This is a genomic window from Pseudomonas sp. Irchel 3A18, assembly GCF_900187465.1.
In the GTDB taxonomy this organism is placed as follows: Bacteria; Pseudomonadota; Gammaproteobacteria; order Pseudomonadales; family Pseudomonadaceae; genus Aquipseudomonas; species Aquipseudomonas cichorii.
This window is the reverse complement of the sequence record NZ_FYDI01000014.1, coordinates 1-57,671: the sequence shown is the minus strand read 5'-3', so window position 1 is coordinate 57,671 and position 57,671 is coordinate 1. Positions and strand designations below refer to the sequence as shown.

Annotated in this window: 54 protein-coding genes and 1 pseudogene (1 of these 55 running past the window's edge); 35 read left to right on the top strand and 20 right to left on the bottom strand. The window is 58.9% G+C overall.

Annotated features, from left to right (window positions below; genetic code table 11):
- From speA to CKW23_RS21385, 4 genes are all read right to left on the bottom strand, one after another.
- A protein-coding gene (gene speA / locus CKW23_RS21400) for an arginine decarboxylase (RefSeq protein ID WP_025262132.1) crosses the window boundary here: on the bottom strand, window positions 1–1,643 show its 5' portion. The gene continues 271 nt to the left of window position 1, outside the view; 1,643 of the gene's 1,914 nt are visible here — the first part of the coding sequence; its start codon is at window positions 1,641–1,643; the stop codon falls past the left edge of the window.
- Window positions 1,644–1,731: 88 nt separating this feature from the next.
- Window positions 1,732–2,103, bottom strand: a complete 372-nt coding sequence (locus tag CKW23_RS21395; RefSeq protein ID WP_025262133.1) for a translation initiation factor Sui1 — start codon at window positions 2,101–2,103, stop codon at window positions 1,732–1,734.
- Window positions 2,104–2,278: 175 nt separating this feature from the next.
- Window positions 2,279–2,824, bottom strand: a complete 546-nt coding sequence (locus CKW23_RS21390; RefSeq protein ID WP_095068302.1) for an NUDIX hydrolase — start codon at window positions 2,822–2,824, stop codon at window positions 2,279–2,281.
- Window positions 2,824–3,903 (bottom strand): DUF2333 family protein, encoded by a 1,080-nt coding sequence (locus CKW23_RS21385; RefSeq protein WP_025262135.1) that lies wholly within the window; start codon window positions 3,901–3,903, stop codon window positions 2,824–2,826. The genes CKW23_RS21390 and CKW23_RS21385 overlap by 1 nt, the downstream gene beginning before the upstream one ends.
- A gap of 300 nt (window positions 3,904–4,203) precedes the next feature.
- On the opposite strand from CKW23_RS21385, the gene CKW23_RS21375 reads away from it, so the two are divergent.
- From CKW23_RS21375 to CKW23_RS21315, 13 genes are all read left to right on the top strand, one after another.
- The gene (locus tag CKW23_RS21375; protein WP_025262136.1) at window positions 4,204–5,868 is read left to right on the top strand and encodes a PleD family two-component system response regulator; all 1,665 of its coding nucleotides are present in this window, start codon (window positions 4,204–4,206) and stop codon (window positions 5,866–5,868) included.
- A 100-nt stretch (window positions 5,869–5,968) separates the two neighbouring features.
- On the top strand, window positions 5,969–7,729 hold the full coding sequence (locus CKW23_RS21370; RefSeq protein WP_095068301.1) for a protein-disulfide reductase DsbD: 1,761 nt from the start codon (window positions 5,969–5,971) through the stop codon (window positions 7,727–7,729).
- Between the two features lie 128 nt (window positions 7,730–7,857).
- Window positions 7,858–8,310 (top strand): type II 3-dehydroquinate dehydratase, encoded by a 453-nt coding sequence (aroQ, locus tag CKW23_RS21365; protein WP_025262138.1) that lies wholly within the window; start codon window positions 7,858–7,860, stop codon window positions 8,308–8,310.
- Between the two features lie 79 nt (window positions 8,311–8,389).
- Window positions 8,390–8,842, top strand: coding sequence for an acetyl-CoA carboxylase biotin carboxyl carrier protein (gene accB, locus CKW23_RS21360; RefSeq protein WP_025262139.1), 453 nt, complete (start codon window positions 8,390–8,392; stop codon window positions 8,840–8,842).
- Between the two features lie 17 nt (window positions 8,843–8,859).
- Window positions 8,860–10,203 carry an acetyl-CoA carboxylase biotin carboxylase subunit gene (gene accC / locus CKW23_RS21355; RefSeq protein ID WP_025262140.1) on the top strand — a complete coding sequence of 448 codons (1,344 nt, stop codon included), beginning with the start codon at window positions 8,860–8,862 and terminating at the stop codon, window positions 10,201–10,203.
- Window positions 10,204–10,329: 126 nt separating this feature from the next.
- Entirely contained in the window at window positions 10,330–11,208 is an 879-nt protein-coding gene (prmA, locus tag CKW23_RS21350) for a 50S ribosomal protein L11 methyltransferase (protein ID WP_025262141.1), read from the top strand.
- Between the two features lie 24 nt (window positions 11,209–11,232).
- Window positions 11,233–12,558 carry a DUF3426 domain-containing protein gene (locus CKW23_RS21345; RefSeq protein WP_025262142.1) on the top strand — a complete coding sequence of 442 codons (1,326 nt, stop codon included), beginning with the start codon at window positions 11,233–11,235 and terminating at the stop codon, window positions 12,556–12,558.
- Between the two features lie 315 nt (window positions 12,559–12,873).
- Window positions 12,874–13,887, top strand: coding sequence for a tRNA dihydrouridine synthase DusB (gene dusB / locus CKW23_RS21340; protein ID WP_025262143.1), 1,014 nt, complete (start codon window positions 12,874–12,876; stop codon window positions 13,885–13,887).
- Window positions 13,884–14,204 (top strand): DNA-binding transcriptional regulator Fis, encoded by a 321-nt coding sequence (gene fis, locus CKW23_RS21335; RefSeq protein ID WP_002555375.1) that lies wholly within the window; start codon window positions 13,884–13,886, stop codon window positions 14,202–14,204. Before dusB ends, fis begins: the two co-directional genes overlap by 4 nt.
- An 86-nt stretch (window positions 14,205–14,290) precedes the next feature.
- Entirely contained in the window at window positions 14,291–15,892 is a 1,602-nt protein-coding gene (gene purH / locus CKW23_RS21330; RefSeq protein WP_025262144.1) for a bifunctional phosphoribosylaminoimidazolecarboxamide formyltransferase/IMP cyclohydrolase, read from the top strand.
- Window positions 15,893–16,056: 164 nt separating this feature from the next.
- Window positions 16,057–17,352, top strand: coding sequence for a phosphoribosylamine--glycine ligase (purD, locus tag CKW23_RS21325; protein ID WP_025262145.1), 1,296 nt, complete (start codon window positions 16,057–16,059; stop codon window positions 17,350–17,352).
- Window positions 17,353–17,443: 91 nt separating this feature from the next.
- Window positions 17,444–20,230, top strand: coding sequence for a hybrid sensor histidine kinase/response regulator (locus CKW23_RS21320; RefSeq protein ID WP_025262146.1), 2,787 nt, complete (start codon window positions 17,444–17,446; stop codon window positions 20,228–20,230).
- A gap of 39 nt (window positions 20,231–20,269) precedes the next feature.
- Window positions 20,270–20,866, top strand: coding sequence for a MarC family protein (locus tag CKW23_RS21315; RefSeq protein ID WP_025262147.1), 597 nt, complete (start codon window positions 20,270–20,272; stop codon window positions 20,864–20,866).
- Between the two features lie 4 nt (window positions 20,867–20,870).
- On the opposite strand, the gene CKW23_RS21310 is transcribed toward CKW23_RS21315, so the two are convergent.
- The 8 genes from CKW23_RS21310 to cobG all read right to left on the bottom strand — a co-directional run bounded on the left by CKW23_RS21310 (window position 20,871) and on the right by cobG (window position 28,655).
- The gene (locus CKW23_RS21310) at window positions 20,871–21,509 is read right to left on the bottom strand and encodes a hypothetical protein (protein WP_143008734.1); all 639 of its coding nucleotides are present in this window, start codon (window positions 21,507–21,509) and stop codon (window positions 20,871–20,873) included.
- 17 nt (window positions 21,510–21,526) lie between these two features.
- Entirely contained in the window at window positions 21,527–22,237 is a 711-nt protein-coding gene (locus tag CKW23_RS21305) for a hypothetical protein (RefSeq protein WP_025262149.1), read from the bottom strand.
- Window positions 22,238–22,308: 71 nt separating this feature from the next.
- On the bottom strand, window positions 22,309–23,100 hold the full coding sequence (locus CKW23_RS21300; RefSeq protein ID WP_025262150.1) for a hypothetical protein: 792 nt from the start codon (window positions 23,098–23,100) through the stop codon (window positions 22,309–22,311).
- 311 nt (window positions 23,101–23,411) lie between these two features.
- On the bottom strand, window positions 23,412–24,059 hold the full coding sequence (locus CKW23_RS21295) for a hypothetical protein (protein WP_025262151.1): 648 nt from the start codon (window positions 24,057–24,059) through the stop codon (window positions 23,412–23,414).
- A gap of 198 nt (window positions 24,060–24,257) precedes the next feature.
- Window positions 24,258–25,961, bottom strand: coding sequence for a precorrin-3B C(17)-methyltransferase (gene cobJ, locus CKW23_RS21290; protein WP_095068300.1), 1,704 nt, complete (start codon window positions 25,959–25,961; stop codon window positions 24,258–24,260).
- Window positions 25,961–26,692, bottom strand: a complete 732-nt coding sequence (locus tag CKW23_RS21285) for a precorrin-2 C(20)-methyltransferase (RefSeq protein WP_095068317.1) — start codon at window positions 26,690–26,692, stop codon at window positions 25,961–25,963. The genes cobJ and CKW23_RS21285 overlap by 1 nt, the downstream gene beginning before the upstream one ends.
- Window positions 26,692–27,318, bottom strand: coding sequence for a precorrin-8X methylmutase (locus CKW23_RS21280; RefSeq protein WP_095068299.1), 627 nt, complete (start codon window positions 27,316–27,318; stop codon window positions 26,692–26,694). The genes CKW23_RS21285 and CKW23_RS21280 overlap by 1 nt, the downstream gene beginning before the upstream one ends.
- Complete coding sequence (gene cobG / locus CKW23_RS21275) at window positions 27,315–28,655, bottom strand: precorrin-3B synthase (RefSeq protein ID WP_305885237.1); 1,341 nt, start codon at window positions 28,653–28,655, stop codon at window positions 27,315–27,317. The genes CKW23_RS21280 and cobG overlap by 4 nt, the downstream gene beginning before the upstream one ends.
- Before the next feature lie 129 nt (window positions 28,656–28,784).
- Between cobG and CKW23_RS21270 the strand changes: the two genes are divergently transcribed.
- The 18 genes from CKW23_RS21270 (at window position 28,785) to ureC (ending at window position 45,311) form a co-directional block, all read left to right on the top strand.
- Window positions 28,785–29,987, top strand: a complete 1,203-nt coding sequence (locus tag CKW23_RS21270; RefSeq protein WP_025262156.1) for a bifunctional cobalt-precorrin-7 (C(5))-methyltransferase/cobalt-precorrin-6B (C(15))-methyltransferase — start codon at window positions 28,785–28,787, stop codon at window positions 29,985–29,987.
- The gene (locus CKW23_RS21265) at window positions 29,987–31,084 is read left to right on the top strand and encodes a cobalt-precorrin-5B (C(1))-methyltransferase (RefSeq protein ID WP_025262157.1); all 1,098 of its coding nucleotides are present in this window, start codon (window positions 29,987–29,989) and stop codon (window positions 31,082–31,084) included. Before CKW23_RS21270 ends, CKW23_RS21265 begins: the two co-directional genes overlap by 1 nt.
- The gene (locus CKW23_RS21260; RefSeq protein WP_025262158.1) at window positions 31,081–31,797 is read left to right on the top strand and encodes a cobalt-precorrin-6A reductase; all 717 of its coding nucleotides are present in this window, start codon (window positions 31,081–31,083) and stop codon (window positions 31,795–31,797) included. Before CKW23_RS21265 ends, CKW23_RS21260 begins: the two co-directional genes overlap by 4 nt.
- A 124-nt stretch (window positions 31,798–31,921) precedes the next feature.
- Window positions 31,922–32,299 (top strand): DUF2946 domain-containing protein, encoded by a 378-nt coding sequence (locus tag CKW23_RS21255; RefSeq protein ID WP_025262159.1) that lies wholly within the window; start codon window positions 31,922–31,924, stop codon window positions 32,297–32,299.
- Between the two features lie 55 nt (window positions 32,300–32,354).
- Window positions 32,355–32,816 carry a copper chaperone PCu(A)C gene (locus tag CKW23_RS21250; protein ID WP_095068297.1) on the top strand — a complete coding sequence of 154 codons (462 nt, stop codon included), beginning with the start codon at window positions 32,355–32,357 and terminating at the stop codon, window positions 32,814–32,816.
- Window positions 32,817–32,829: 13 nt separating this feature from the next.
- Window positions 32,830–33,264 carry a DUF2946 domain-containing protein gene (locus tag CKW23_RS21245; protein WP_025262161.1) on the top strand — a complete coding sequence of 145 codons (435 nt, stop codon included), beginning with the start codon at window positions 32,830–32,832 and terminating at the stop codon, window positions 33,262–33,264.
- A 100-nt stretch (window positions 33,265–33,364) separates the two neighbouring features.
- Complete coding sequence (locus tag CKW23_RS21240) at window positions 33,365–34,738, top strand: PepSY domain-containing protein (RefSeq protein WP_025262162.1); 1,374 nt, start codon at window positions 33,365–33,367, stop codon at window positions 34,736–34,738.
- A 318-nt stretch (window positions 34,739–35,056) separates the two neighbouring features.
- On the top strand, window positions 35,057–36,322 hold the full coding sequence (gene urtA / locus CKW23_RS21235; protein WP_025262163.1) for an urea ABC transporter substrate-binding protein: 1,266 nt from the start codon (window positions 35,057–35,059) through the stop codon (window positions 36,320–36,322).
- Between the two features lie 88 nt (window positions 36,323–36,410).
- Window positions 36,411–38,000: an urea ABC transporter permease subunit UrtB gene (gene urtB / locus CKW23_RS21230; protein WP_025262164.1), complete on the top strand. Its 1,590-nt coding sequence runs from the start codon at window positions 36,411–36,413 to the stop codon at window positions 37,998–38,000.
- Window positions 38,000–39,079: an urea ABC transporter permease subunit UrtC gene (urtC, locus tag CKW23_RS21225; RefSeq protein WP_025262165.1), complete on the top strand. Its 1,080-nt coding sequence runs from the start codon at window positions 38,000–38,002 to the stop codon at window positions 39,077–39,079. The genes urtB and urtC overlap by 1 nt, the downstream gene beginning before the upstream one ends.
- Window positions 39,076–39,936, top strand: a complete 861-nt coding sequence (urtD, locus tag CKW23_RS21220; RefSeq protein ID WP_025262166.1) for an urea ABC transporter ATP-binding protein UrtD — start codon at window positions 39,076–39,078, stop codon at window positions 39,934–39,936. Before urtC ends, urtD begins: the two co-directional genes overlap by 4 nt.
- Before the next feature lie 159 nt (window positions 39,937–40,095).
- On the top strand, window positions 40,096–40,794 hold the full coding sequence (gene urtE / locus CKW23_RS21215) for an urea ABC transporter ATP-binding subunit UrtE (RefSeq protein WP_025262167.1): 699 nt from the start codon (window positions 40,096–40,098) through the stop codon (window positions 40,792–40,794).
- A gap of 48 nt (window positions 40,795–40,842) precedes the next feature.
- Window positions 40,843–41,688, top strand: a complete 846-nt coding sequence (locus CKW23_RS21210; protein WP_025262168.1) for an urease accessory protein UreD — start codon at window positions 40,843–40,845, stop codon at window positions 41,686–41,688.
- Between the two features lie 77 nt (window positions 41,689–41,765).
- Window positions 41,766–42,068, top strand: coding sequence for an urease subunit gamma (ureA, locus tag CKW23_RS21205; RefSeq protein WP_025262169.1), 303 nt, complete (start codon window positions 41,766–41,768; stop codon window positions 42,066–42,068).
- A 12-nt stretch (window positions 42,069–42,080) separates the two neighbouring features.
- The gene (locus CKW23_RS21200; RefSeq protein ID WP_025262170.1) at window positions 42,081–42,623 is read left to right on the top strand and encodes a GNAT family N-acetyltransferase; all 543 of its coding nucleotides are present in this window, start codon (window positions 42,081–42,083) and stop codon (window positions 42,621–42,623) included.
- 10 nt (window positions 42,624–42,633) lie between these two features.
- Entirely contained in the window at window positions 42,634–43,167 is a 534-nt protein-coding gene (locus tag CKW23_RS21195; RefSeq protein WP_025262171.1) for a GNAT family N-acetyltransferase, read from the top strand.
- On the top strand, window positions 43,164–43,469 hold the full coding sequence (locus CKW23_RS21190; protein WP_095068296.1) for an urease subunit beta: 306 nt from the start codon (window positions 43,164–43,166) through the stop codon (window positions 43,467–43,469). Before CKW23_RS21195 ends, CKW23_RS21190 begins: the two co-directional genes overlap by 4 nt.
- A gap of 141 nt (window positions 43,470–43,610) precedes the next feature.
- On the top strand, window positions 43,611–45,311 hold the full coding sequence (gene ureC, locus CKW23_RS21185; protein ID WP_025262173.1) for an urease subunit alpha: 1,701 nt from the start codon (window positions 43,611–43,613) through the stop codon (window positions 45,309–45,311).
- 39 nt (window positions 45,312–45,350) lie between these two features.
- Here the strand turns inward: ureC and CKW23_RS21180 are convergent, their stop codons facing one another.
- Complete coding sequence (locus CKW23_RS21180; protein ID WP_074569166.1) at window positions 45,351–45,677, bottom strand: co-chaperone YbbN; 327 nt, start codon at window positions 45,675–45,677, stop codon at window positions 45,351–45,353.
- 229 nt (window positions 45,678–45,906) lie between these two features.
- Between CKW23_RS21180 and CKW23_RS21175 the strand changes: the two genes are divergently transcribed.
- A complete protein-coding gene (locus tag CKW23_RS21175) occupies window positions 45,907–47,028 on the top strand; it encodes a sensor histidine kinase KdpD (RefSeq protein WP_025262175.1) in 1,122 nt (373 codons plus the stop codon).
- Between the two features lie 39 nt (window positions 47,029–47,067).
- Here the strand turns inward: CKW23_RS21175 and cbpA are convergent, their stop codons facing one another.
- Window positions 47,068–48,018 carry a curved DNA-binding protein gene (gene cbpA / locus CKW23_RS21170; RefSeq protein WP_025262176.1) on the bottom strand — a complete coding sequence of 317 codons (951 nt, stop codon included), beginning with the start codon at window positions 48,016–48,018 and terminating at the stop codon, window positions 47,068–47,070.
- Between the two features lie 311 nt (window positions 48,019–48,329).
- The gene (locus CKW23_RS21165; protein ID WP_025262177.1) at window positions 48,330–49,994 is read right to left on the bottom strand and encodes a DUF4153 domain-containing protein; all 1,665 of its coding nucleotides are present in this window, start codon (window positions 49,992–49,994) and stop codon (window positions 48,330–48,332) included.
- A 155-nt stretch (window positions 49,995–50,149) separates the two neighbouring features.
- Here CKW23_RS21165 and CKW23_RS21160 point away from each other — a divergent pair, with 155 nt between their 5' ends.
- Window positions 50,150–51,415 carry an Hsp70 family protein gene (locus CKW23_RS21160; RefSeq protein WP_025262178.1) on the top strand — a complete coding sequence of 422 codons (1,266 nt, stop codon included), beginning with the start codon at window positions 50,150–50,152 and terminating at the stop codon, window positions 51,413–51,415.
- 84 nt (window positions 51,416–51,499) lie between these two features.
- Here CKW23_RS21160 and CKW23_RS21155 read toward each other — a convergent pair whose 3' ends face one another.
- A complete protein-coding gene (locus CKW23_RS21155) occupies window positions 51,500–52,510 on the bottom strand; it encodes an AI-2E family transporter (protein ID WP_025262179.1) in 1,011 nt (336 codons plus the stop codon).
- A gap of 188 nt (window positions 52,511–52,698) precedes the next feature.
- Window positions 52,699–52,989 carry a PsiF family protein gene (locus tag CKW23_RS21150; protein ID WP_025262180.1) on the bottom strand — a complete coding sequence of 97 codons (291 nt, stop codon included), beginning with the start codon at window positions 52,987–52,989 and terminating at the stop codon, window positions 52,699–52,701.
- Window positions 52,990–53,123: 134 nt separating this feature from the next.
- On the opposite strand from CKW23_RS21150, the gene CKW23_RS21145 reads away from it, so the two are divergent.
- Window positions 53,124–54,002, top strand: a complete 879-nt coding sequence (locus CKW23_RS21145; protein WP_025262181.1) for a DMT family transporter — start codon at window positions 53,124–53,126, stop codon at window positions 54,000–54,002.
- Here CKW23_RS21145 and CKW23_RS21140 read toward each other — a convergent pair.
- Window positions 53,999–54,889, bottom strand: a complete 891-nt coding sequence (locus tag CKW23_RS21140; RefSeq protein ID WP_025262182.1) for a triacylglycerol lipase — start codon at window positions 54,887–54,889, stop codon at window positions 53,999–54,001. The two genes, CKW23_RS21145 and CKW23_RS21140, sit on opposite strands and share 4 nt — an antisense overlap.
- A 177-nt stretch (window positions 54,890–55,066) precedes the next feature.
- Between CKW23_RS21140 and osmE the strand changes: the two genes are divergently transcribed.
- Window positions 55,067–55,405: an osmotically-inducible lipoprotein OsmE gene (gene osmE, locus CKW23_RS21135; RefSeq protein WP_025262183.1), complete on the top strand. Its 339-nt coding sequence runs from the start codon at window positions 55,067–55,069 to the stop codon at window positions 55,403–55,405.
- Between the two features lie 152 nt (window positions 55,406–55,557).
- On the opposite strand, the gene CKW23_RS21130 is transcribed toward osmE, so the two are convergent.
- Entirely contained in the window at window positions 55,558–56,295 is a 738-nt protein-coding gene (locus CKW23_RS21130) for a hypothetical protein (protein ID WP_025262184.1), read from the bottom strand.
- A 9-nt stretch (window positions 56,296–56,304) separates the two neighbouring features.
- Window positions 56,305–57,671, bottom strand: a pseudogene (locus CKW23_RS26525) (hypothetical protein); the annotation flags it as partial.

Genomic DNA, 57,671 nt, shown 5'->3' with positions numbered 1-57,671 from the left:
TAGGCACCTACCAGGAAGATACCCAGCAGATAATCTTCACCTTCATTCAGGGGATGCACCGGCATGCTGGTTTCGATGCTCTGCTCGTCAACGTACTGGTTGATCTTGCCGTCGGAGTCGCAGGTCAGGTCCTGAAGCACCGCACGACGTACGGGCTCTTCGCCCAGACGATGCAGCGGAATGATCGGCAGCACCTGGCCGATGGCCCAGGTGTCGGGCAGGCTCTGGAAGACCGAGAAGTTACAGATGTACTTGTCGGCCAGCTTGTCGTTGAGTTCGTCCAGCACCTGGCGATGGGAACGCTGACGGGCTTTCAACGAGTTATGCAGGCGGCGGCAAACCGCGAAATAGCACTGCTCGCCCAGAGCTTTCTGCGCCAGGCTGATCTTGCCGTCGGCATACTGGGTCGCGATATCGCTCATGTAGTGCGTGGCACGCCAGTAGGTTTCGGTCACCATCTCGATATCGGTCGGGCCCAGCAGATCGATCAGCCACTGCACGGTTTCCGGCAGGCTTTCCTTGTCTTCGATCAGCGGTACTTCGTCGTTGTGCCTTTCGACGTCGGTCACCTGCACCACCAGCATGGCGTGGTGGGCGGTCAAAGAGCGGCCGCTTTCGGAAAAAATGTGCGGATGCGGCAGGCCCTGGGCGTCGCAGAACTCCTTGAGCATGCCGACCACGACACCAGCGTAGTCATCCATGTCGTAGTTGATGGAGCTGGCGTTACGCGAGTGCGTACCGTCGTAATCCACGCCCAGACCGCCGCCCACGTCGATGTGGTCTACCGGCAGCCCCAGATTGCGCAGCTCGCCGTAGTAACGAATCGCTTCCTTGAACCCGTGCTGGTAGTCCGCCAGATTGGCGATCTGCGAGCCCATGTGGAAATGCAGCAGGCGAATGCCCTGATCCAGGCCCGCCTTGCGGAAACGATCAACCACCGAGAGCAGTTGCGCGGCCGACAGGCCGAACTTGGATTTCTCGCCGCCGGTATCGGCCCACTTGCTCGACGCCAGCGAAGACAGGCGCACGCGCAGGCCCACTTGCGGAGCAACCTTGAGCTCTGCAGCCTCTTCGATGACCAGTTCGACTTCGGATTCTTTCTCGATCACGATGAAGACGTTGTGGCCCAGCTTCTGGCCCATCAGTGCCAGACGGATGAACTCACGGTCCTTGTAACCGTTGCAGACAATGGTCCCGCCCTTGGGCGCCAGCGCCAGCACCGCCATCAACTCAGGCTTGGAACCCGCCTCAAGGCCGATGGAGACGTTCTGGGTGGCAATGATGTTTTCCACCACTGCTTCCTGCTGGTTGACCTTGATCGGGTACAGCGCGGTGTACTGGCTCTGGTATTCCAGGCGCGCGATGTTGCTGTCGAAGGCACCGGTCAACTGGCGAACGCGGTCTTGAAGGATATCGGGGAAACGCACCAGCAATGGCAGGGACAAACCGCTCTTGCGCAGATTGTCGACCTGCTCATAAAGGTCGATGGGCGAACTGCCCGGCCCGTTGGGACGAACTTCAACGCGACCGGATTCATTGATCGCAAAATAACCGGCCCCCCAATGACGAATCCCGTAAACACTGCGGCTGTCCGCAACGGTCCATTGGCTGCCATCGTCTTTGCGTGTGCGTCTTACGGACATCGAAGTCCCCTATAGATAAGTCATGTAGCGCCGCCCCAATGACAGGCATGCGCAGTGTAGAGAGTGGAAATGACGGTTTGGTTCTCGCTCAGCCGCCGGACTTTTTGGCCTTGAAACCTTTCTTGACCAGTTCCGCCAGCAACAGCTCGACGTGATCGCCCTGAATCTCGATCACTCCGTCCTTGAGGGCTCCGCCCGTGCCGCAACGCTGCTTGAGCGCCTTGGCCAGTTCCTTGAGCCCATCCTCGGCCAGTGGCACGCCCGTGATGGTGGTCACGGTCTTGCCTCCACGGCCTTTGCTCTCGCGCCGCACGCGCGCAATACCGTCTCCCTCGGGGATGACGTTCTGCTTGCAGGTACAGGCATCGACAGGCTGACGACATTCGGGACAATGACGCCCTGCGTCGGTTGAAAACACCAAGCCACCCAGGGCGGCGAAGGATGCGGCTTTCTTAGCCACTGGAAATCCTCTTGTTGAGGACTGAAGACGGGCCGGGCTCGATCGTGAGCCTTCGACCGCGAAGCCCCACTCTGGCAGGGGCAGCGCTACTGGAACGGCATGGCCGGCCCAGTTTTAAAAGGTCGCGCAGTGTACCGGCAAAAAGCATGCTTGCTAAGAGCCTGAATGCGCCAATTTACTGAACATTTGCGACCTGCTCCAGATAGCGTTTCAACGCTGCCAGAGAGTCCGGGCAATAAGGCTTTTCGGCAGTTTCTGCCAAGACCTGGGCCACCGGGATGAAGCGCGCCTGCAAGACCTCTTCAGGTTGCAGGCTCAGAGGCCCGTCCCAGACGGCGGAAAATACCGCGCACCAGATCCGGTTGCCCGGCTGATCGAAGAGAAACTGCTCATGGGCCTGCAACGCAACACCGCCAACACCCAGCTCTTCCTCAAGCTCACGGGCAGCCGACTCGGCATAGCTTTCACCGGCCTGCACCATGCCTCCCGCCGCCACATCCCAGAAACCGGGATAAATGGCTTTGCTCAGGGTGCGCTGGTGAACGCAAAGCTCGCCTGCCGAATTGAACAGCAAGATATAAGTGCCTCGCCCGATCAGGCCACGCTCGCGCAGTTCGGCCCGAGGGAGCGAACCCTGGAGCCGGTCCTGCTCATCGACCCAGGCGATCTGCTCGGCGTCCGAGGCGGCGCGATGCGCGGCCTCTTGCGCAGAAAAGTCCATCAACCCTGGGACAGCAACTGGCGAAGGTCGATCACCGCCGCGTTGGCCCGGGAGATGTAGTTGGCCATGACCAGCGAGTGGTTGGCCAGCACGCCAAACGCGCTGCCGTTCAGGACCATCGGGCTCCACAGCGGCTCCTGGGAAGCCTCCAGCTCACGAATGATCTGACGCACGCTGACGGTCGCGTTCTTCTTGGCCAGTACGTCCGCGAAGTCCACCTCGATGGCACGCAGCAGATGCGACAACGCCCAGGCCTGACCACGGGCTTCATAGAAGACGTTGTCGATCTGCAGCCACGGGGTTTCAACTATTTCTTCGTCGACCTGCGGCACTTCGCCCGGCTTGACCGAGGCCATGGCTTCGGTTTTCAGAGTGCTGTTGAGCTTGACCCGACCGACACTGGCCGACAGACGCTGGGACAGGGACCCCAGACGTGTGCCCACGTCGCCCAGCCAGTTATTCAGGTTGTCGGCACGGGCATAGAACAAGGCGCCCTTCTGATTGGGGTCGGAGAGGCGTGCCTGATAGCGGCTCAGGGCATTGATGCCATCAGTGTACTGCGACTCGCTCGACGGCAGCACCCAGCTGCGGTTATCAAAGTTGAACAACGGCTCGGCACGGGCCAGATCACCGTCTTCAGCCGATTGCGACTGCGAACGGGCAAAGTCCTTGCGCAACGCACGGCTCAAGTCGCGGACCTGTACCAGCACGCCGTATTCCCAGCTTGGCATGTTGTCCAGCCACAGACCTGGCGGGAAGCGATCGTTGGACAGATAGCCGCCACGCTTGTCGAGCAGTGTCCGGGAGACTGTCTTGAGGGTTTCGACCGTGGTGTAACCGATCACCATCGGCTTGCCTTCACGCTCGGCAGCGGCCTGGGCATTCTGCTGTACGGGAAACAGCGCAGGCTCCTTGCTCCAGTACCAGCCCACCAGCAGGGTGACCAGCAAATAGATCAGAATCAGGGAACCCAGGGCTCTGCTATAGAAAAGGTTGCCCAGGTAACCACGTCTCTTGACCGACGCAGTATCAGCGGTACGCTCACCCGCGCTGCCTGCGCGGTTCTTCCAATCCAGCATGGTAAGGGTCCTTTCAGTCCGGGTTCAGGGCTTCGACCGCAACCTTACAGCAAGGTGCCTTTTGCTGACATGCGCGACGCAAGGTTTTGTTGTCGCCTCGAAACCTGCCGCCCTGGAACAAGGTGCGAATGGCAGAGAAATACAGCCATCGTGCAAACTTTAGGCGCAAAAATGACTCTGACAGAAACCGGACGCCCTTTTGTTGACGAATAAGTGACTTACGGCACTCTTCTATACAAGCGGAGGTGCTAGCATAGAGCCAGCATCGGTACTACTCAGCAACCCCACAGTACTCATAATATGACCGAGTCAGAAGACCCTAGCCGCGATCGTCTCAAGCACCACTTTGCCCAAAGGGTCACTCATCAAGCACGTCAGATTCTTGAGACTTGGCAGCGACTGCAGAAATCCGAATGGTCTATCGCCGACATGGCCGAACTGAAGGACTCGACCCTGCGCCTGCAGCGGTTCGCCGAACGGTTCGAGCAGGACGAACACCTGGAACTGGCCCGGGATATCGGGCAGGCACTGGAAACCGTCGAAGCCAACCGCGGCCGACTCAACAGCACCCTGATCACCGAACTCAACCGTTTGATGCAGCGCCTTTCCCGCACCGGCCTGCGTCACGGCGACAAACTGGAACAAACCGCACTCCCGCCACTGCGCAAGCCAGTCTATGTCGTGCTTCAAGATCGCGAACGGGCCGAACGCCTTGCCAAACAGCTGGAGTTCTTCGGCCTGTCAGCCCTGTCACTGGACAACGTTGCCCAGTTTCAGTCAGCAATGCTGGAGCGCCATCCGTCGGTCATCATCATGGATGTAGACTTCAGCGGACCGGGCGAAGGCCTGAAACTCGCCTCACAGGTTCAGGAAGGACTTGAGCAGAAACTGCCCCTCCTCTTCTTCAGCCATCATGAAACCGATACACCGACGAGGCTGGCGGCCGTTCGCGCCGGCGGTGAGGAATTCCTGACCGGAACCCTGGAAGCCTCAAGCCTGCTGGAGAAAATCGAAGTCCTGACCTGCGTGGCACAGTACGAGCCTTACAAGGTGCTGGTCATCGATGACTCCCGCGCCCAGGCCACCCACACCGAACGAGTGCTCAATGCTGCCGGAATCGTGACCCGCACATTGCTGGACCCGATCCAGGCCATGTCCGAACTGGCGGAATTCCAGCCGGACCTGATCATCCTCGACATGTACATGCCCGGCTGCACAGGCACCGAACTGGCCAAAGTCATTCGCCACAACGACCGTTACGTCAGTGTGCCGATCATCTACCTGTCCGCCGAAGACGATCAGGACAAGCAGCTCGACGCCATGAGCGAAGGCGGCGATGACTTCCTGACCAAACCCATCAAGGCGCGCCACCTGATCACCACGGTCCGCAACCGTGCGGCCCGGGCGCGCAGCCTGAAGGCGCGCATGGTGCGTGACAGCCTGACCGGCCTGTACAACCACACCCACATTCTTCAGTTGCTGGAAGACTGCAGCTTTCGCGCCCGGCGCGAAAACAAGCCGCTGTGCTTTGCCATGCTCGATATCGACCATTTCAAGAAGGTCAACGACAGCCACGGCCACCCCATGGGCGACCGCGTCATCAAGAGCCTGGCACTGTTTCTCAAGCAGCGCCTGCGCAAGACCGACTTCATCGGGCGCTACGGTGGCGAAGAGTTCGCCATCGTGATGCCGGATACCGATATTCAGAGTGCTCATCAGGTACTCGAAGAGATCCGCTACCGTTTTGCGGAAATACATTACCCCGCCCAGCCGACGGACCTGTTCTGCACCTTCAGTGCCGGCGTGGTGGCGCTGGGCGTGTATGACGACAGCCTGACCCTTGCCTCCCAGGCCGACAACGCGCTGTATCGCGCCAAACATGCAGGTCGCAATCAGATTCACTCAGCCGTGGTTGAAGAGCCCTATCACGTGGTACTGCCCGAGCCGCAAATCCAGGAACAATAGCCGCCGAGGACAAGTACGAAATCCGTCCTTACAAACCTCACCCCTGCATGCCTTGAAACACTCCGCTATCATGCGCTGACTTTCGAGAATCGAGCCTGCCATGCGCCGTTTGTTATGCCTGATGCTGTTGATCCTGGCCCTGCCCGCTTTAGGGACCAGCCTGCTGGACAGTCGCCCTGCACCGACACTGGGTGGCACCTCACTGGATAACAGCAAGGAATTCCTGCCTGTACGCGAGGCATTCAAACTGAGCCTGATCGAAACGACTCCGCAATCGATCAAGCTGCGATTCGTCGCCACCGACGGTTATTACCTGTATCGCCATCGCTTCCAGTTCCGCACCGAACCCGCCGACATCGGCCTGGGCGAAGCGCAACTGCCTCCCGGCGAAAAGAAGCACGATGAGTACTTTGGCGACGTCGAGGTCTATCACGGCATTCTCGATATCGACCTGCCCCGCAAGCCCGGTGAAGAGCGCCCCTTTGTCCTGAGCGTGAGCTACCAGGGCTGCGCCGACAAAGGCCTGTGCTATCCCCCGGAAACCGAACGCCTGAATATTGGTGATGTGCCCGCCGATACCACTTCACAGGCCTGGAGCTGGAAAGAGCTGGCGCTGTTTTTCCTCGCCGGTATCGGCCTGACCTTCACTCCTTGCGTACTGCCGATGCTGCCGATTCTTTCCGGCGTGGTCCTGCGGGGTCAGGTCGGCGGGCTGCGCGGTCTGAATCTGTCACTGGCCTACATATTGCCGATGGCTCTGTGCTTCGCCTTGCTGGGCGCATTGATGGGCATGTTCGGCGCTGGCCTGAACCTGCAGGCACGCCTGCAATCGGCCTGGGTGCTGGTGCCGTTCTCGCTGTTCTTCGTGCTGTTTGCAGTGGCGATGTTTGGCGTCTTCGAACTGCGCCTTCCACAAGCCATCAGTAACCGGCTGGATCGTATTGCAGGCAAGACCGAAGGCGGCTCGCTCTGGGGTGCCGCCGTGCTGGGCGTGGTTTCCAGCCTGCTGGTATCGCCTTGCGTTTCGGCACCACTGGCCGGTGCATTGCTTTATATAAGCGCCAGCGGCGATGCACTGGGCGGAGGCCTGAAACTGTTCGCCCTGGGCCTGGGCATGGGAGCGCCGCTGTTGCTGGTCGCGACCGGCGGTGCGGCCTGGCTGCCAAAAAGCGGCCCATGGCTGGTAACCGTGAAAAACGCCATTGGCGTGCTGCTGCTGGGTCTGGCCATCGGCTTGCTGAGCCGTGTATTGCCGGGACAGGTCACGTTGCTGCTGATCGGCATTCTGTGTGCCGGCGTCGCGCTGTTCCTCGGAACGCTGGAACTCACTGCAAAATCTCCACGACAAAAGCTCGCACAACTGCTCGGCCTGCTTTTGTTGGTCTACGCTCTGGCATGCTGGTACGGCGCATTGAGCGGGCAGACCGACCCGACTCGTCCACTGGGACGCCCACAAGCGACCCTCAACAACGGCACGGTATTACCGACGTCATCCCAATGGCAGACCATCACCACGTCTGCCGAACTGGAGCGTGCCCTCAGCGAAGCCAGAAATACAGGTAAGCCCTTGCTGCTCGACTGGTATGCCGACTGGTGCATCAGTTGCAAGGTGATCGAGCACGAAGTACTGCCCGATCCGGGCGTCGTCGAGAAACTGGCAGGCTACAGCCTGATCCGTTTCGACATGACTGACAGCAATGCAGAACAACGAGCGCTGCTTGACCGCTACAAGCTGTTCGGACCACCCGCGTTGTTATTTTTCAGTAAAAGCGGCGAAGAACTGGAAAATGTCCGGGTCATCGGTGAAATCGACGCCCCTGCCTTCATTGAGCGCATAAATAGAGCAAATGACCCAAAATAGCTGTCGGGTCACAAACTTTACGCAAACATCGCTCATTGTGCTGGCTACTGTAGTTAACTGGACAGTACATCCTCCTTGCGGCATAGTCGCCGGGCGTGAACGCCCGTAAACACAAAAAGGAATAAACGATGGCGACTTTCCTGGTACTGCACGGCCCCAACCTGAATCTGCTCGGTACTCGCGAGCCCGGGATATATGGCGCAGTGACCCTGGCTCAAATCAACCAGGATCTGGAACGGCGCGCTCGCGACGCCGGTCACCATCTGATGTACCTGCAAAGCAACGCCGAGTACGAATTGATCGACCGGATCCATGCTGCCCGTACGGAAGGCGTGGACTTCATTCTGATCAATCCGGCTGCTTTTACACATACAAGTGTGGCAATACGTGACGCGCTGCTGGGAGTGAGCATCCCATTCATCGAAGTGCATTTATCAAACGTGCACAAACGCGAACCTTTCCGCCATCACTCCTACTTTTCAGATGCTGCTGTAGGAGTGATCTGCGGCCTTGGCGCCAGCGGTTACCGACTGGCCCTGGAGGCCGCCCTGGAACAATTGGCCGTTAGCTCCAAGCCATGACCGGACCAGCAACGCTGGCCCATCCGGCTTGAACCGGCTGCCGAAATGCCCTGACAGACCCCTTGGGAGTTGATGATTAATGGATATTCGCAAAGTCAAGAAACTGATCGAACTGCTGGAAGAATCCGGTATCGACGAGTTGGAGATCCGTGAAGGCGAAGAATCCGTACGGATCAGCCGTCACAGCAAGACTCCGGCACAACCGTATTACGCGCCAGCTCCAGTGGCTGCACCTGTAGCTGCTCCGGCCGCACCGGTTGCCGCTGCTGCAGAAGCACCTTCGGCTCCAAAGCTGAACGGTCACGTGGTCAAGTCGCCAATGGTCGGTACTTTCTACCGCACCCCTGCGCCTACTTCGCCTGCATTCGTCGAAGTCGGCCAGACCGTCAAGAAAGGCGACACCATCTGCATCGTCGAAGCGATGAAAATGATGAACCACATCCAGGCAGAAGCCAGCGGCGTCATCGAATCCATCCTGGTAGAAAACGGTCAGCCGGTTGAATTTGACCAGCCGCTGTTCACTATCGTTTGAACCGGGGAGAGCCTGCGATGTTGGAAAAAGTTCTGATCGCCAACCGCGGCGAAATTGCCTTGCGCATCCTGCGTGCCTGTAAGGAACTGGGCATCAAGACCGTCGCTGTACATTCCACGGCAGATCGCGAGTTGATGCACCTGGGTCTGGCAGACGAAACCGTCTGTATCGGCCCGGCTCCAGCCAACCTGTCCTACCTGAATATCCCGGCAATCATATCGGCAGCCGAACTGACCGGCGCCACGGCGATTCACCCGGGCTACGGCTTCCTCGCGGAAAACGCGGATTTCGCCGAGCAGGTAGAGAAGTCGGGCTTCGCCTTCATTGGTCCGAAAGCAGACACCATTCGCCTGATGGGCGACAAGGTTTCTGCCAAGGACGCCATGAAGCGTGCCAACGTGCCAACGGTTCCAGGTTCTGACGGCCCGCTGCCGGAAGACGAAGAAACCGCACTGCGCATCGGCCGTGAAGTCGGCTACCCGGTGATCATCAAGGCCGCCGGTGGCGGTGGTGGTCGCGGCATGCGCGTGGTTCACCGCGAGGAAGACCTGATCGAAGCTGCCAGCCAGACCCGCGCCGAAGCGGCTGCCTGGTTCAGCAACCCGATGGTCTACCTGGAAAAGTACCTGACCAACCCACGTCACGTGGAAGTCCAGGTCATTTCCGACGGCCAGGGCAATGCGATTCACCTGGGCGACCGTGACTGCTCACTGCAACGCCGTCACCAGAAAGTCCTGGAAGAAGCACCAGCACCGTTCATCGACGAAGACGCGCGCAAGGACGTACTGCAAAGCTGCGTTCAGGCCTGTATCGACATCGGCTACCGTGGAGCGGGCACTTTCGAGTTCCTGTACGAAAACGGCCGTTTCTACTTCATCGAAATGAACACTCGTGTTCAGGTAGAGCACCCGGTTTCGGAAATGGTCACCGGTATCGACATCGTCAAGGAGATGCTGAGCATCGCCGCCGGCAACAAACTGTCGTACACCCAGGATGACGTCGTCATCCATGGTCATGCGCTGGAATGCCGGATCAACGCTGAAGATCCGAAAACCTTCATTCCGAGCCCAGGCCTGGTCAAGCACTTCCACGCACCAGGCGGCAACGGTGTACGTGTCGACTCGCACCTGTACAGCGGATACAAGGTTCCTTCGAACTACGACTCATTGATCGGCAAGCTGATCACCTGGGGCGCGACCCGCGACGAAGCCATGGCACGCATGCGCAATGCCCTGGACGAAATCGTGGTCGACGGGATCAAGACCAATATCCCGCTGCATCGCGATCTGACCCGTGATGAAGGCTTCTGCGAAGGCGGAGTCAACATCCACTATCTGGAACACAAACTGGCCAATCAATAAGTCAGTGTGTTTCAGATCAACAAAGCCGCAGCGATGCGGCTTTGTTGTTTGCGTCGCATAGAAGTAAACTTGCCCGCTTCTTCGCGGCAGTACCGCGCACCCATTTTGACTCGAAGGTAATCCGCCATGCCTTGGCTGCAAGTCCGCCTCGCCATCAGCCCAGAACAAGCCGAAACCTACGAGGACGCGCTGCTTGAAGTCGGCGCCGTATCCGTGACCTTCATGGATGCCGAAGACCAGCCGATTTTCGAGCCAGAACTCAATACCACGCCACTGTGGGCACACACCCACCTGCTGGCCCTGTTCGAGGCAGACACCGACGCCGATCTGGCCCTGGCGCACCTGCGCCTGCTGACCGACGCCGAACTGCCCGAGCACACCGCCGAAGTCATCGAAGACCAGGACTGGGAACGCAGCTGGATGGACAACTTCCAGCCAATGCGCTTCGGCCAGCGCCTGTGGATCGTCCCGAGTTGGCACGCCGCGCCCGAGCCTGATGCCGTGAACCTGCTGCTCGATCCGGGCCTGGCATTCGGCACCGGCACCCACCCCACCACGGCCCTGTGCCTGGAATGGCTGGACGGTCAGGACCTCAAAGGCTGCAACGTGCTGGACTTCGGTTGCGGTTCGGGCATTCTGGCCATCGCTGCACTGTTGCTGGGCGCAGAGCAGGCAATCGGCACCGATATCGACGTCCAGGCGCTCGAAGCCTCTCGCGACAACGCCGGGCGCAACAACATTGCAGCCGAACGTTTCCCGCTTTACCTGCCTGAAGACATGCCTCAGCAGCAAGCTGACGTGCTGGTCGCCAACATCCTGGCCGGCCCACTGGTATCGCTGGCTCCGCAACTGGCAACCCTGGTCAAGACCGGCGGTCGCCTGGCGCTGTCCGGCATCCTTGCAGAACAAGGCCCGGAAGTGGCAGCCGCCTATGCTGCTACATTCGATCTGGACCCTATCGCCAACCGTGATGGCTGGGTACGCATCACGGGTCGTCGCCGTTAACAGCCGCCTGAACCGGACAGCAGCATGACCGACAGCTTCGTCACCCAGTGCCCCCACTGCCAAACCAGTTTCAGAGTCAGCCACGCCCAACTGAGCGTGGCCCGCGGCGTGGTGCGCTGCGGGGCCTGCCTGCAGGTCTTCAATGCCGCCCGGCAACTGCTGGAGCAGCGCTCGATCGACGAAGCCGACATCACGCCACCACCCGATCAGGAAATCGTCGCCCCCGAAGTCGTCGAGCAAGCGCCTGCGGTGCTGACTGCCGAGCCGCTTCCCGAGCCGACGCAGACCGTTCCAGAAGATGACGATCCCTGGAAAGTCAGCGAGTTCGATCTGGACAACCTGGACCTGGACGAAGAACTCGCCCGGCTCGAGCAGCGGGAAATCCAGTTGGCCGACAATTTCGGCAAGCCGGGCACACGTAACAGCGATGCAACGCTGACTGCCCAGCGCGACCATTCGGAAACCGAAGAAGGCACATGGGTCGGCAGCCTGCGCAACGACGATGTCAGCCAGCTACCGGAAATCCAGGCCGAGGTTATCAGCACCACGGAACAGGCTCCTGAGCCGGACCATGAAGACGAACCCGAGCAGCCGCCAGGCCGCGAGCGGACCGAGCCTTCATTGTCATCGACCCCTGTCGATCTGGACGATGATCAGCCAGCACTCAGCGCCCGCAAGCAGCCAGCCAGCGAAAGCACAGAGCGCTGGTCGGCGCGGGATGACGACGAAGACGATCACGACGATGACCACGAGCCGGCAATCGACTCTCGTGGCAAACGCGCCCGAAACGAACCAGCAGTCCGCGATCAGGCCCTTCTGGACCTGACCGATGACCCGTTGCAACTGGACTGGCAACGCCCCAAGCCACGCTGGGGCCGTCGCCTGCTCTGGAGCCTGCTGGTTCTGCTCGCCCTGGCCGGCCTGGCTGGCCAGTACATCTGGTATCACTTCGACCATCTGGCCAGACAGGACCAGTATCGTCCCTGGTTCCAGCAGATTTGCCCGAAGATCGACTGCAAGGTGCCTTCCAAGGTCGACATCAACCTGCTCAAGAGCAGCAATCTGGTGGTACGCAGTCATCCCGAATTCCAGGGCGCGCTGGTGGTAGACGCCATCATTTACAACCGTGCCTCTTTCTCCCAGCCCTTTCCGCTCCTTGAGCTAAGATTTGCCGATACCAGCGGTCAGCTCATTGCCAGTCGTCGGTTCAAGCCGGGGGAATACCTGAGCGGCGAAATGGCTGGCAAGGAAGAGATGCCACCCCAGACACCGATCCATATTGCGCTGGACATCCTCGATCCTGGCGCGAAAGCCGTGAATTACAGCCTGAACTTCCGATCACCGGAATAAGCCTCTGCCTGATCCTGCCTGCCGGTGCTCTTCGGGCCTGAAGGCATGTTTTCCCGTGGCAGACAGCCTGAATACCGACGTTTTCATGACAATTCGCTCAAGAAGCGAACCGTTGGCGATAAGAAAATAACTGTTCAGATTTTATCCAATTCAGCCTTTATCCAGTCATCGAGAGCGGGTATCATGCCAACCCTTTTTCAAACTCTCGGTTCGGTCTGAATGTTGCGAAAGCAACGGCAGACGGGGCTGTTGCAGACCGTGTAGAACGGTTTTTACACGGCCTGCGGATGATTCGGCCCCACGATAGGTAAAGCTATGTCGGCGGTACGCATCGGTCCATATACGTTACAGAACGGCTTGATCCTCGCCCCGATGGCGGGTGTCACCGACCAGCCTTTCCGGCAACTGTGCAGAGAACTCGGCGCAGGGCTTGTGGTGTCGGAGATGGTCACCAGTGACATGAGCCTGTGGAACAGTCGCAAATCGCGTCTGCGCATGATCCACGAAGGTGATCCCGAGCCCCGCTCGGTCCAGATCGCCGGTGGCGATCCACAGATGCTCGCTCAGGCAGCGCGGGCCAATGTCGAACTGGGTGCCCAGATCATCGACATCAACATGGGCTGCCCGGCCAAGAAGGTCTGTAACAAGGCCGCAGGTTCGGCGCTTCTGAAAGATGAAAAGCTGGTAAGCGAAATACTGCAGGCCGTGGTGGCCGCAGTCGATGTACCGGTGACCCTGAAGATCCGCACCGGCTGGGACCGCGATAACAAAAACGGCCTTACGGTCGCCAGAATCGCCGAGCAGGCCGGCATACAGGCGCTGGCGGTCCACGGGCGGACCCGTGCAGACCTTTACACCGGTGAAGCCGAGTACGACACCATCGCCGAAATCAAGCAGGCGATGTCGATTCCGGTGTTTGCCAATGGAGACATCGTTTCACCCGAGAAAGCCCGGTACGTGCTGCAGGCCACCGGAGCGGACGGGTTGTTGATTGGCCGGGCCGCCCAGGGGCGACCATGGATTTTTCGTGAAATAGATCACTACCTGCGTACCGGCGAGAAACTGCCGGCGCTGCCGGTGAGTGAAGTGGAACGTATTCTGCTTGAACATCTGACAGCCCTGCACGCCTTCTATGGAGACGTGATGGGCGTGCGCATTGCACGCAAGCATGTCGGTTGGTATCTCGCAACCTTGCCGGGCGCCAGGGAATTTCGCGCCCATTTCAATCGTTTGGAAGATACGGAAGCACAGTGCGCCAACGTCCGGGAGTTCTTGAGCCAAGGCTACAGGGGCCCGGATAACGAGAATAAAGAAGAGGTGGCCGCATGACGATGATGACCGAGACTTTAGTGAGTGGAACAACACCCGTGAGCGACAACGTCAATTTGAAACAGCACCTCAACACGCCGAGCGAAGAGGGCCAGACCCTGCGCGGCAGTGTAGAGAAGGCGCTGCACAATTATTTCGCCCACCTCGAAGGCGCTTCCGTCACTGACGTCTACAACCTGGTGTTGTCGGAAGTCGAGGCTCCGCTTCTCGAAAGCGTGATGAACTACGTCAAGGGCAACCAGACGAAGGCTTCCGAACTGCTGGGGCTCAATCGCGGCACGCTGCGCAAGAAACTCAAGCAGTACGACCTGCTTTAAGCATTATTCAATACAGAAAAGGCGACCCACCTTGCACAGCGGTCGCCTTTTTTTGCTGACTTCCTTTGCTTTTGATGGAAATTGAAATGACCGACCAGACTACCCGCCTGCCGATCCGCCGCGCTTTGATCAGCGTTTCCGACAAGACAGGAATTCTCGAATTCGCACGCGAGCTTGAAGCGCTGGGCGTAGAGATTCTTTCGACTGGCGGTACTTTCAAGCTGCTGCAGGACAACGGTGTTGCAGCCGTGGAAGTAGCCGACTACACCGGTTTTGCCGAGATGATGGATGGCCGGGTCAAGACCCTGCACCCCAAGATCCACGGCGGCATCCTGGGTCGTCGCGGCATCGACGATGCAATCATGAACGAGCACGGCATCAAGCCGATCGATCTGGTTGCGGTCAACCTCTATCCGTTTGAAGCCACGGTTTCCAAGCCGGGCTGCGACCTGCCGACCGCCATCGAGAACATCGATATCGGCGGCCCGACCATGGTTCGCTCCGCTGCGAAGAACCACAAGGACGTCGCTATCGTGGTCAATGCCAGTGACTACGCTCAGGTCCTGGAAAACCTCAAGGCTGGCGGCCTGACCTACGCTCAGCGTTTCGACCTGATGCTCAAGGCCTTTGAACACACTGCCGCCTACGACGGCATGATCGCCAACTACCTGGGCAGCGTCGACCAGACTGCAGAAACCCTCAGCACCGAAGGCCGCAGCCAGTTCCCGCGTACCTTCAACACCCAGTTCGTCAAGGCGCAGGAAATGCGTTACGGCGAGAACCCGCACCAGAGCGCGGCGTTCTACGTTGAAGCCAAGCCTGCCGAAGTCGGCATCGCGACCGCTACCCAGCTGCAAGGCAAGGAACTGTCGTTCAACAACGTGGCCGACACCGATGCTGCACTGGAATGTGTCAAGAGCTTCGTCAAGCCGGCCTGCGTGATCGTCAAGCACGCCAACCCGTGCGGCGTTGCCGTCAGCCCCGAAGGCGGCATTCGCCAGGCCTACGAACTGGCCTACGCCACCGATACCGAATCCGCTTTTGGCGGGATCATCGCCTTCAACCGCGAGCTGGATGCCGAAACCGCCAAGGCCATCGTTGATCGTCAATTCGTCGAAGTCATCATCGCGCCAAGCGTCAGCGTTGAAGCTGCGGCAATCGTCTCCGCCAAAGCCAACGTTCGCCTGCTGACCACCGGTCAATGGGCTGCCGAACGTGGCGCGGCCTGGGACTACAAACGCGTCAATGGCGGCCTGCTGGTACAAAGCCGCGACATCGGCATGATCACCTCTGCCGACCTCAAGATCGTCACCCAGCGCGCACCGACCGAACACGAAGTACACGACCTGATCTTCGCCTGGAAAGTCGCCAAGTACGTCAAGTCCAACGCCATCGTCTACGCCAAGAACCGCCAGACCATCGGTGTCGGCGCCGGCCAGATGAGCCGCGTTAACTCTGCACGTATCGCCGCCATCAAGGCCGAGCACGCAGGCCTGCAGGTTCAGGGCGCGGTCATGGCTTCCGACGCCTTCTTCCCGTTCCGCGACGGCATCGACAATGCCGCCAAGGCCGGCATCACTGCCGTCATCCAGCCAGGCGGCTCGATGCGCGACAACGAAGTGATTGCGGCAGCAGACGAAGCGGGCATTGCGATGGTTTTCACCGGAATGCGCCATTTCAGGCACTGATTGCAGTTTTGAGCCTAAAGCTGCAAGCGACAAGAAAGAGCGGATTGCACCGCTCTTTCTTGATGCGGCAGCTCCATTTTTCAAAGCCATAAGCTGTAGTTCGAGAGCTGCGCGATCAGCCTTTACTTGCAGCTTGTAGCTTTCTCCGAAGGAGACTTTCACTTATGAACGTATTGATTATCGGCAGCGGCGGTCGTGAACACGCTCTGGCCTGGAAAGTGGCTCAGGACCCGCGGGTCGAGAAGGTTTTCGTCGCGCCGGGCAACGCCGGTACGGCCATCGAAGCCAAGTGCGAGAACGTCGCCATCGACGTGCTGGCTCTTGAGCAACTGGCCGACTTCGCCGAGAAGAACGTGTCCCTGACCATCGTCGGTCCGGAAGTCCCGCTGGTCGCAGGCGTTGTGGATCTGTTCCGCAGCCGTGGCCTGGACTGCTTCGGCCCGACGGCTGGCGCCGCTCAGCTTGAAGGCTCCAAGGCGTTCACCAAGGACTTCCTGGCTCGCCACAAGATCCCGACCGCCGACTACCAGAACTTCACCGAGATCGAGCCTGCACTGGCTTACCTGCGTGAAAAAGGCGCTCCGATCGTCATCAAGGCTGACGGCCTGGCTGCCGGTAAAGGCGTGATCGTTGCCATGACGCTGGCCGAAGCCGAAGACGCCGTGCGCGACATGCTGGCTGGCAATGCCTTTGGCGAAGCCGGTTCGCGGGTCGTGATCGAAGAGTTTCTGGACGGCGAAGAAGCCAGCTTCATCGTGATGGTCGATGGCAAGAATGTCCTGCCAATGGCCACCAGCCAGGACCACAAGCGCGTCGGCGACGGCGACAGCGGTCCGAACACCGGCGGCATGGGTGCTTACTCCCCCGCGCCTGTGGTGACTGCCGAAGTTCACCAGCGCGTCATGGATCTGGTCATCTGGCCAACTGTTCGTGGCATGGCAGAAGAAGGCAACGTTTATACCGGTTTCCTCTATGCTGGTCTGATGATCGACAAGGCGGGCAACCCGAAAGTCATCGAGTTCAACTGCCGCTTCGGCGACCCGGAAACCCAGCCTGTCATGTTGCGCCTGCAATCTAGCCTGGTGCTGCTGGTCGAAGCTGCGCTGGCACAGGCACTGGACAAGGTCGAGGCACAATGGGACCCTCGTCCAAGTCTGGGCATCGTTCTGGCTGCCGGTGGTTACCCTGGCGATTACGCCAAAGGCGCCGCGATCGAAGGTCTGGATGCTGCGGCACAACTGCCGGGCAAGGTCTTCCATGCAGGCACAGCACTCAAGGACGAGCGTGTCGTCACCAGCGGCGGTCGCGTATTGTGCGCAACCGCTCTGGGCGAAACAGTCGGCAAGGCACAGGAAAATGCCTATGCCCTGGCTGCAAGGATTGATTGGGAAGGTTGCTTCTACCGCAAGGACATTGGCTACCGTGCCATTGCCCGTGAGCGTGGTGAGAGTCAGGAGTAAGTCTACCGGACCAGCCCCTGACAAGGGGGCTGGTCGGTTGCTCCGGCACTGCGCACTGTTATCAGGCATTCACTCAGGAAGGGATATCACCGTGCGCTGGCTCAGGATTGCCATAGTTTCAACAGCCGGACTACTGTCCTTGCTCTTCATGCTCACGGCCAAGGCCGAGCATGGCGCTGGGTGGTCCACGCTGCTCGACGAACAGGCAAGCCTGCAACTGAACGATATCCGCTCGGCCCGCTACCAGAACCAGTTCAGCCCCATCGACCTTGAACGGGTCACGGCAGCCGACCGCGACAGCGCGTTATGGCTGCACTACCGGGTACCTCCTACCCGACACGAACAACTGATACGCATCTTCGCGCCAGACCTGGCCAGCGGAGACCTGTACATCATCGAAGGCGAAAAGCTGGTCGACCACCTGCGCACCGGTAACGATGTGCCCAAGCAGGATCAGCGACTGCCCTCCAACGATTTCCTGCTCCCCGTCCCGCAAAGCGATGTCCCGCTGGACCTGTACCTGCGACTCGTCTCGACCCAGAAACTGCGCCCCAGCATCACGCTGCAACCGGCGATAGCCAGCGCGGCCGACGAGCGCGAACCTTTCCTGTTCGGCCTGCTGTTCGGCGCGCTGATCATGCTGATCATCCAGAACCTCACGCGCTACTGGCACACCAAGTCGCGCAGCAACCTGTGGCTGGCCGCCTGTGAAACCCTGCTGGCATTGAGCGCGTTCCTGCTGCTCAACCTGATCGACATGGCCAAGACCTGGCATATCGCGCAAACGCCGGGGGCCCACGTTGCGCTGTTGCTCGCCGCCGTGGCCGGCCTGTTCTACACCTACTGCTTCTTCGTGCATCGAGGTATCAAGGTACTCGACCGACTGATGCAGGTCGATGCCGTGCTCATGGGCACCGGCGTGCTGCTGGTACTGCTGTTCGATAGCGTTCCACTCAACGTCATGACCTTCCTGCTGGTTTCCCTGACCACGCTGAGCATCCTGACGGTATCGGTCTGGCACTGGCAGAAAGGCTACCGTCCGGCGCGGACGTTCGTGGCCTCGATGATCCTCTTCAACCTCGGTTATCTGGTGATCGTGCCGGGTCTGTTGTGGCTGAGCCTGATCCCGCCGCAATGGCTGATCCTCGCCCTGCTGGGGGTTTTCTGTATCTGCGGCCTGCTGATGAGCATCGCGCTCAACGAACGCTCGCGCAGCATTACCGAAGACAAGTTCAGCCTGAGCCGCGATCAGGCCGCCAGCACGGCGGAAGTCAACGCCAAGGCCGAGTTCCTGGCCAAGATCAGCCACGAAATCCGCACGCCCATGAACGGCGTGCTCGGCATGACCGAACTGCTGCTGGATACCCCGCTTTCGGTCAAGCAGCGCGACTATGTGGAAACCATCCACAGCGCAGGCAACGAACTGCTGACGCTGATCAACGAGATCCTTGATATCTCCAAGCTCGAGTCGGGCCAGATCGAACTCGATGACGTGCAATTCGATATCAGTGCCCTCATCGAGGACTGCCTCAACATATTCCGCGCCAAGGCCGAACAGCAGAACGTCGAACTGATCAGCCTGATCCATCCCCAGGTGCCGCGAGTCATCAGTGGCGACCCGACACGTCTGCGCCAGACGCTGCTGAGCCTGCTGGAAAACGCGCTGAAGAAAACCGAAGAAGGCGAAATCCTGCTGGCGGTCGCGCTTGACTCCAAGCCCGGCAAACATCGCGTACGCATCTCGGTACAGGACAGTGGCATGCCGTTGTCTGCGGAAGAGCGCGATGCCTTGATGCACACCGAACTGCACAGCAAGCACTTCCTGACCAGCAACAAGCTCGGTGGCCACCTGGGGCTGGTCATTGCGCGCCGGCTGACAGAGCTGATGGATGGCGAGTTCGGTATCCAGAACGGCCACACTCAAGGCACCACACTCTGGCTGAGCCTGCCACTGGACGCCAAGCTGCTGGAGCAGCCGACCACCGATCTGGACGGCCCGCTCAAGGATGCTCGCGTGCTGGTGGTTGATGACAACGATACCTGCCGCAAAGTGCTGGTGCAGCAGTGCAGCGCCTGGGGCCTGAACGTCAGTGCCGTGCCGTCCGGCAAGGAAGCGCTGGCGTTGCTGCGAACCAAGGCGAACTTGCGCGACTATTTCGATGTGGTACTGCTCGATCAGAACATGCCCGGCATGAGCGGCATGCAACTGGCGGCCAAGATCAAGGAAGACCCGAGCCTCAATCACGACATCCTGTTGATCATGCTCACCGGTATCAGCAACGCGCCCAGCAAGATCATCGCCCGCAATGCCGGCATCAAGCGCATTCTGGCCAAACCGGTGGCTGGCTATACGCTCAAGACCACGCTGGCAGACGAACTGACTCAACTGAACAAGGGTGTCGTTCCGCTTTCGTCGCAGCCTGCCTTGAACACGCCGGTCAGCGTGCCCGGCGACTTCCGTATTCTGGTAGCCGAAGACAACACCATCTCGACCAAGGTCATTCGCGGCATGCTCGGCAAACTCAACCTGCGCCCTGACACTGCCAGCAACGGCGAAGAGGCGCTGCGAGCCATGAAGGCACAGCGTTACGACCTGGTGCTCATGGACTGTGAAATGCCAATCCTCGATGGCTTCTCGGCCACCGAGCAACTGCGGGCCTGGGAAGTGGGCAACCAGCGGGTGCGTACTCCGGTAGTAGCCCTGACGGCGCACATTCTGACCGAACACAAGGATCGTGCCCGTCAGGCGGGTATGGACGGGCATATGGCAAAACCCATCGAGTTGTCGCAGTTGAGGGAGTTGATCGAATACTGGGTCGAACAGCGTGAGGCAACCCGCACCCTGACGTCTAATGGCAACCTCTACCAGCAGAACTGACGGGCCATGACAAAGCCTTTCCCCAAGTGAGCCAAGACCATGCTTCATGTGCTATTCAGCGTTTATCTGAAGATGCTGGTGCTCTATAGCCCTTTTTTCGTACTTTCCTGCTTCATCAGCCTGACCCGTGGCCACTCACGCAAGGAGCAGCGGCGTCTGGCGTGGAAAGTCGCGCTGGCGACGCTGATTTCCAGCGTGCTGCTCTATCTGTTCGGCCGGGTGATCTTCGATGTATTCGGCATCACCGTGGATGCATTCCGGATTGGCGCAGGCAGCGTGCTGTTCATTTCGGCGCTGGGCATGGCGCAAGGCAAATCGGCGGTACAGACCGATAACATCCAGCAGGATGTCACCATCGTCCCGCTGACCATCCCGATCACCGTAGGCCCGGGCACCATCGGTGCGCTGCTGGTCATGGGGGTCAGCCAGCCTCATTGGGATGACAAACTCACTGCCATCCTGAGTATTGCCCTGGCCAGCTTCAGCGTTGGTGTCGTTCTGTATCTGTCGGACCGAATCGAACGCATCCTCGGTGACCAGGGCCTGCAGATTGTCAGCCGTCTGATGGGGTTGTTCGTCTGTGCCCTGGCAGCGCAAATCATTTTCACCGGGGTCAAAGGGTATCTGGTGCCCTGATACTTCAGAGCGGAATGCGCTTGATACGCTCCGCTCCCCTGTCCTGTAACTCCTTTCGCACACGGTCGCGATTTAAAGCGTATTGGGTATTGTCGAAGACGAAGCCGCCACCCTTGAGCAACAACTTCATTTCATAGCTGAGCGGCCACATGGGAATCTTCGAAATCCATGAATACCAGGGCTTGGGTTTGGTAAGACTGAGCATTTGCAGCCCACAGATCACAATGTGGATCTGCCCGGACTCGCGCTTCTCGCAAGGTACCATCTGAAAGCTTTCGGAGCGCCCCACACTGAACCAGCTGCTGAAGAAAACCTTCGCATGCTCGCTATTGAACATGTCCTGCAGCGAGGATTTCGCCAGCTCAGCGAGCCGGGGAGAAGTAATACGCGCCACCAGCAGCGCGGCCTGGCTCTGAAAATCCTTGGGTTTCTTGAATACCGCAGATTTCTGATCAATGGCCGATGTGCGTGAAAGCCCACACACTACCAACTTCTGCTGGTAAGCATTGATCCAGCCATCCCAGTTTTTCTTGCGATCAAAAGCATCGAAAGCACACAGCTCGGCCAGTAACAGGCAATCCTGAATATCCGCCCGCTCCTGCGCATCAAAGCCAGGCAGGAAAGAAACCAGATTATTGGCCATCAACAGAGAGTTTGAACTCATGGCTCGTCCCCCTCCAGACCGACAATCAACTCGTCGCGTCTGACACCCAGCCTGGCGACCAGATCCTTTCTGAAATAACCGAAACCATGTTCATCCAGCTCGGCGGAGACATATGCGATCTCCAGGCTCTTCACGTTGCTCAATTCGGCAAACAACTGCGCAAGCGACTGCTCACCTGCGGGTGGCGTACTTTTGAACGAGAGAATAATCAGATTGACCACCGGCTCGACATCGACGAACGCCAGTTGCAGGATGACCGAGCAATCCTGCTGGCCTGGTGCGTCCGGCTCCGTGGCCGACTCAGGGAGCACCAGAACCGGCAGACACTGCGTCGTTTGCTCCGCCAACAAGGCCGTGACGGCCTTCTTTTCGGTGCCATCCGCAGAGCGTTTCAAGATGCACTCTGCACGCTCGATAAGTGGCAAAGGCACGCGCTTGGACAGCTTTTCCCTAACGTAGGCCCACAGTGAACCTGTGTACTCCAGAGGCGCATCCTGCACTTCGCGGTAAACGATATTGCAGCGAAACCGGGTCAGCGCATTGAGATAGGTCTGACGCCATTCGACAGGCTCGGCAAACTTTTCATGCTTGGCCGAAGCGGCCAACTGGCTATACAGGCTGCAGTCCAGCACATCCGCCTTAAATGAAGGGGAGACGCCGCTGGAAAAAAAGAACAGGCTGCCTGCATTGATATAACTCTGCTGCATTCCTTTGCACATAAGACTCCCTCACTACGCTCATCAAAAAAAGCCGCGGCGAACCGCGGCTCAACAACACATCAGATCTCGAATTCAGCCAGGGCAGATCGGGCATTTGCCGTCAGCTTCGCCTCAACCTCACCCTTTACCCGCGCATAATGCTGAGGGTTGAGGACCAGATTGTTCTCGGCACGCTTGATGCGAACAGAAGCATTGTTCCACTCCCAGAACAGCACGTTGGTGATGTCTTGAGACGTGACAAAGTTCACTGCACCCATGGCCATGACCACTTCACCATCACTGGACTCGGCGGCAGACGCGATAGCGAATTTGGCACTTTTGTGGGTTTTGCTTGAGTTCTCGAACAAGCGAAGTGGCTTGTCACTGGACTGCAGAGCCTTGACGGTGTCCTTGGCGACCTTGAGCAGTAATACAGAGGTCGGACCCGGTACTGTCATGGCAAAGATGGCCGATTCCAGAATCTTCAGTGCTTCCTGCTCCATGGTGAAACGCGTATTGCTGCTTCGATAGTCCGAAAGCTCTTTGGACTGAGAGAACCAGCCGCAGTAACCCAGCACCTTGGTGAAGGTTTCATACCACTGCACGGCATTTTCATTGTTGTCGCGGTACTTCTTGCTGGCGGCCAGCGAAGCGAGCAGAACACTGTCCTTGAGAATCTGTTTGTTCTCTTTCGACATGCCGGAAACGATAGAGACAACGGTATCGCCGGCAACCAGTGCACCAGGATTTTTCTCATCCACTTCCATAAGGCCCAAAGACTTCCGCTTGTTATCGACATGTTCCTGATGACCACAGTCACCCAAGTCACAGTTAGCGATTTCGATTTTGCTTTCTTCAACTTTATCAAACATTTTTAAATTCCTTTTCAAGTCAAGTTCATCCGTAAGGGACAATTCAAAGCTACCCCATGCCTTTGCGTTTCTCCATACCGTGCAAAAGCTGCCAACTGCAAAAAGTAGGACCCCGGCAAACAACTAAAAACAAAACAAATAAATACCGCACATACCACAAACACAAGATAGGCAAAGGGATAGATCGAGCGTTACGTTCAAAAAATCTTTTATGTCCGTCACCCTCGAGGCGCCTGGATGACACCTAGGCGTTCCAAAAACCCGATTCATAGATGGAAAGTTTCTTACAGCCTCTGCCGTAAGCAAATAATTCAGATGTTTATCTGCCGGAGATTGAAGTTGCCGACTTCCTTCAAGCGGGCGCGGATACGCTCCCTCTGGGGAGCAAAAGCGGCGCTTGTAAACCCGTAGACACCGCCGCCCAGACGCACCACCATCTCGCGCTTAATCCACGAGTTCCCACCACGGCTATCTGAGGTGGCAGTGGCGCTGGCATTCAGACCGCACAGCAGCAAGTGCACCTCCCCGGCAACCTCTTCACAGGGCACGATCTGAAAATTGCCAACCGACCCAGAACCCGAGCCGTACTGAAAGAAATGCTGCGCATACTGATTGAGCCGCGCCGCCTTGAATGAGCGCCGGGTGAGCTCCAGCAGGTTGCCGACACGCACTGAGCCTGTGATATCAAAGCTGATACTATCCAGCTCTTCGGCATCGGTAATGACCATCGGCTCCTTGACGATCTGGCTTTTAAGCTTGCACCCGGACCTGACGAGGGTGCTGCGGTAATAGTTGAGCCAACTGCTCCAGAACTCGTCAGGCCGATAACTCTGGGTGGCAAAGAACTCGGCATACAACAGCATATCTGCAATATCTTCCCGCGCCTGCCTTGAGACACTGGAAGAGAAGGAAACAATATTACTGCCCGCGATCAGGGCATTGAAAGTTTGACTTGCCATTATCTACATCCTTATAGAAACAAGGACATGAAACTAGCCAGACTGACACGGTTATACAACAAGAGAAATAGCGACCTGAGGGAAATTACAAAAACAATAAACAACCACCCGCAGGGTTTAAAGAGACTTCTTACGTTTTGCCTTCGCGAATGAACTCACCTCTACAAATAGCAGGAGCGAATTCATTCGCGAAAGATATCAGCTACCCGGCTTGACCGGATACCAGCGTGGCGTATACACCCATTGCTCGCCATTGGGACGGGCAAAGGTGCAGGTGGTCGAAGAACCGATCAGCACCATCGTGCGCATATCCACCTGTTCAGGCGTCAGTTCACCCAGAGTAATGACACGCAACGTCTGTCCTGGACGACCGATATCACGTCCCAGCGTCACGGGCGTTTCAGGTGTACGGTGCTGGCGCACGATCTCCAGGGCTCGGCCCAGTTGCCAGGGGCGTGAACGCGAAATCGGGTTGTAGAAAGCCAGTGCCAAATCAGCCTGAGAAGCCAGGTCCAGACGCTTTTCGATCACATCCCAGGGTTTGAGGTTGTCGGACAGCGACATGACGCAGAAGTCATGACCCAAGGGCGCACCCGCCTGAGCCGCCGTCGCCAGGGAAGCCGAGACGCCCGGCAGGATTTCCAGCTCAACGGCATGCCATCTAGGGTCACTGGATTCATGCAATGCCTCAAGCACGGCGGAGGCCATGGCGAATACACCCGGATCACCGGACGACACCACCACCACCGAGCGACCTTGCGCCGCCAGTTCAAACGCATGACGAGCACGCATCATTTCTTCGCGGTTGTCGGTGCAGTGCAGCACCTGATCGGCCCGGAACGGCCCGGCCATGCGCACATAGGTTTCGTAACCCAGTACATCATTGGCCCGTGCCAGTTCGGCCTTGACTGCAGGCACCATGAATTCGGCAGCACCTGGCCCAAGGCCAATTACCGCCAGTCGTCCGCGCCCACGACCGATCTGCTGAACGTCCAGTGGCTGGAGGGCAACCGCAATCGCCATGCCCTCGCCCACACTGATCGGCGGCAGCAGTTGCGGGACGGCATGCCGGGCCATTTCACTGGCAGTTTCGGTCTGGACAAAACGCACCGGCACACCCAGATCGGCAGCCGCCTGATGCAAGTCGGCATCCGCCATCTGCGCATCACCCGCCAGCAGACAGGCCAGGGATTGCACAGCCACTCGGGCTTCGTGCAGAGCCGCACGTACGCTGTCGGCCAGTTGTGGGCCGGTTTCGCTGACGGCAACCAGCACACTGCGCGGATAAATCAGCAACTCATTGCTTGATGGCTCACGCTCGGCACAGCCCACGTGAATGGCCAGCTCGGCGTGTGGATCCTCCGGCAACTGCGCCTGAACCAGCCAGGGCGCGGCGCCTTCGATACGCACGCGCTCGCCGGAAAGCAGATCGGAAACAAAGCGCTTGCCCAGTTCCAGATCACCCAGGGCATAACCACTGGGCGGATTGAGCAGGCAGGTACCGAATCGCAGTTCACCACTGGTGGTGATGGCTGGCGCAACGCCAAGGCCAGCGGCGATTTCACGGGCCATGACATTGACGCCACCCAGCCCGCCCAGCAGCGGAACGACGGCACTGCCATCTTCGGCCACAGCCAGCACGGCGGGTTCGGCCCCCTTTTCGAGCAGCAGTGGCGCCAGGGTGCGGATCACGATACCGGCAGCGCACAGGGCAATAATCGGGGTATTCTGTTGATACAACTGGCGCAGGGTCGCACCAAACTCGGTGTAGGTGCTGTCCGCCCCTTGCACCCGCTCGGCCAGGCCATGAATCAGCGCATCCGGGTAAAGCTGCTGGATGCGTCGCGCAGTAGCGAGGCTGCCATTGCCCAGGATCACAATGGCTGGAATATTCCGGACCATCAGCCTTGCCACCTTTCACCGGGAACGATGATCAGCGAAAAGTAAGGCGACGACATGGGATTGACCTCATCCAGCGGCACGATCTTCTGATTGGCCATGGTGGCGCGCTCGACGTACAGCGCACGCCCGGCCATGCCCAGCTCTGTCAGCACCTCACGTACCTTGGGGAAGTTGCGACCCAGCTTCATGATCACCGCCGCATCGGCGTCGGCCAGTTTGCGCTTGAGTTCCTCGGGCGGCAGCACGCCGGACAGTACCGACAGGCTCTGATTGCGATACACCAGTGGCGCACCCAGCACGGACGCACCGCCCAGCATCGAGCACACCCCCGGAATCACCTGGGCCTCGTAACGCTCGGCCAGCCGATCATGCAGGTACATATAAGAGCCGTAGAAGAACGGGTCGCCTTCGCAGATCACCGCTACATCGCGACCGGCATCCAGATGGGCTGCCACCTCGAGGCTGGCCTCGTCATAGAAATCACTGATGACCTGCTCGTAGGACAGCGGCGCTGGCAGCGCTTCGGTGGTCACAGGGTAGACCAGCGGCATCAGCGTCTGGGCTTCCTGCAGATGGCCCTCGATAATGCCGAACGCATTGCCTTTCTTGCCCTTGGCCACGAAATAAGCCACTACGGGGGATTCGCGCAGCAGGCGCAGCGCCTTGACGGTAATCAGTTCCGGGTCGCCGGGGCCGACGCCCAGGCCAATCAATCGACCACGAGCCTGCATCATTCGATCTCCGTCGCCAGTGCATTGACCGCGGCCACTGCCATGGCGCTACCGCCGCGACGACCCTGCATGATGACGAAGGGCACGCCACGGCTGTCGGCAGCCAGCATGGCCTTGGACTCGGCCGCTCCAACGAAGCCCACCGGAAAACCGAGGATCAAGGCCGGTTTCGGAGCACCTGCATCGAGCATTTCCAGCAGATAGAACAGCGCGGTCGGCGCATTGCCGATCACCACGACGCTCCCTTCCAGGTGCGGACGCCACAGTTCCAGCGCCACGGCGGAGCGGGTATTGCCCAGTTCACGGGCCATTTCCGGAACACCCTCGTCATGCAGGGTGCAGATGATCTGATTGTGGGCCGGCAGTCGCGAGCGGGTGATGCCTTCGGACACCATGCGCGCATCGCAGAGGATCGGCGCGCCTCCCGCCAGTGCGTTGCGCCCGGCCGTACCGGCACCCGGGGAGAAGCGCAGGTCTTCGATGACCTCAACCATGCCGCAGGCGTGGATCACGCGCACGGCGAGTTTTTCCAGGTCGGCGGGGATCGTGTCCAGACGCGCTTCGGCGCGAATGATCGAGAAGGAGTTGCGATAAATCTCCTGACCATCGCGGATGTAATCAATCATGCAGAACTGCTCCGTGAGTCGGCTGCCAGCTGCGCGCCGACTGCTTCAATAGTGAGGTCACGCGCACGCAGCACACCGAAACCGGAGTGTGCTGCGTCGCGAAAATAGAGGTCGTAATGGCCGGGCGAAACCGCCAGCAAGGTCACAGGTGCGACATGGGCCGCCGCACAGGAGCGACCGCAACCGGTCAGGTGCGCCGCTTCTCCGGGGGGCAACTGCTCGGCCAGCAACAGGGCATCGGCCTTGGTATCGGCAAGCCCTTTGCCGCAACCGGCAGAACCGGTGCAGGCAACGATGCGCGACAGCGGCTGCTCGCTGGAGCAGATCAGCCCCGCCACCTGCAAGGCCGCCATCACCTCTTGTGCCCGCTCGCCGGGAACATTGGGCAACAACAGGCTTTGCCAGGGCGTCAGCCGCAAGGTGCCATCGCCTTTTTCGCTGGCCAGCCGGGCGACGCTGGTGAGCATCGCGGCATCCAGACGCCCGAGGGGTACTGCGCCGCCCACTGACACAAGGCCGGGTTGCGCCTGTGGATAAATGCCGAGGTGACGATTGTCGCCAGGGCTCGGACGCTGCCATCCGGTTATTTTTTGATCAAGCCGAAGCGACACGCTCAGCCGCGCCTCCAACTGGCGCAGGATTTCCGCAACCGGCACCTCGGCCAGCAAATGCCGCATGCGGCTGTGCTCGGCACTGGCCAGATCGAGAAACAGCTCCAGCAACGCGACAACCAGTTCATGCCCGTTCGCCAGTGGTACCGCTGCCAGCGGGCGATCCTGAGCCGGGCAACCGGCCAGTCCAAACGCCAGCAATACTTCACCGTCCAGCAGCAGAGCAGAAAGCCACAGATCATGAGGGTGTTCCAGCATGACCAACGCCTCGCCACCATCCAGCGACAGGGCGAACTTGGCTGACAGTTCATGAAACCGTGCATGGGTTTCCAGAGACGCCAGGATCTGTGCCGCCAGTGGCCAGGTATCGAACAGCATCTGCGGGTCCAGGCCGGCAGTCGGGCTGAGCATGAGGTTGCGCACATCATCGCTGTCCGGATTGGCCGGGCCAAGACCGGCCGCCATCAACGATTCGATCAGCCCGTCCTGATCGGCACCAATCCCGCGAATCTGCAGGTTGGACCGGTTTGTCGCCTCGATCACGCCCTGTGCATAAGTGCTCGCAGCCCTGGCCACCGCCAACGCCTGGGCGCTGGTGATCACGCCACCGGCCAGCTTGATACGGCAGATTCCGCCGTCCAGCGCCGGGACGATACGCAGCAACCCCGGACAGGCCGAGGGGCGAATGGCTATGGAGGACTTGCGAGCGTACTTCGGCTCGTTCAATGAATCACCCGATCTGGACTCTGGTTGCAGCTTCAATAGGCACATGTGCCTATCGGGCGCGGTATTATGCCTGCTTTGTCCGCCAGCATGAAAAGACGCTCTGTCGGAAGTTCGGATCGAGGTATGCACATGTCACCGTGGCTGACAGTCGTGGGAATCGGGGAAGACGGTTACAAAGGCCTGGGCAAGAACGCCCGGCATGCACTGCTGCACGCCGATCAGGTGTTCGGCAGCCCGCGCCAGCTCGCCCTGTTGCCGCCCTGTATTCGCGCAGAACGCCGCAACTGGCCCAGCCCGTTTTCCCTGACGCCGGTGCTGGAGCAGCGTGGCGCCGAAGTCTGTGTCCTGGCCAGCGGCGATCCGATGCTGTTTGGTGTCGGTGCCAGCCTTGCCCGCGTGGTCGACATCGAAGAGATGCGCGTCGTATCGGCCCCGTCCTCTTATTCCCTTGCCGCAGCACGTCTGGGCTGGCCGTTGCAGGAGGTCGTCACGCTTTCGGTGGTCGCCAGGCCTCTGGCCGCTCTGAACGCACATTTTCACCATGGCCTGCGCCTGCTGGTGCTGAGCAACGATGGCAGCAGCCCGGCAGCCATTGCCGGCTTGTTGCGCGAGCGCGGCTTCGGCCCCAGCCACATGACCGTGCTCGAACATCTGGGCGGCGAAGCCGAGCGGCGTATCGACGGACTGGCCAGTGAATGGGGCAACCCGGAAATAGCGGCGCTGAATCTGGTGGCCATCGACTGTCGCGCAGACGCCGACGCCCCGCGCCTGAGCACCCTGGCGGGCTTGCCGGACTCGGCGTTCGAGCATGACGGCCAGCTTACCAAGCGCGATGTGCGGGCAATCACCCTGGCGCGTCTGGCTCCGGTGCCCGGCGAACTGCTCTGGGACGTGGGGGCGGGTTGCGGCTCCATCGGCATCGAATGGATGCGCGCCCATCCCACCTGCCGCACCCTGGCCATCGAGGCGGATGAAGGTCGTCAGCATCTGATCGAGTTCAATCGTGATGCACTGGGCGTGCCCGGCCTGCAACTGGTGCGCGGCAGTGCGCCCGAAGCACTGAACGGCCTTGAAACACCCGATGCCATCTTCATCGGCGGCGGTGTTACTTGTCCCGGCGTGCTGGAAGCCTGCTGGAAACAGCTTCGCTCCGGTGGCCGACTGGTCGCCAATGCCGTGACCCTGCAAAGCGAAGTCACCCTGATGGCCTGGCGCGAACAGCATGGCGGCGAGCTGACCCGCATCCACGTCGCCCATGCCAGGCCGCTTGGGGAGTTCGACACCTGGCGTCAGGCGCTGCCCATCACCCTGCTGGATGTGGTCAAGCCCTGATGCGTGAAGAAACCGCTGAACAGCCCGCCCCGTTGCGCAGTGGCCTGACCACTGGCAGTTGCGCCACGGCTACCAGCCTGGCGGCAGCGCGTCTGTTGCTCGGCGGGCCAGCCAACGATGCGGTGCAGATCGTGTTGCCCAAGGGCAAACAGGTGCAGATGCGTCTGGAGTTCTGCCGCCTTTGGGAAGATGGCGCGGAAGCCGCGACCATCAAGGATGCCGGGGATGATCCCGATGTAACCCATGGCGCGCTGGTGTTTGCCCGCGTGCGGCTTGATGCCGAGCCGGGCGTACGTTTTATCGCAGGTTCAGGCGTCGGCACAGTGACACGCCCCGGTCTGGTCTTGAATGTCGGTGAGCCTGCCATCAACCCGGTGCCGCGTCGCATGATGACCGAGCATTTGCTGGGGCTGGCGCAGGAAATGGGCTATGCAGGCGGTTTCGAGGTGACGGTGGGCGTTGAAGGCGGTGAAGCGTTGGCGCTGAAAACCATGAACCCGCGCCTGGGCATTCTTGGCGGACTGTCGATTCTGGGCACCAGCGGCATTGTCCGGCCGTTTTCCTGTGCGGCTTACATCGCATCGATCCATCAGGGTATCGATGTCGCCAAAACCAATGGCTACCTGCATATCGCCGCCTGTACCGGCAATGCCAGCGAAGACACCATGCGCCGGGTCTACGGGATCCCGGATATCGCCCTGATCGAAATGGGCGACTTCGTAGGCGCAGTGCTCAAGCATCTGCGCAAGGTGCCTGTGGATAAACTGAGCCTCTGCGGCGGCTTCGGCAAGATCAGCAAACTGGCTGCCGGTCATATGGACCTGCACAGCCGTCATTCCAGCATCGACCTGCCGCAACTGGCGCAATGGGCAGCGGATGCAGGGGCCGATGAACGGTTGCAGCAGCAGATTCGCGACGCCAATACCAGCCAGCAAGCACTGGCCATGAGCGCGGCGGCGGGCGTCCCTCTGGGCGATACGGTCTGCCAGCACGCTCTGGACTTCGCCCGCAGCGTAGTCCCCGCGCAGGTTCAGGTAGAGGTTTTCGCCATTGATCGTCAGGGCGGTATTGTCGGAAAAGCCGGAGTGACTGCATGAAACGCATATTGCTGCTGGGTGGCGTGACCGAAGCACTGGCCATAGCCCGAACCCTGGGGCCGGAACACATCTACAGTCTGGCCGGTGTTGGCCGCGTGCCTACGGACCTGACCTGCCAGCTCAAGGTTGGCGGTTATGGCGGTGCTGAAGGCATGGCGCAGTTCATCCGTGAACAGGGTGTCGACCTGTTGCTGGATGCCACCCATCCCTATGCAGCACAGATCAGCCGCAATGCTGCCGTCGCAGCGGAGCAGGCCGGGATCGAGTGCTGGGCACTGCGTCGTCCGGCGTGGCAGCCAGGCCCAGGTGATGACTGGCGCGAAGTGGCGGACTGGGCCGAGTTGACAACGGCACTGCGGCCTTTCAAGCGCCCACTGTTCACCCTGGGCCGCGAGCCCTTGCAGCACCTGCACGAAATCCCTGAGCACCAGTTCTGGACCCTCCGCGCCCTGGACCCATACCCCGGCAACGAACGCTGCGAAGTGATCGGCGCACGCGGACCTTTCCACCTCGAAGACGAACGCGCCCTCTTCGAGCGCCGCCATATCGATGTCCTGATCAGCAAGAACAGCGGCAGCAGCTCCACCGAACCCAAACTGCAAGTCGCCCGGGAGCGTGGGTTGCCGGTACTGGTGTTGAAACGGCCGGAGTTGCCGGAGGTGGATCGGGTACTGGAAAGTGTCGAGGAAACCCTGCATGCCCTTCGCGAATGAATTCGCGAACAATCCGCCCCAGATTCCCCGCGACACCCGGCCACACGCCTCCCTTTTTACTTATCGCCACCATTCAGGCTAAATGGCGGGGTTGATGGGTCCCTTCGATAAAACGGAAACCGTAATGTCCCAACGCCGGACAACATCGGTCTGGATCGCCTGCTTTGCAGTGCTGTTCAGCCTGCTGGCCATGCCTCTGTCGCCTCGTACTCAGGGTGAACAGTTGCTGTGGGGCAGTTTCTGTAGCAGCAGTGGCACACGTCTGGTGGCGATTTCCCTGGGCGATGCGACAAACAGCATTCCCGGCAATGACGATCACTCGGGCATGCAGCATTGCGCATGCTGCTCAGGTTCGCTGATTGTCGTCATTCCCTCCGGCTTTACCCATGGCCCGCAGACACGGCCCGGACCGGAATACTTCCCGCCTGCCCTTTTTGTGATCCACACCTCGCCTCGCCAGCAATGGCCAAGCGCCAATCCCCGAGCCTCTCCGCTAACCTGACATTCACTTCGCACGTGTCTTGATGCACCTGAATGAATTGACCGGAGAATCACCCATGTTCAAGAAAGCCCTCATGCTGGCTGCATTATTGCTGCCTGCGTGTTTTGCCAATGCCCACGAATACAAAGGCGGCCAGTTGCTGATCGGCCACCCGTGGTCCATGGAGCTGCCACCGAATGCGCCGACCGTGGCGGCATATTTCATCATCGAGAACAAGGGCAGCAGCCCCGACCGCCTGCTCAGCGTCAAAACCCCTATCGCCGGTGAAGCACAATTGCATGAGCACGTGCAGGCAGATGGCCTGATGAAAATGCGCCAGGTCCCGTCAGTCGACGTTCCAGCCGGTGCCAAGGTCAGTTTTGCGCCCATGGCTTATCATGTGATGTTGCTGGGTATCAAAGACCGGTCCATGCTCGCATTGGGCCAGCGTTTTCCGATGACGCTGCACTTCGAGAAAGCTGGCGATATCGACGTACAGGTCGTGATCCAGAAGCAGGAACCTGAACACACGCATTGAGTGACTGCCTGACTTGAGCGCCATGCGCACTGATCGCGTTCGCTCATCCACGCCTCGCAAAGTCCGGGGCACGTGGCTGAGTCTGTTCGCCATGTTGATGATCTTTATCGGCCCACTGGTTTCCCAGTCGATGCCGATGGAGCATCACGCCGGTATGTCCATGTCCACGCCGACCTCGATGGATATGGAATCGCACCATGCCCACCATGGCAGCGAGCAGGCCAAGCCTGCCAATACAGGCATGGACGACCACGCCTTATGGGCCAAATGCGGCTACTGCACTTTGCTGTTCGGTTGCCCCGCTCTGCCTCAAGTGCTGACACTGGTTGCCGCCGCACCGCCCAAACCCTCCGACTTCTTTGCCGCGCTCACCCGGCAAGGTCATGCGCGTCAGAGCGCCTTCCTGCATGCCCGCAGCCGGGCACCGCCCGCCACGACAGCAGCCTGACCCCATAACGACCGCAGCCCGGAAGGTTGCGCGAACCTGACTGATTTGGCGCAAACCTGTGCGACTCAGTCCTGTACTTTTTACCGTGAGCACGCTTTTCATGTCACAGCGTAAAGTCTCCTTCTATAACCTGGCCTGGCGCTGGCATTTCTATGCCGGGCTATTCGTCGCGCCGTTCATGATTCTGCTGGCGCTGACCGGGATCATTTACCTGTTCAAGCCACAGCTGGACAACCTGATGTACAGCGACCTGCTGACCGTCAAACCCGCTCATCACCAGATCAGCGCCGACGAGTTGCAGCAGCGGGTGCTGACCCGTTATCCACAGGCGGCCGTCAGCAAATACTTCCCTCCCGTCAGCGCCGAAGGCAGCGCGCAGTTTGTGGTGCGCGAACAGGGCCGCGAGTTGAATGTCTTTATCGACCCTTACCGCGGCGAGATCCTGGGCACCCAGGATGCCAAAGACAACCTACAAGCCATCGCACGCGCTCTGCATGGCGAGCTGATGATCGGCACAGTCGGCGACCGGCTGATCGAACTGGCAGCTGGCTGGGGCATCATGCTGGTGATATCAGGCCTGTACCTGTGGTGGCCACGGGGAAGCAATGCCGCTGGAGTCTTGTGGCCACGCCTGAGCAGTCGCGGGCGGGTGTTGTGGCGCGACCTGCATGCGGTCACCGGCTTCTGGGGCTCGCTGATTCTGCTGTTCATGCTGCTCAGCGGCATGACCTGGACCGGTTTCTGGGGCAAGCAATACGCCGAACTGTGGAACACCTTCCCTGCCGCAATGTGGACCAATGTGCCCACATCCACGCAACTGGCCGGTGAACTCAATACCGCCAGCGTGCAGACCGTGCCCTGGGCGCTGGAAAACACGCCAATGCCACAGTCCACGGACGAACATGCCGAACACATGCATCATCACGGCATGTCCGCAGGCCCCGCGGCACCGAAAGTCACGTTACAGCAGGTCGTGGATATCGCCACCGAACGGGGCGTCGAGCCCGGCTACAGCATTACCGCGCCCAAGACCGCCGAAGGTGTATTCACAGTAGCAGTGTTCGCGGACGATCCGCGCAATGACGCCACCCTGCATATCGATCAGTACAGCGGCAAGGTGCTGGCTGACGTGGGCTGGAAGGATTACAGCCTGGTTTCCAGGGCCACCGAGATGAGCGTGATGCTCCATGAAGGCAAGTTCTTCGGCTGGGTCAACCAGCTACTGATCTTTGTGGCGTGCCTGATTATTCTGCTCGGCTCGGTCAGCGGGCTGGTGATCTGGTGGAAGCGTCGCCCCACAGGAGGCCTTGGTGTACCGCCCTTGCGCCATGATCTGCCACGCTGGAAAACGGCAATCGTGATCATGTCCGCACTGGCCGTAGCCTTCCCGCTGGTGGGCATTTCACTGCTGTTGGTGTGGGCGTTCGATCGGATTGTTTTTTCCCGCTTTGCTAAATCTTCGGCGGCAGCTTAAATTGCAGCTACGAAGCCTGAAACCGGCGGGCGGTTTTGTGATGAATTCCTCACCCGACCGGTTCGGGCCTCGTCAGATTCTCTGAAAAAGCCGACCCCGAGTCGGCTTTTTCATGGACGCAAACACTCCACGCACCAACAACGAACAAAAAACCCACGACGCACCACCCTCAGCGCCACTTCAGTGCGCTCGCTTCCCCGACGACTCATCTAGAACGGATATGTGCTCCATTTGCCCGGCTGGGCACAGCCTTTGCTTAGGAGCATTGAGGCATTTCTTCGCCCTCCCAAAAAAAGCCAACCGAACGGAGCCCGTCCAATGAAGCGTCGCAGCCTGATCAAAGCTTTCACCCTGACCGCATCAATCGCCGCAATGGGTATGACCTGGACAGTTCAGGCAGCCGAAACGATCAAGGTCGGTATTCTGCATTCGCTTTCCGGGACCATGGCCATTTCCGAGACTTCGCTCAAGGACATGGCGCTGATGACCATCGACGAAATCAATGCCAAGGGTGGCGTGAACGGCAAGATGCTGGAACCTGTCATCGTCGACCCGGCCTCCAACTGGCCGCTGTTCGCGGAAAAGGGCCGTCAGTTGCTGACTCAGGACAAGGTCGCTGTCGTGTTCGGTTGCTGGACGTCGGTATCGCGCAAGTCGGTATTGCCGGTATTTGAAGAACTCAATGGCCTGCTGTTCTACCCCGTGCAGTACGAAGGTGAAGAAATGTCGCCGAACGTGTTCTACACCGGTGCAGCGCCTAACCAGCAGGCAATTCCTGCGGTCGAGTACCTGATGGGTGAAGATGGCGGCGCAGCCAAGCGTTTCTTCCTGCTGGGCACCGACTATGTCTACCCGCGTACCACCAACAAGATTCTGCGCGCATTCCTGCACTCCAAAGGCGTGAAGGACAGCGACATCGAAGAGGTTTACACCCCGTTCGGCCACGCCGATTACCAGACCATCGTGGCGAACATCAAAAAATTCTCGGCAGGCGGCAAGACCGCTGTGATCTCAACCGTGAACGGCGACTCCAACGTGCCGTTCTACAAGGAACTGGCCAACCAGGGCCTGAAGGCCACCGACGTGCCGGTGGTTGCCTTCTCGGTCGGCGAAGAAGAACTGCGCGGCATCGACACCAAGCCACTGGTCGGTCACCTGGCCGCCTGGAACTACTTCCAGTCCGTGGAAAACCCGGTCAACAAGAAGTTCGTGGCTGACTGGAAAGCCTACGCCACCAAGAAAAACCTGCCGGGCGCCGACAAGACCGTGACCAACGACCCGATGGAAGCCACCTACGTGGGCATTCATATGTGGGCCCAGGCCGTCGAGAAAGCCAAGTCCACCGATGTGGACAAGGTTCGCGAAGCCATGGCCGGCCAGACCTTCGCCGCGCCGTCGGGCTTCACCCTGACCATGGACAAGACCAACCACCACCTGCACAAGCCGGTGATGATCGGTGAAGTCGAGGATAACGGTCAGTTCAACGTGGTCTGGCAGACCAAGGAGCCGATCCGTGCCCAGCCATGGAGCCCGTACATCCCTGGCAACGACAAGAAGCCGGATCATGCGGTGAAGAGTAATTAATACCTAGCCATGACCTTCGCGAATGAGTTCGCTCCTACGGGGCAACTCATTCGCGAAATGCCTCACCGCCGACTGCCAGGCTACCGATATGCCCAAGACCCTGTACCGCCTCATTCTCACGTTCGCGTTCCTGCTGCCATTGGCAGTACACGCCAGTGATGCCGGCGACTTCGTTTCTGCCAGCTCTTCGCAACAGGCCGACCTGCTTGAAAGCTGGGCAGCCAGACCTTTGCCCGAGCGGGTCGAGCTGCTCGAAGCCTTGCGCGATGGACGTGTTGCAGCAGACAGCAGCAAACGCGCCTACCTCGAAAACAACGAGCAATACATGGCCGTGGATGCCCAGGCACCTGCCGCCGCCGATGCACCAAACCCTGATGAACCGCGCAAACTGCGCCTGAACAATCGGCTGCGGGGTCTGGTCGAGACCGCGCTGGCCAGTCATCAATTGCTGGCGGCAGATGCAAAATTGCGTCTGGCAGCTGCCCGGCAATTGCAGAAAAGCGCCCGTCCCGCTCAGCTTGAACTGCTGACCCAACGGGTCGCCGCCGAAACCGACTCCGGCGTAAAGGACGCCTTGACACTGGCGCTGGCCAACCTGCAACTGGTCGACAGCAGCCCTTCGGTGCGCCTTGCCGCCGTGCGGCTGCTGGGTGAAACCGGCGACCCGCTGGCCCGTACCCGGCTTGAAACCCTGCTGGCACCCGGCGTGGAAACCGACGCAACCGTGCGCATTGCAGCCGAAACCAGTCTGGCGCAGGTCAAGCGCAAGCTGATGATTGGCGAAGTGCTGGGGCAGGCATTCAGTGGCATGTCCCTGGGTTCGATTCTGTTGCTGGCCGCTCTCGGGCTGGCGATCACCTTCGGCCTGCTGGGCGTGATCAATATGGCCCACGGCGAAATGCTGATGCTGGGTGCCTATTCAACCTACGTGGTGCAGTTGATGTTCCAGCGCTATGCGCCGGGCGCCATCGAGTACTACCCGCTGATCGCCTTGCCGGTGGCATTTTTCGTCACCGCGCTGATCGGCATGGCGCTGGAACGCACCGTGATTCGCCATTTGTATGGCCGCCCGCTGGAAACCCTGCTCGCCACCTGGGGTATCAGCCTGATATTGATTCAGGCCGTGCGTCTGGCTTTCGGTGCCCAGAACGTTGAGGTTGCCAACCCTGAATGGCTGTCGGGCGGGATTCAGGTGCTGCCCAATCTGGTGCTGCCTTACAACCGTATCGTGATCATCGCCTTCGCGCTGTTCGTGGTGGTACTGACCTGGCTGCTGCTGAACAAGACCCGCCTGGGCCTGAACGTGCGCGCCGTGACCCAGAACCGCAATATGGCCGCCTGCTGCGGCGTGCCCACCGGGCGCATCGACATGATGGCCTTCGGGCTGGGCTCGGGTATCGCCGGGCTGGGCGGCGTGGCTTTGAGTCAGATCGGCAACGTCGGCCCGGACTTGGGCCAGAGCTATATCATCGACTCGTTCCTGGTGGTGGTGCTTGGCGGTGTCGGCCAGCTGGCGGGCAGCGTGATGGCGGCCTTCGGGCTGGGCATCGCCAACAAGATTCTTGAACCGCAAATCGGTGCCGTATTGGGCAAGATCCTGATCCTGGCGCTGATCATTCTGTTTATCCAGAAACGTCCGCAAGGTCTCTTCGCACTGAAAGGACGGGTGATCGACTGATGAATCAGCCATTGATAGTGACCGCCGCACAGAAAGTCGGGCCAAAAGGCACGCTGACCGTGGGCATTCTGGTTCTGGCCATCCTGCTGGCCATGCCACTGTTGTCGTTGCTGCCTGCCGATAACGGTCTGCAGGTTTCGGCCTATACCCTGACGCTGGTGGGCAAGATCCTCTGCTACGCCATCGTCGCCCTGGCGCTGGATCTGGTCTGGGGTTATGCAGGCCTGTTGTCGCTGGGCCACGGCCTGTTCTTCGCCCTGGGCGGCTATGCCATGGGCATGTACCTGATGCGTGAAGCGGCAGGCGATGGCTTGCCAGCGTTCATGACCTTTCTGTCGTGGACCGAACTGCCCTGGTATTGGGCAGGCACCGACAATTTCCTCTGGGCCATGTGTCTGGTGGTGCTGGCGCCGGGTCTGCTGGCGCTGGTGTTCGGCTTTTTCGCCTTCCGCTCGCGGATCAAAGGCGTGTATTTCTCGATCATGACCCAGGCCCTGACCTTCGCTGGCATGCTGCTGTTCTTCCGCAACGAAACCGGTTTTGGCGGCAACAACGGCTTCACCAACTTCCGCAGCATCCTGGGTTTCAGCATCAGTTCCCAAGGCACCCGGGCCACGCTGTTTCTGCTGACCGTTCTGCTGCTGGTTGCCAGCCTGTATGTGGGCTGGCGCCTTGCCCAGAGCAAGTTCGGACGAGTGCTGACCGCGCTGCGCGACGCAGAAAACCGCCTGATGTTCTGTGGCTACGATCCTCGTGGCTTCAAGCTCTTCGTCTGGGTCCTGAGCGCCGTGCTCTGCGGTCTGGCCGGTGCCTTGTATGTGCCACAGGTCGGCATCATCAACCCCAGCGAAATGTCACCGACCAACTCCATCGAAGCTGCCGTCTGGGTAGCGCTGGGTGGTCGCGGCACCTTGATCGGCCCCTTGCTGGGCGCCGGTCTGGTCAACGGCATGAAGAGCTGGTTCACCGTCGCATTCCCTGAATACTGGCTGTTCTTTCTTGGCGCACTGTTCATCATCGTGACGCTGTATCTGCCCAAGGGCGTGATCGGCCTGCTGAAGAAAAGGAGCGAGTCATGAACAACACACCGACACCCGCTTTCATGCTCGAACCGATCCTCGATCCCAATTCCGACGCGGGCACCAGCCGAGACGCCATCGGTCTGGGCCAGGTTGCAGGCCAGGGGCTCAATACCCGGCACGGCACGATCCTGACCCTGGAAGACATCAGCGTCAGCTTCGACGGCTTCAAGGCCCTCAATGACTTGAACCTGTACATCGGCGTGGGCGAGTTGCGCTGCATCATCGGCCCCAACGGCGCAGGCAAGACCACGCTGATGGACGTAATCACCGGCAAGACACGCCCCAGCCATGGCAAGGCCTGGTTCGGTGAAACTCTGGACCTGACGCAGATGAGCGAAGTGCAGATCGCCCAGTCCGGGATCGGCCGCAAGTTTCAGAAACCCACGGTCTTTGAAGCCCTGAGCGTGTTCGAGAACCTGGAGCTGGCGCAAAAGACTGACAAATCGGTCTGGGCTTCACTGCGCGCAAAACTCAATGGCGAACAGCGCGACCGGATCAACGAAGTGCTGGAAACCATTCGCCTGACCGCATCCGCACAACGCCCGGCCGGTCTGCTGTCCCACGGCCAGAAGCAGTTTCTGGAAATCGGCATGCTGCTGGTCCAGGACCCGCAACTGCTGCTGCTCGACGAGCCGGTGGCCGGCATGACCGACGCCGAAACCGAATTCACGGCCGAGCTGTTCAAGAGCCTGGCAGGCAAGCATTCGCTGATGGTGGTGGAACACGACATGGGGTTCGTCGGCTCGATTGCCGACCACGTGACCGTCCTGCATCAGGGCAGCGTTCTGGCTGAAGGGTCGCTGGAAGAAGTGCAGGCCGATGAACGAGTGATCGAAGTGTATTTGGGGCGCTGAGGCGCCCAGATACACGCTGTAAGCTGCAAGCGACAAGAAAAAGCGGCCTGGCTTTTGATTTTTCTTGGGGCTTGTAGCTTTCCGCTTGAAGACTGCGTTTTCTGCTTTTGATTTTTCTTGCGGCTTTTAGCTTGCCGCTTGCAGCTCTGAGGAACAAACATGCTGAACGTTAGCAAACTCCATCAATACTACGGCGGCAGTCACATTCTTCGCGGTCTGTCGTTTGACGTGAAAGTCGGCGAAGTCACTTGTCTGCTGGGTCGTAACGGCGTCGGCAAGACTACGTTGCTCAAGGTATTGATGGGGCTGTTGCCGTCCAAAGAGGGTTCGGTAGAGTGGGAAGGCAAGCCCATCACTGGCTTCAAACCGCACCAGCGGGTGCATGCAGGGATTGCCTATGTGCCTCAGGGTCGGGAGATTTTCGGGCGGCTGACGGTGGAGGAAAACCTGCTGATGGGCCTGTCGCGTTTCCCGGGCTCCGAAGCCAAAGAGGTTCCGGCCTTCATCTACGAGCTGTTCCCGGTGCTGCTGCAAATGAAGCATCGCCGTGGCGGCGACCTGTCTGGTGGTCAGCAGCAACAGCTGGCAATCGGCCGGGCTCTGGCGAGTCGCCCTCGCCTGCTGATTCTCGATGAGCCCACCGAAGGCATTCAGCCCTCGGTCATCAAGGAAATCGGCGCCGTCATCAAGAAGCTGGCCGAGCGTGGTGACATGGCTATTCTGCTGGTGGAGCAGTTCTACGATTTCGCAGCCGAGCTGGCGGACCAGTATCTGGTGATGTCCCGTGGCGAGATCGTCCAGCAGGGTCGCGGCGAGAACATGGAAGCCGAGGGCGTTCGTGGTCTTGTCACCATTTGAGACGCCAATCCGTTAAGGTGCATGACTCGACAAAGCAATGAAGACACCATGAATCTGCCTGCCCACACCGCCCTGTTCACGCCCAGCTGGCACGCCGAGCTGGAGCTGGGCTATGGACGTTTCGATGACTGCACGCGACCGGTCCAGCGACGCCATAAAGGGCCGCTACGGGTGCAGAAGCATTTGTATGCCGAAGGTCCGCAAGTCTGCCAGCACATCATCGTCCATCCGCCCGGAGGCATTGCAGGCGGGGACCGGCTGGATATCTCGGCCACTGTCGGCAAAGAGGCCTGGGCGCAACTGACCAGTCCCGGTGCCGCCAAGTGGTATCGCGCCGCAAGCCCGGCCTATCAGCAACTGGAGCTGCGCGTCGAACCCGGCGCAACGCTGGAATGGCTGCCTCAGGAAACCATCGTGTTCAGCCAGGCCCGTGCCGAACTGACTACCCGTATCGACCTGCAAGGCGATGCCCGGCTGTGTTACTGGGATGTGGTGGCTCTGGGGCGTCCAGCCAGTAGCGAGCGTTTCGAGCAGGGTTATTTTCAGTCGCATCTGGATATCCGCCGCGACGGCCAGTTGCTATGGCATGAACGACAGCGCATTGTCGGTGGCGATGGTTTGCTGGATTCGCCCATCGGCCTGGACGGCAAGACGGTGTTCGCGACCCTGCTGATTACCGGAGAAATAAACAGCGAACTGCTCGAAGCCTGCCGCTCGCTCTCGCTGCCTAATCCGGTCAGCGGTGACCTGACCCAATTGCCGGGTCTGGTAGTTGCCCGCTGTCTGGCGGATGAAGCCCTGCATGCACGGGCCTGGCTGATCGAACTATGGAAACTGCTGCGCCCGGCATTGCTGGGCCGCGAGGCGGTAACGCCCAGAATCTGGAATACCTGATTGCGGTGATTTTTTCGCGAATGAGCGGAGCGCCGCCCGACTCGCACACACCAGAACTTCAAGAAACGGAATACACCATGGATCTGAGTCCACGCGAAAAAGACAAACTGCTGATTTTCACCGCAGGCCTGGTTGCCGAGCGCCGTCTGGCTCGCGGGGTGAAACTCAACTACCCGGAAGCCATGGCCTATATCTCGGCGGCACTGCTGGAAGGTGCCCGCGACGGGCAGACCGTGGCCGATCTGATGCATTACGGCACCACGCTGCTGAGTCGCGATCAAGTCATGGAAGGCATCCCGGAAATGATCCCCGAGATCCAGGTGGAAGCCACCTTCCCGGACGGCACCAAGCTGGTGACCGTGCATCAACCGATTGCCTGAACCAGGAGACTTATGAACGACCTGATTCGCGATGCACTGCCCGCCGATCTGCCAGGCATCCTCGCCATCTACAACGACGCGGTGCTCAACACCACGGCGATCTGGAACGAACAGCCCGTGGACCTGGTCAATCGTCAGGCCTGGTTCGAGGCGCGCAAGGTTCAGGCCTACCCGATCCTGATCGCCGTCGACGATTCGGGTGAAGTGCTGGGCTACTCGTCATTTGGCGACTGGCGCCCTTTCGAGGGTTTTCGGCATACGGTCGAGCATTCGGTCTACGTTCGCGCCGATCAGCGCGGCAAGGGACTGGGGCCAAAACTCATGACCGCGCTGATAGAACGCGCCCGCCTTTGCGACAAACACATCATGGTGGCGGCCATCGAGAGCGGCAACGCGGCCTCCATCGCCCTGCATGAACGCCTGGGCTTCAAGACCACCGGGCAGATGCCACAGGTCGGCACCAAGTTCGGACGCTGGCTGGATCTGACGTTCATGCAACTGGATCTCTCACCCGGCGCACCAGCACCGGCTTCTCAGGCCCCACAACCTCACTAGGGCATTGCTCATGAATCCTGCACAGTTGCGTCGTGTAAACGCTGACAGTTTTGCGCATTACCGCCACGGGCTGGCCGAGCTGCTGCTCGATGCCGTGCACAACGGAGCGTCGGTAGGATTCATGGCTGACCTGAATACGGAACAGGCCCTGGCCTGGTGCGACAGCCTGAAGAGCGATATTTCCAGTGGCAGCCTGCTGCTGTGGGTGGTGGTTCAGGACGAACAGGTACTGGCCAGCGCGCAATTGTCGCTGTGCCAGAAGCCCAACGGACTCAATCGCGCTGAAGTGCAAAAACTCATGGTACTGCAACAAGCCAGAGGTCGCGGCCTGGGCACACAGTTGATGGAGGCCGTCGAGCATGCCGCCGTCCAGCACAAACGCGGCCTGCTGCATCTGGACACGGAGGCAGGCTCGCCTGCGGAAGCCTTCTACCGCGCCCTCGCCTATACCCGTGTCGGTGAGCTGCCGGATTACTGCGCCACACCGGATGGCCGCTACATGCCAACCGCCATTTATTTCAAAACCTTGGGGCAACAGACATGATCCCTGGCCAATACCAGATTCAGCCCGGCGATATCGAACTCAATGCCGGACGCCGCACCATCAGCCTGACCGTCGCCAATAGCGGCGACCGTCCGATTCAGGTCGGTTCGCACTTTCACTTTTTTGAAACCAACGACGCCCTGACTTTCGACCGCGCCGCCAGCCGCGGCATGCGCCTGAACATCCCGGCCGGCACCGCCGTGCGTTTCGAGCCGGGCCAGTCGCGAGAAGTGGAACTGGTGGACCTGGCCGGATTGAGGCGGGTTTTCGGTTTTGCAGGACGGGTTATGGGAGACCTGTAGAACGTGTCCGCACCAGGTCCAGTTGCAAGCGCCAGGCTACAAGCTGCAAGAAACAGCAGCCGCCGCGCTTGTAATCCGCTTTTACTTGAAGCTCGCAGCTCGCAGCTTGAAGCTTGCAGCTCAAAATTCGAGACCCGATAAATGAAAATAAGCCGACAAGCCTACGCCGACATGTTCGGCCCCACCGTTGGCGACAAGGTGCGCCTGGCCGATACCGAGCTGTGGATCGAGGTCGAAAAGGACTTCACCACCTACGGCGAGGAAGTGAAATTCGGCGGTGGCAAGGTCATCCGTGACGGTATGGGCCAGGGCCAGTTGCTGGCCGCCGAGGTCGTGGACACGCTGATCACCAATGCCCTGATCATCGATCACTGGGGGATCGTCAAGGCGGACGTCGGGATCAAGGACGGGCGTATCGCGGCCATCGGCAAGGCGGGCAACCCGGATATCCAGCCGGACGTGACCATCGCCGTGGGCGCGGCGACCGAGGTAATCGCCGGTGAAGGCATGATCCTGACCGCTGGCGGCGTCGATACGCACATTCACTTCATCTGCCCGCAGCAGATCGAAGAAGCGCTGATGAGTGGCGTGACCACCATGATTGGCGGCGGTACAGGCCCGGCCACCGGCACCAATGCCACCACCGTCACCCCAGGTCCGTGGCACATGGCACTCATGCTGAAAGCCGCCGACTCGTTCCCGATGAACATCGGCCTGACCGGCAAGGGTAACGTCAGCGTTCCCGGCCCGTTGATCGAACAAGTCAAGGCCGGGGCCATTGGCCTGAAGCTGCACGAAGACTGGGGCACCACGCCTGCGGCCATCGACAACTGCCTGAGCGTGGCAGACGAATACGATGTACAGGTCGCGATCCACACCGACACGCTCAACGAATCGGGCTTTGTCGAAACCACACTGGCAGCGTTCAAGAACCGCACCATCCACACCTATCACACCGAAGGTGCCGGTGGCGGCCATGCGCCGGACATCATCAAGGCCTGCGGCTCGCCCAATGTCCTGCCCAGCTCCACCAACCCGACCCGGCCATTCACCCGTAACACCATCGACGAGCACCTGGATATGTTGATGGTCTGCCATCACCTGGACCCCAGCATCGCCGAAGACGTGGCCTTCGCTGAAAGCCGCATCCGCCGGGAAACCATTGCCGCCGAAGACATCCTGCACGACCTGGGCGCGTTCTCGATGCTCAGCTCCGACAGCCAGGCCATGGGCCGTGTCGGCGAAGTGATCATGCGTACCTGGCAGACCGCCGACAAAATGAAGAAGCAGCGCGGCCCGCTGCCTGGGGACGGTCCAGGCAACGACAACTTCCGCGCCAAACGCTACATCGCCAAATACACCATCAACCCGGCGATCACCCACGGCATCAGCCATGAAGTGGGCTCCATCGAAGTGGGCAAGTGGGCGGATCTGGTGTTGTGGCGTCCAGCGTTCTTCGGCGTGAAACCCACCCTGATTCTCAAGGGCGGTGCCATTGCGGCCAGCCTGATGGGAGACGCCAACGCCTCGATCCCGACGCCACAACCGGTGCATTACCGCCCGATGTTCGCCAGCTATGGCAGCTCATTGCATGCCACCAGCCTGACCTTCATCAGCCAGGCAGCGTTCGACGCAGGCGTGCCGGAAACCCTGGGCTTGAAGAAACAGATCGGTGTGGTCAAGGGCTGCCGCAGCGTGCAGAAGAAAGACCTGATTCACAACGACTACCTGCCCGACATCGATGTCGATCCGCAGACCTATCAGGTCAAGGCCGATGGTGTGTTGCTATGGTGTGAACCGGCGGATGTACTGCCCATGGCGCAGCGATACTTCCTGTTCTGATCCTGCAAGGGCCTTCCTTCAGGAAGGCCCTTTTGGTTTTCAGTCTTCCAGGAGCCTCTCGATTTCCTGTTCGTAATCGTCCTGCTCGTGAACGCCGCTCATTCTCGACACCTCAGCACCGTTCCTGAAAAAAATGACCGTGGGCACGCTGTCTACGGCGAAGTTCTCGACAGTCGCTTCATTACTGCCTGTATCCACCCGAAGGATCAATACCTGATCATCGAACGCTGTCGCGAGGTCATCGATGATCCGGCTGGTCAGGGCGCTGTCACTACTGCCCGACGCACTGAATTCGGCCAATACGAGCCTGTCCGTGGTAAATATCTGATCCTGAAAGCTGTCATCATCAACATTCATAACGCTCATGATTCAATTTCTCCTATTTGATCTACAGGAGCGGGATGTACGCGATACCTCATTCACAAAACGTCTTCATCGCTAGCGAGTAACCTATAACTGCCCTCACACCTCGTCTACCTGTCAGAAATGACAGTATCCGCCTCTTCAAAGGCGTCAGACGGCTGTTTGTCGGACAAGGCAAAAACGGTAATATGCCCGGCACCCCCTCATTACCCCTGAAGCAAGGTAACCGACAATGCGACTATCTGAATTCATCGTCGCTCATGTAGATAGCATCGTCGATGAATGGGAAGACTTCGCCAAGACGCTGAAACCGGCGGCCGACACCATGAATCGTGTCGAACTGCGCGACCATGCCAAGTCGATTCTGCTGGCGGCCGCCAGAGACATGGAAGCGGTCCTGAGCAAACGCGCCCAAGCCATCAAGGCTCCCAAGTCCGCGCTGAACCTCGATGAAGCAGCCGCCAGCCATGGTGAACTGCGGCACACCGTAGGCTTCGACCTGGTGCAGATGACCTCCGAGTTTCGCCACTTGCGCGCCAGTGTCATCCGGCTGTGGAGCGAAAGCCTGAGCGCACCGGAGCCGACCGCGTTCGAGGACATGATCCGTTTCAACGAAGTCATCGACGAAGCCCTGGCTGAATCCACGGCAGCCTACGTCGAACAGGTCACCCGTTCCCGGGACATGTTTCTGGCCATTCTCGGTCATGACCTGCGGGCACCGTTGCAGGCCGTCAGCATGTCCACGGAAATGCTGATGCGCAAAGAACAGCAGGATGAAAAGACGCTCGCCTATATTTCCCAGATCAAGAGCAGTACACGCCACATGGGCGTCATGGTCGGAGATTTGCTGGAGTTCGTACGCAGCCGCCTGGGTGCCAGTCTGCCGGTCGAGCGCAAACCCATGGATCTGGCAGCCGCCTGCCGTGAAGCCATCGAAGAAGCCTGTGCCGGGCAGCCGACCAGCACACCGCATCTGAAAATCGAGGGTAATACCCGAGGCGAATGGGACAGCTCAAGAATCGGTCAACTGCTGCAGAACCTGATCGGCAATGCACTGCAGCACGGAACCGCAAACCACGAAGTCACCGTCAAGGTCACTGGCTGGGAAAACAGCGTGGAACTGATCGTCCACAACGACGGCGAGCCCATTGCCGAAGAGGCCATCGGCACGATTTTCGATCCGATGGTGCGCAGCGTGAATCATGACTCGGACACCCGGCAGCCCTCGACCAGCCTCGGTCTGGGACTGTTCATCGTCAAGGAAGTGGTGAACGCTCATGCGGGCAGCATCACCGTGACCTCGAACATCGGTGAGGGAACCACCTTTACCGTGGTCTTGCCACGCGGCGTCTGAACATTCAGGTGGCCGTTCATCGACCACCTGACAGACGACTCAATTACCCCACTGACTCCGTGGATCGAAGGCAGCCTTGTCGGCCAGTTTCTGCCAGAGCGCCTTGGTGGCCTCGTCGACCGTGCGGGGCATGACAATCTTGAGCTGAGCGTACAGATCGCCACGCTCGCCTTTCTTGTCCAGCAGGCCATTGCCCTTGATGCGCAGGCGCTGACCGTTCTGACTTTCCGGCCGGATGGTCAGGTTGATCTTGCCGGTCAGGGTCGGCACCGCGACCTTGGCACCCAGCGCCGCTTCCCATGGAGCCAGCGGCACGGTAATGATCAGGTCATGGTTCTCCACCTCGAACATCGGATGCGGTGCCAGACGGATGATCAGGTAAAGATCACCGTTCTCGCCACCTGCAACACCCGGCGCGCCCTGGCCCTTGAGGCGGATACGCTCGCCATCCACGACTCCGGCAGGAATCTTCACGTTCAGGGTCTTGGTGATATCCGCCATGCGCTGCCCGTTGGGGCTGTGCTGAGGAACCTTGAAGCTGACCTGCTTGGATTCGCCCGACAGGGTTTCTTCCAGGAAGATCGCAAGCTCCATCTCCACGTCCTGCCCCTTGCGCCCCTGGTTACGCGAACGGCCACCCTGCTGCTGGGCACGACCGCCGAAGATCGAACTGAAGAACTCGGAGAAGTCCGTGGTATCGCCACCAAAACCACCGCCGCCCGCGCCTGCACGGCTCTGCCAGCCGGGAGGCGGCTGGAAAGGCCGGCCCTGACGTCCGTACTTGCGCAACTCGTCATATTCGGCGCGCTTTTCCGGGCTGCTCAGGACTTCATAAGCCTCCGAAGCCTCCTTGAACTTGTCTTCCGCGCCAGCCTCTCTGCTGACATCCGGATGATACTTGCGCGCCAGCTTGCGATAGGCCGCCTTGAGCGCCTTGTCATCGACCGTCGGCTCGACGCCGAGAATCTTGTAATAATCTTTGAAATCCATCTAACGATCACCCATCCCAATATATCCAGACGCACCCGACGTCTCTGACTGTCCTGTCTTGGGGTGGCGTCTGGAAAACTCAAGCCGCAGAGTGTATCCGCAAACGGTCGCAATAGATGACAACGCAACAGTCTATTGATGCCTTTACTGACTAATACCGATCAGTCAAGGCACAAACAACACCTGTGGGAGGCAGCTTGCTGGCGAAAAGACCTGAAACCGGAAGATATTCTGCGTCTGTACGCTGAGGTCGCCAGCAAACTGCCTTTCACAAAGTGGTGTATGACTTTGACTGATCGGCTTTCCCCTTACTATCGATTTTCTACGGGGGTATATAACAATCCGTCTATGTCCAAAGTTCGATAACGTGGCTCAACAAGCCTGGCTTTGCCCGCACGAATCAGATCGGCCAGGTCTTTACCTTTGTGAAACGGGCCATGCATTCTTCCGACCTCTTTCCACTGTCCGTCTGTATCCCGCTTGAAGAAAGACATCCACACATCAGTGGAAACCAGTTGCACCACCTCGTTCTGCCCGTCACTGTCCAGATCGACAACCCACATAGTGCATTGCACCCGGTTGCAGTTGCGGCTCCCCAATCTGGAGTCGGTGAACTGTTCGTAACCATCAACACGCTCCCCGATCCATACCAGATTTTGCTCAGGTACGGAAAAGGCTCTGTAGCGTCCCTGAGAACGGGCCCATGCGTCATATACCCTTAACTTGAGCACTTCACGGGCATTGGCATCCATATTCTGCGGGAGATGATCAAGATCAGCCTTCAAGCGGTCGAATGCCCTGAGCCCCGGTTTACCCAGCCAGTTGAGCAGATGATCGGCATCAAACAAGGCAGGCGGTGTCGTCCCGTCCATAAGGCGCTGTATCTGATTGCGAGCGCTCAACTCTTCCGGGTTCCACCAAGGGGTATGAATCGTGACCGTCATCACGCAAGCCAGCAGAGCCAACCAGGGATTGGTGAACCGCAGATTGCCGAGCCAGACATCCCCTGACCTCAACACCGCTATAAACGCTGCCAGACTGTATAGAGCAGCAATCACCACAAGCAGCAGGCCGATGACCCGCGATGGAGAAAGTCCGTATTGCTCGATACGCAACCAAATCGAATAACACGCCAAAGCTGCCAGCACCGGCAATAGCAGCAGGCTGGCATTGATCAGCCACTTGAGCCCCTGTGGGTAATCGTGTGACTGACTACCATCCTGAAACACGCCGTTGACCAGAAATACATTCGCAGCCACCAGACAGAGCAATATCGTGGTGGCACGACCAGTATTCCAAATCGACTCCAGGCCGGTGAACGGCAAGGTCAGAGTGAACAAGACCACGATAAACGCTGTCAGCGGTGCCAGAAAACGGCACAGACTCAACAGAATGCCACGCAGCATGCCGATGACTTTGTCGTTCTGGCGGCCTATGCGTATGCCCAGTGAAAACACCATACACAGGCTGACAATGTTGAAATTCCGGGTTTTGATGACCTCTTTGAACACTTCGATGCCAATCATGTGAAACAGGCTGGCGCATAACTGCAACAACGACCAGAACAGCCCTGCCAGCAGCAGGGCAAGCAATACGATAAGACCATCGTTCCAGGCATGCTGGAACAATGACCGATAAAGCAGATGCAACCGGTTGCCCGATGGCCAGCTCTGGATGAAAGCAGAGCAGATGTAACCCACGATGACTGAGCAGAATATCCAGTTCTCATCCCAGGACCTCAGCGCCCTTTGCAAGGCCCATTCAGTCACCATGGCCAGTAACAGCGCCAACAGGCCGGCCAGGACCCATGCACCACGCTGCCTGAAGTTGCTACCCAGCAATTGCAGATTGACCCCGAAAACCAGGGCCGCCACAAAGACAGCCGTCTTATCGTGTTTCCAGGCAACTACCATGATGACGGCTTGTACCAGGCCGACAACGATATAGAACGGCAGGGATCCCTTGAGCACGGACATTCAACTTCCTTATTGAAAACGAGAGCATGGGCGCGCAGAGCGGCGGCGGATCATGTCACGGAAAATGCCGCAACTCCATTCGCCCAAGAACACTACGCATTCACGATGTACTCGCATACACTGCGCGGCCGTTTTTTGACTGGAACGTAAAAGACATGAATGACCAATCCCCGGCCCGTGCCTGCGGCATCGATTTCGGCACGTCCAATTCCACTGTCGGCTGGCAAAGACCTGGCGTGGAAGCGTTGATTGCGCTGGAGGACGACAAGATCACCCTGCCTTCGGTGGTGTTCTTCAATATGGAAGAACGTCGCCCGGTGTATGGCCGTCTGGCGCTGCACGAGTATCTGGAAGGCTACGAAGGCCGCCTGATGCGCTCGCTCAAGAGCCTGCTGGGTTCCAAGCTGATCAAGCATGACACCAGCGTGCTGGGCACGGCCATGCCATTCAAGGATTTGCTGGGGCTGTTCATCGGCGAGCTGAAAAAGCGTGCAGAACGCACCGCTGGTAGGGAGTTCGAGCAGGTTGTGCTGGGTCGTCCGGTGCATTTCGTCGATGACGACGCCCAAGCCGATCAGGAAGCCGAAGACACCCTGGCCGAAGTCGCCCGCAAGATCGGCTTCAAGGACGTGTCCTTCCAGTACGAGCCGATTGCTGCCGCCTTCGACTATGAATCCGGCATCAACAGCGAAGAACTGGTACTGATCGTCGATATCGGCGGTGGTACCTCAGACTTCTCTCTGGTGCGCCTGTCACCGGAACGCCGCACCCACAACGATCGCCACGAAGACATCCTGGCCACGGGCGGCGTGCATATCGGCGGTACCGACTTCGACAAGCAATTGAGCCTGCAAGGCGTGATGCCGCTGTTCGGTTATGGCAGCCGCATGAAAAGCGGTGCCTACATGCCTACCAGCCATCACATGAACCTGGCGACCTGGCACACCATCAACGCCGTGTACTCGCAGAAATCCCAGTTGGCGCTGGGCAGCATGCGCTACGACATCGAAGATACCGGCGGTATCGACCGCCTGTTCAAACTGATCGAACAGCGCGCCGGGCACTGGCTGGCAATGGAAGTCGAAGAAACCAAGATCCAGCTGACCCACGCCGAAACCCGCCATGTTCCCATGGACCGCATCGAAAGCGGCCTGAGCGTGGACTTGAGTCGTGCGATGTTTGAATCAGCCATCGACGCGCAGCTTGAACGTGTGCGTGACAGCGTGCGCAACCTGTTGAGCGATGCTGGCGTGGGTGTCGAGCAAGTGAACACGGTGTTCTTCACCGGGGGTTCAAGCGGCATTCCGGCCCTGCGCAACAGCGTGTCAGCCATGCTCCCGAATGCCCGCCATGTGGAAGGCAATATCTTTGGGAGTATTGGGAGTGGGTTGGCGATTGAGGCCAAGAAGAGGTATGGGTAAGGGAGCTGCAAGTTTTAAGCTTCAAGCGGCAAGAAAAAGCGGGCGGTGCGCTTGGCTTTTACTTGCAGCTTGAAACTTCCGCTCCTACACCAACCCTTCCTTCTGTAGCTCGCTCTTGAGATACGCATAATAAATCGGCCCTGCCACCACACCCGGCAGGCCGAAGGCTGCTTCAAACAGGAGCATGGCCAGCAGCAATTCCCAGGACTTGGCATTGATCTGCCCGCCGACGATCCGCGCATTGAGGAAGTATTCCACCTTGTGGATCACGATCAGGTAGGTCAGCGCCGCGAAGGCCACCCAGATCGACACCGACATGCCGACGATGAAGATCAGGGTGTTGGACATCAAGTTACCCACCACCGGCAGCAGGCCGAGCAGGAAGGTCATGATGATCAGGGTCTTGGTCAGCGGCAGGTGAATGCCCCACAACGGCAGGACAATCGCCAGGAACACTGAGGTAAAGGCGGTGTTGAGCAGCGAGATCTTGATCTGGGCAAAGACGATGTTGCGAAACGCACGGCTCAGCAGGCTAAGTCGGTCAAACAGCGCAGCGGCCAGCGGCTTGCGGGTGTGAACGTCCGAGATTCGCTGCAAGGCGATGATCGCACCCAGCACCATGCCGATCAGCATGGTCACGAACATGTGGGCCGCGCCCTTGCCGATCATCTGCAACTCACCAATATGCTTTTGCAGCCATTGACCCAGAGACACCTGAAACTCGGCTGCACTGGCCGGCAGGTAGGCATCAATGAAAGGCGGTAACTGCCCACGGGCGCGGTCCACCAGAACCATGAACTTGTCCAGTGACGCGCCGGGGTTCTCGGCTTCATGCAGCACAAAACTGATGGCGCCGGCGAAAATCAGCGTCAGCAGACTGACAATGATGGTCCCCAGCAAGGCCACGGCCAGCCAGCGGGCACGCTCGCCGGAAATAAGGCGTTGCAGCCTGGGGGTCAGCATGTTGACCAGTTCGTAGACCAGCAGACCGGCCAGCAGACTTGGCAGAAGCTTGAAAGGCAGGATCAGCAGCAAACCGCCAAAGACCAGAATCCAGCTGGCTAACAACACCTGACGCGCAGAAAACGTTGGCATAAAGTCTCAACGGGCGGCACAAAGAAGACGGCAGTCTGCCAGCGTTCAGAGCCGAGGACCAGTGATCCGAAGGCCTGAACAGCAATAGCGCGCCCCTTGGCTGAAGCGCTGCGGCGGGAATCAGGCCAGAGGGCTTTGTTTCCCGCACCTGAACCGGCATTCGGACGGATGCGTCCCTCGCCGGAAAATTATTTCTTCTTGAGACAATCGCTCATGAAGCTCTTGCGGGCATCGCCCTTGAGGGCCTGGGTGGTGGCTGTCGCGTTGCAGGTCTTCATTTTTTCCTGCTGGGTTTGCGCCGGAGCCGGTGCAGCTTTCAGGCAGGTACTCATGAATGCCTTGCGCTCATCGCCCTTGAGCGATTTGGCACTGGCGTCAGCATTGCAGGAAGTCATTTTGTTCTGCTGCTCCGTGGCGGCAAAACCTTGGGCGGATACCATCAGACCAACGAGCAACAAAGAAATACCGAGCGTCTTCATCAGGTCAACTCTCCATAACGACCGTGCCGATCAGCGCAGCCTCAAAAGAGTGTAGTCAAAGATGTTGCGATGTATGTCGAGCCAAGAGGCCCCATCGGGTGGATAATCCCCTCAGGTTTTTTATCGGTTATCCCATGCAATACGCCTTTCCTCTGCTGACCATCCTGATCTGGGCAGCCAACACCGTGATTACCAAGGCTTCATCGCTGGTGATCTTCCCTTCCGAAATCGGTTTCTATCGCTGGTTGCTGGCGGGCCTGCTGTTTACGCCCTTCATGCTGAGGCCCGTGTGGAAGAACCGGGCGCTCATCAAACCGGTGCTAGGCAAAATCATCATTCTGGGCGTGCTGGGCATGGCGGTGTACCAGAGCCTGGCGTATTTCGCCGCCGGCATGACCACGGCCACCAACATGGGGATCATTCAATCCCTGGTGCCGATGATGGCGCTGGGGCTTTCCATCGCCTGCCTGGGCAATCGCCTGACTTTCGGCGCCCTGCTCGGGGCCGTACTGTCTTTTGCAGGCGTAGTCGTGGTGGTCTCGGCTGGCAACCTGAGCGCACTCGTGGAACAGGGCATCAATCGCGGGGATGCGATGGTTCTGGTCGCGGCGGCTGCCTACGCCGTCTACAGCACCCTGCTGAAAAAATGGCAACTGTGCCTGCCGCCCTTGCAGTTGCTATACCTGCAGATTCTGGTGGCAATCATTGTGCTGTTTCCGCTGTTCATTCTCTCGCCCAGAACAGGCCTGAACATGAGCAATATTCCCATGGTTCTGTATGCGGCCATTCCGACCTCGATGCTCGCGCCCTGGTTGTGGATGACGTCCATCATGCGGCTGGGGCCCAGCCGCACGACGCTGTTCTTCAACCTCATGCCCATTGCTACCGCGCTGATCGCGGCCGCCTTTCTGGGCGAACGACTGGCGCTCTATCACCTGGCCGGCGGAGCCTTGACCCTGTGCGGAGTCATCCTGGCAGAACGCTGGAAGACCCCGCTGCGGCAGACGACCTAAAGGCCGGCGGCTTTCAGGCGTGCGGCGTGGTCAAGGAAGAGCTTTACAGGGTTCGCACCCTTGCCCACAAGGCCGAAAGTCTGGTTGACGATATCGAAGTGGTCGAGGGGAAAGTCATCACCGATCACGGTGCCCAGGTGTGAGCTGAAACGCCCGACCATACCGTCGCACTGGCCCTTTTCCTTGACGAAGGTGCGAGCGAAGATCCGGCAGGTGACGTTGGTCCCGTCGATCATGTTGCGCCCACGATTGGTAACGCCCGGCTGCAGGATCCCGGACCAGGAGTAGTAACGCACCCCATTGACCAGTTCCTCACCCTGCCCGCCCCAGGTATGCGGCAGCCCCTGAGGGTACTGCCGGTTGAACAGTGCCACCCCGGTCGTGGTCAGGGACTGGTGGGAAGCCGAGATATTCATCGGCAGCTTCGGCCCGCGATACCCGGTTTCAAACACCGTGATTGTCCAGGACAGCAAACCGATCACCGCATTCACCACACGCCCACCCGCACTGCCTACCGGGAAAGTACGCTCCAGATAATCCGCCAGTTCGGAACCATGATTGGGACCGGCCACGGAGGTCACCGAAGCCACCAGGTCCGGACGCTTGGCGGCGACATAACGAACAGTCAGCGCGCCCTGGCTATGGCCGATCAGGTTGACCTTGGACACACCGGTTTCGCGGAGGGTCTTCTCGACGACCTTGAGCAACTGCTCTCCCCGTATCTCGGTGGAGTTGACCCCGGAAACCATCACTGGAATCACCGTCGCGCCACCACGTTCCAGCGCCTTGATGATGCCGAACCAGTAGGGATAGACCAGTAAACGCACAAACCCCAACAACCCGGGCACGAGCAGCAACGGATATCGTGTAGCTTGTTCTTGCGCCATATATGCCTCTCCCACGTTAGCCAATAGCTAGAACCTTAGCGGTGTTTGGGAGCAAGACAGATATATATGACAAACACACGTACTGCCCTATAGCCATCAATTATCGAACTCTCGCGCACCTTCCCGGCTCCAACCTCCATCGGGCCAAGAACGGCTCTATCATGCGGAGAGACAACGATGTACAAGAAAATCCTGGCGGCTACCTGTGTATTGGGGACATTGGCGGGTTGTGGCACCACTACCGTGCAGAATCCGGTGGACTTCGTGACCTATCGCGACGAACCGCTGGTCAAGCAGGTCGAAAACGGCATGACCCGACAACAAGTCCTGACAATTGGCGGCGAGCCATCGTCCACCTTCGAGCGCAAGGTGAACCCGGGAACCTGCAATAACTACGTGTTGTTCAAGGAAGGCCACAAGCAGGTCTATCACGTGAGCTTCAACGGCGATGGCCGTGTGAACCACAAAGGCTTCATGACCTGCGAACAGCGCGAAGCTAACGAACGCGCCCTGTAAGGCTAGTGCCGATCAGTTAAGGTCATAGTTCACTTTGTGGGAGGCAGCCTAGCGACTTCAGCATACAGGCGCAGAATATCTGCCGATTTTCAGGCCTTTTTCGCCAGCAAGCTGCCTCCTACAAGTAGCTCGTTGCATCAAGCACCGGCTTTTCACCACTCCCAGTCTTTCTCCATGAACTCGGCTGAGGGTGGCAGAACAGAGTGCAGAAATTGCAGGAATTGCTCGAATAACTCTTTGTCGGGAAAGCGAAATTCAAACCCCACCGTGATGTCTGTTCGGTGCGTGATGATCATGGAGCGTTTGCGATCCACCGTGACAAAGTTGTACTCGTTCCAGGGCAAGCTCTGTTCGTTATTGATTTTATTCTCCCAATTCAGCAAAGAGCGTGCGGCCCCGATTGAAATGGCGGCTGGGCCGATCAGAAATAGCAGGGAGCCGGTGACGAGGGCCACGCCGAGAAATAGCAGAATGGTGAAAATGGCGATGCCTTTGAAGAGCGGGCCTGCGAAGCTTGGGTAGTAGTCGTAATATTCAAGCAGTGCTTTTTGTGAGGTGACACTGTAGTTGAATATGGTTTTTTGCCTGAAAACACGGATCAGAAAAAACACATAACCATATAAAACCGCATAACCAATTACAATCACCGACACATCAACTTCGACTCTCCCCCATGCCAGCCACGTAACAAATAAAATCCATACCGTACTTACCAGAAAAATAAGCACCTGGCCTTTCATTATATCTTTTGGAGTGCCATTCATAGTCTTTATGGACCAGTCAAATATTTTTTCGCAGCCTTCCAACCCATCAAAATGATAAGCAGCATTTTGTTGTTCGGTATCATTCAGAGACTCGTCACTGAGCGAAGCTTTTTTCTCGTTGTGCATATCGCCTACTTATTCCGGGGTTGCAAGTGTCAGGGATTGGGCGCGGTGCTCAGCACTCACCAAAAGACGGGGTGTGGTTAATCCATCTGCTGTGCCATTCCCCTTCTTGTCGAGCTCTATCTGATAAAGGTAACCTCGCTCCTCTTTTCCAGGACTGATCACATCACTGGGGTACCTTATCTGCAGTTCGATATAGTCAGCACTCTTGTCAAGCGGTACCCAGACCTGCCAGACAACATCCTCGTTCTCGGGCATGATCGGAAAATGCAGTTCTGGTGGGCCTAAGGGTGGAGGCTCGTTGCTGACTTTTGTGAATTTTCTAATATGCGTGTACTGTCCGCGCTCTTCAAAGAGGGTCTTTATAGAGGATTCGATCTTGGCGACAGGCAGAATACCCAGAGGGCGTTTGCTACTGATAACGTTGAGTTGAATGCACTTTCCGCGTACGGCATTGGGGAGTTGAATCTGGATCCATGCGCCATTGGGCACGGCCACTTCCATGTAGTCGCCTTTGCCCAGATAACGCTGTTCATAAATAACCGTGCTTTTGACAAACACTTGAGGGCTTAGCTGGATCTCCAATAGAGAGCGTTTTTCCTCGATACGCCCTTCTGGATTATCTGCGTGACGGAATTCTATGGAGCGTGACCAGCAGCACTTTTTCAACCACCAACCAATGCCGTCTTTCTTGAAATAGTTCAAGGCCAGGCACGCGAGTAAATAAATTGCACCCACGACAAAAAGCCCCACCACAAACCATGGGTTCATTACAAAAAACGCCAAGCTTTTGGATACATTCAAACCCACTAACAAGTGTAAAACGCCACCAACCCCCATACCGATCACAGCAAGTGCTTTAATCACTATTGCTGTCTTTTCTTCGGGTGTTTTAGCGCTGTCGTGATCGTCGAACAGATCCACAAACTCCAACACTGTCGCCACCACCGCAAATGCCCCCAACGCCACCATCGTGACCCTGAACCCGCGAATCGCATCTCCCCAAGCGTTGTTTCCCTGAGTTTTCCAGTAGGCGGAAGAGCGATCCAGAATGCCTATGCTCTTGCCGTCAATCAGCACCGGCTTCGCCTCCCGAATCACCGCCCACGGCGCTTCAACAAACACGGCCATCAACAGATTGAAGCTGTACCCCAGGCTGTAACCGACCTTGACGATATCCTTGCCGCTGAAGTCGCCATCGCGGGTCAGGTCTTCATAGAGGAATGCGGTGTTGATGAAGTTGAGCAGGATAACGCCCCAGGTGATCCCGGCACCCAGGCCACCCAAGCGTTCGCTCCAGGCCTTGGCGCGGGTGTGCCAGTCCTTGGCGACGTCCAGGCCGGACTTGAAGAAGGCGCGTATTTCCTCTTGCAGCAACT

Coding starts and splice junctions, on each gene's coding strand:
- CKW23_RS21210 (WP_025262168.1), top strand. CDS start 40,843: ATGAATCTGCCTGCCCACACCGCCCTGTTCACGCCCAGCTGGCACGCC.
- CKW23_RS21255 (WP_025262159.1), top strand. CDS start 31,922: ATGTCCCAACGCCGGACAACATCGGTCTGGATCGCCTGCTTTGCAGTG.
- CKW23_RS21250 (WP_095068297.1), top strand. CDS start 32,355: ATGTTCAAGAAAGCCCTCATGCTGGCTGCATTATTGCTGCCTGCGTGT.
- prmA (WP_025262141.1), top strand. CDS start 10,330: ATGCCTTGGCTGCAAGTCCGCCTCGCCATCAGCCCAGAACAAGCCGAA.
- CKW23_RS21260 (WP_025262158.1), top strand. CDS start 31,081: ATGAAACGCATATTGCTGCTGGGTGGCGTGACCGAAGCACTGGCCATA.
- CKW23_RS21280 (WP_095068299.1), bottom strand. CDS start 27,318: ATGATTGATTACATCCGCGATGGTCAGGAGATTTATCGCAACTCCTTC.
- ureA (WP_025262169.1), top strand. CDS start 41,766: ATGGATCTGAGTCCACGCGAAAAAGACAAACTGCTGATTTTCACCGCA.
- CKW23_RS21150 (WP_025262180.1), bottom strand. CDS start 52,989: ATGAAGACGCTCGGTATTTCTTTGTTGCTCGTTGGTCTGATGGTATCC.
- urtB (WP_025262164.1), top strand. CDS start 36,411: ATGCCCAAGACCCTGTACCGCCTCATTCTCACGTTCGCGTTCCTGCTG.
- CKW23_RS21160 (WP_025262178.1), top strand. CDS start 50,150: ATGAATGACCAATCCCCGGCCCGTGCCTGCGGCATCGATTTCGGCACG.
- cobJ (WP_095068300.1), bottom strand. CDS start 25,961: ATGGTCCGGAATATTCCAGCCATTGTGATCCTGGGCAATGGCAGCCTC.
- urtA (WP_025262163.1), top strand. CDS start 35,057: ATGAAGCGTCGCAGCCTGATCAAAGCTTTCACCCTGACCGCATCAATC.
- CKW23_RS21155 (WP_025262179.1), bottom strand. CDS start 52,510: ATGCCAACGTTTTCTGCGCGTCAGGTGTTGTTAGCCAGCTGGATTCTG.
- aroQ (WP_025262138.1), top strand. CDS start 7,858: ATGGCGACTTTCCTGGTACTGCACGGCCCCAACCTGAATCTGCTCGGT.
- CKW23_RS21385 (WP_025262135.1), bottom strand. CDS start 3,903: ATGCTGGATTGGAAGAACCGCGCAGGCAGCGCGGGTGAGCGTACCGCT.
- cbpA (WP_025262176.1), bottom strand. CDS start 48,018: ATGGATTTCAAAGATTATTACAAGATTCTCGGCGTCGAGCCGACGGTC.
- CKW23_RS21140 (WP_025262182.1), bottom strand. CDS start 54,889: ATGGCGCAAGAACAAGCTACACGATATCCGTTGCTGCTCGTGCCCGGG.
- CKW23_RS21195 (WP_025262171.1), top strand. CDS start 42,634: ATGAATCCTGCACAGTTGCGTCGTGTAAACGCTGACAGTTTTGCGCAT.
- CKW23_RS21180 (WP_074569166.1), bottom strand. CDS start 45,677: ATGAGCGTTATGAATGTTGATGATGACAGCTTTCAGGATCAGATATTT.
- CKW23_RS21370 (WP_095068301.1), top strand. CDS start 5,969: ATGCGCCGTTTGTTATGCCTGATGCTGTTGATCCTGGCCCTGCCCGCT.
- CKW23_RS21390 (WP_095068302.1), bottom strand. CDS start 2,824: ATGGACTTTTCTGCGCAAGAGGCCGCGCATCGCGCCGCCTCGGACGCC.
- CKW23_RS21310 (WP_143008734.1), bottom strand. CDS start 21,509: ATGGCCAATAATCTGGTTTCTTTCCTGCCTGGCTTTGATGCGCAGGAG.
- CKW23_RS21145 (WP_025262181.1), top strand. CDS start 53,124: ATGCAATACGCCTTTCCTCTGCTGACCATCCTGATCTGGGCAGCCAAC.
- purH (WP_025262144.1), top strand. CDS start 14,291: ATGACCGACCAGACTACCCGCCTGCCGATCCGCCGCGCTTTGATCAGC.
- CKW23_RS21240 (WP_025262162.1), top strand. CDS start 33,365: ATGTCACAGCGTAAAGTCTCCTTCTATAACCTGGCCTGGCGCTGGCAT.
- purD (WP_025262145.1), top strand. CDS start 16,057: ATGAACGTATTGATTATCGGCAGCGGCGGTCGTGAACACGCTCTGGCC.
- fis (WP_002555375.1), top strand. CDS start 13,884: ATGACGATGATGACCGAGACTTTAGTGAGTGGAACAACACCCGTGAGC.
- osmE (WP_025262183.1), top strand. CDS start 55,067: ATGTACAAGAAAATCCTGGCGGCTACCTGTGTATTGGGGACATTGGCG.
- urtC (WP_025262165.1), top strand. CDS start 38,000: ATGAATCAGCCATTGATAGTGACCGCCGCACAGAAAGTCGGGCCAAAA.
- CKW23_RS21315 (WP_025262147.1), top strand. CDS start 20,270: ATGCTTCATGTGCTATTCAGCGTTTATCTGAAGATGCTGGTGCTCTAT.
- CKW23_RS21175 (WP_025262175.1), top strand. CDS start 45,907: ATGCGACTATCTGAATTCATCGTCGCTCATGTAGATAGCATCGTCGAT.
- CKW23_RS21200 (WP_025262170.1), top strand. CDS start 42,081: ATGAACGACCTGATTCGCGATGCACTGCCCGCCGATCTGCCAGGCATC.
- accC (WP_025262140.1), top strand. CDS start 8,860: ATGTTGGAAAAAGTTCTGATCGCCAACCGCGGCGAAATTGCCTTGCGC.
- ureC (WP_025262173.1), top strand. CDS start 43,611: ATGAAAATAAGCCGACAAGCCTACGCCGACATGTTCGGCCCCACCGTT.
- accB (WP_025262139.1), top strand. CDS start 8,390: ATGGATATTCGCAAAGTCAAGAAACTGATCGAACTGCTGGAAGAATCC.
- dusB (WP_025262143.1), top strand. CDS start 12,874: ATGTCGGCGGTACGCATCGGTCCATATACGTTACAGAACGGCTTGATC.
- CKW23_RS21165 (WP_025262177.1), bottom strand. CDS start 49,994: ATGTCCGTGCTCAAGGGATCCCTGCCGTTCTATATCGTTGTCGGCCTG.
- CKW23_RS21295 (WP_025262151.1), bottom strand. CDS start 24,059: ATGGCAAGTCAAACTTTCAATGCCCTGATCGCGGGCAGTAATATTGTT.
- CKW23_RS21285 (WP_095068317.1), bottom strand. CDS start 26,692: ATGCAGGCTCGTGGTCGATTGATTGGCCTGGGCGTCGGCCCCGGCGAC.
- CKW23_RS21300 (WP_025262150.1), bottom strand. CDS start 23,100: ATGTTTGATAAAGTTGAAGAAAGCAAAATCGAAATCGCTAACTGTGAC.
- urtE (WP_025262167.1), top strand. CDS start 40,096: ATGCTGAACGTTAGCAAACTCCATCAATACTACGGCGGCAGTCACATT.
- CKW23_RS21305 (WP_025262149.1), bottom strand. CDS start 22,237: ATGCAGCAGAGTTATATCAATGCAGGCAGCCTGTTCTTTTTTTCCAGC.
- CKW23_RS21375 (WP_025262136.1), top strand. CDS start 4,204: ATGACCGAGTCAGAAGACCCTAGCCGCGATCGTCTCAAGCACCACTTT.
- CKW23_RS21345 (WP_025262142.1), top strand. CDS start 11,233: ATGACCGACAGCTTCGTCACCCAGTGCCCCCACTGCCAAACCAGTTTC.
- CKW23_RS21190 (WP_095068296.1), top strand. CDS start 43,164: ATGATCCCTGGCCAATACCAGATTCAGCCCGGCGATATCGAACTCAAT.
- CKW23_RS21265 (WP_025262157.1), top strand. CDS start 29,987: ATGCGTGAAGAAACCGCTGAACAGCCCGCCCCGTTGCGCAGTGGCCTG.
- CKW23_RS21270 (WP_025262156.1), top strand. CDS start 28,785: ATGTCACCGTGGCTGACAGTCGTGGGAATCGGGGAAGACGGTTACAAA.
- CKW23_RS21130 (WP_025262184.1), bottom strand. CDS start 56,295: ATGCACAACGAGAAAAAAGCTTCGCTCAGTGACGAGTCTCTGAATGAT.
- urtD (WP_025262166.1), top strand. CDS start 39,076: ATGAACAACACACCGACACCCGCTTTCATGCTCGAACCGATCCTCGAT.